Source organism: Methanosarcina sp. 2.H.T.1A.6, from assembly GCF_000979455.1.
Classification (GTDB): Archaea; Halobacteriota; Methanosarcinia; order Methanosarcinales; family Methanosarcinaceae; genus Methanosarcina.
Genome location: NZ_JJOY01000031.1, coordinates 1 through 57,671 on the forward strand (window position 1 = coordinate 1; position 57,671 = coordinate 57,671).

General features: G+C 41.3%; 55 protein-coding genes (1 of these 55 running past the window's edge). 29 read left to right on the forward strand and 26 right to left on the reverse strand.

The window, feature by feature from the left end:
- The first annotated feature begins 423 nt into the window (after positions 1-423).
- The 7 genes from EO98_RS09300 to budA all read left to right on the forward strand — a co-directional run bounded on the left by EO98_RS09300 (position 424) and on the right by budA (position 8,630).
- A complete protein-coding gene (locus EO98_RS09300) occupies positions 424-2,952 on the forward strand; it encodes an oligosaccharyl transferase, archaeosortase A system-associated (protein WP_048137078.1) in 2,529 nt (842 codons plus the stop codon).
- Positions 2,953-3,128: 176 nt separating this feature from the next.
- The gene (hacB, locus tag EO98_RS09305) at positions 3,129-3,626 is read left to right on the forward strand and encodes a homoaconitase small subunit (protein WP_048137079.1); all 498 of its coding nucleotides are present in this window, start codon (positions 3,129-3,131) and stop codon (positions 3,624-3,626) included.
- Between the two features lie 132 nt (positions 3,627-3,758).
- On the forward strand, positions 3,759-4,631 hold the full coding sequence (locus EO98_RS09310) for a hypothetical protein (protein WP_048137081.1): 873 nt from the start codon (positions 3,759-3,761) through the stop codon (positions 4,629-4,631).
- Positions 4,632-4,802: 171 nt separating this feature from the next.
- On the forward strand, positions 4,803-5,363 hold the full coding sequence (locus tag EO98_RS09315; RefSeq protein WP_048137082.1) for a manganese efflux pump MntP family protein: 561 nt from the start codon (positions 4,803-4,805) through the stop codon (positions 5,361-5,363).
- Positions 5,364-5,495: 132 nt separating this feature from the next.
- Positions 5,496-6,491: an isocitrate/isopropylmalate dehydrogenase family protein gene (locus EO98_RS09320; protein ID WP_048137083.1), complete on the forward strand. Its 996-nt coding sequence runs from the start codon at positions 5,496-5,498 to the stop codon at positions 6,489-6,491.
- 97 nt (positions 6,492-6,588) lie between these two features.
- A complete protein-coding gene (locus tag EO98_RS09325; protein ID WP_082098553.1) occupies positions 6,589-7,254 on the forward strand; it encodes a cyclase family protein in 666 nt (221 codons plus the stop codon).
- 509 nt (positions 7,255-7,763) lie between these two features.
- Positions 7,764-8,630: an acetolactate decarboxylase gene (gene budA / locus EO98_RS09330; protein WP_048137087.1), complete on the forward strand. Its 867-nt coding sequence runs from the start codon at positions 7,764-7,766 to the stop codon at positions 8,628-8,630.
- On the opposite strand, the gene EO98_RS18420 is transcribed toward budA, so the two are convergent.
- The 12 genes from EO98_RS18420 to EO98_RS09380 form a co-directional block, all read right to left on the reverse strand.
- A complete protein-coding gene (locus tag EO98_RS18420) occupies positions 8,600-8,758 on the reverse strand; it encodes a hypothetical protein (RefSeq protein WP_156161088.1) in 159 nt (52 codons plus the stop codon). The genes budA and EO98_RS18420 overlap by 31 nt on opposite strands.
- Before the next feature lie 310 nt (positions 8,759-9,068).
- Complete coding sequence (locus tag EO98_RS18425) at positions 9,069-9,212, reverse strand: hypothetical protein (protein ID WP_156161089.1); 144 nt, start codon at positions 9,210-9,212, stop codon at positions 9,069-9,071.
- Positions 9,213-9,515: 303 nt separating this feature from the next.
- The gene (locus tag EO98_RS09335) at positions 9,516-10,751 is read right to left on the reverse strand and encodes an FprA family A-type flavoprotein (protein ID WP_156161090.1); all 1,236 of its coding nucleotides are present in this window, start codon (positions 10,749-10,751) and stop codon (positions 9,516-9,518) included.
- Positions 10,748-11,254, reverse strand: a complete 507-nt coding sequence (locus EO98_RS09340) for a ferritin family protein (RefSeq protein ID WP_048137089.1) — start codon at positions 11,252-11,254, stop codon at positions 10,748-10,750. Before EO98_RS09340 ends, EO98_RS09335 begins: the two co-directional genes overlap by 4 nt.
- A gap of 55 nt (positions 11,255-11,309) precedes the next feature.
- On the reverse strand, positions 11,310-11,945 hold the full coding sequence (afpA, locus tag EO98_RS09345) for an archaeoflavoprotein AfpA (protein ID WP_048137093.1): 636 nt from the start codon (positions 11,943-11,945) through the stop codon (positions 11,310-11,312).
- Positions 11,946-12,057: 112 nt separating this feature from the next.
- Positions 12,058-12,747: a flavodoxin family protein gene (locus EO98_RS09350; RefSeq protein ID WP_048137095.1), complete on the reverse strand. Its 690-nt coding sequence runs from the start codon at positions 12,745-12,747 to the stop codon at positions 12,058-12,060.
- Between the two features lie 173 nt (positions 12,748-12,920).
- Positions 12,921-14,300, reverse strand: coding sequence for a multiheme c-type cytochrome (locus EO98_RS09355; protein ID WP_048137096.1), 1,380 nt, complete (start codon positions 14,298-14,300; stop codon positions 12,921-12,923).
- Positions 14,301-14,558: 258 nt separating this feature from the next.
- On the reverse strand, positions 14,559-14,927 hold the full coding sequence (locus EO98_RS09360) for a class II SORL domain-containing protein (protein ID WP_048137097.1): 369 nt from the start codon (positions 14,925-14,927) through the stop codon (positions 14,559-14,561).
- Positions 14,928-15,103: 176 nt separating this feature from the next.
- Entirely contained in the window at positions 15,104-15,457 is a 354-nt protein-coding gene (locus tag EO98_RS09365; protein WP_048137099.1) for a carboxymuconolactone decarboxylase family protein, read from the reverse strand.
- Positions 15,458-15,598: 141 nt separating this feature from the next.
- The gene (locus tag EO98_RS09370; protein ID WP_048137100.1) at positions 15,599-15,823 is read right to left on the reverse strand and encodes a DUF2180 family protein; all 225 of its coding nucleotides are present in this window, start codon (positions 15,821-15,823) and stop codon (positions 15,599-15,601) included.
- A gap of 11 nt (positions 15,824-15,834) precedes the next feature.
- Positions 15,835-16,065 (reverse strand): DUF2180 family protein, encoded by a 231-nt coding sequence (locus EO98_RS09375; RefSeq protein ID WP_048137101.1) that lies wholly within the window; start codon positions 16,063-16,065, stop codon positions 15,835-15,837.
- Positions 16,066-16,174: 109 nt separating this feature from the next.
- Complete coding sequence (locus EO98_RS09380) at positions 16,175-16,300, reverse strand: desulfoferrodoxin FeS4 iron-binding domain-containing protein (RefSeq protein WP_048135747.1); 126 nt, start codon at positions 16,298-16,300, stop codon at positions 16,175-16,177.
- An 825-nt stretch (positions 16,301-17,125) separates the two neighbouring features.
- Between EO98_RS09380 and mer the strand changes: the two genes are divergently transcribed.
- The 4 genes from mer (at position 17,126) to EO98_RS09400 (ending at position 20,969) form a co-directional block, all read left to right on the forward strand.
- On the forward strand, positions 17,126-18,112 hold the full coding sequence (mer, locus tag EO98_RS09385) for a 5,10-methylenetetrahydromethanopterin reductase (protein ID WP_048137103.1): 987 nt from the start codon (positions 17,126-17,128) through the stop codon (positions 18,110-18,112).
- Positions 18,113-18,213: 101 nt separating this feature from the next.
- Positions 18,214-19,254 (forward strand): F420H2 dehydrogenase subunit FpoF, encoded by a 1,041-nt coding sequence (gene fpoF / locus EO98_RS09390; protein ID WP_048137105.1) that lies wholly within the window; start codon positions 18,214-18,216, stop codon positions 19,252-19,254.
- A 56-nt stretch (positions 19,255-19,310) separates the two neighbouring features.
- Complete coding sequence (locus tag EO98_RS09395) at positions 19,311-19,832, forward strand: nicotinamide-nucleotide adenylyltransferase (RefSeq protein WP_048137107.1); 522 nt, start codon at positions 19,311-19,313, stop codon at positions 19,830-19,832.
- Positions 19,833-20,465: 633 nt separating this feature from the next.
- Entirely contained in the window at positions 20,466-20,969 is a 504-nt protein-coding gene (locus EO98_RS09400) for an Ig-like domain-containing protein (protein WP_200895860.1), read from the forward strand.
- A 75-nt stretch (positions 20,970-21,044) separates the two neighbouring features.
- On the opposite strand, the gene EO98_RS09405 is transcribed toward EO98_RS09400, so the two are convergent.
- The 8 genes from EO98_RS09405 to uppS all read right to left on the reverse strand — a co-directional run bounded on the left by EO98_RS09405 (position 21,045) and on the right by uppS (position 29,454).
- Entirely contained in the window at positions 21,045-21,605 is a 561-nt protein-coding gene (locus EO98_RS09405; protein WP_048137189.1) for an adenylate kinase family protein, read from the reverse strand.
- 98 nt (positions 21,606-21,703) lie between these two features.
- Positions 21,704-24,073 (reverse strand): PEP/pyruvate-binding domain-containing protein, encoded by a 2,370-nt coding sequence (locus EO98_RS09410; protein ID WP_052734412.1) that lies wholly within the window; start codon positions 24,071-24,073, stop codon positions 21,704-21,706.
- Positions 24,074-24,245: 172 nt separating this feature from the next.
- A complete protein-coding gene (locus EO98_RS09415; RefSeq protein WP_235283039.1) occupies positions 24,246-24,770 on the reverse strand; it encodes a pyridoxamine 5'-phosphate oxidase family protein in 525 nt (174 codons plus the stop codon).
- A gap of 86 nt (positions 24,771-24,856) precedes the next feature.
- On the reverse strand, positions 24,857-25,090 hold the full coding sequence (locus EO98_RS09420; RefSeq protein WP_048137110.1) for a cytochrome b5 domain-containing protein: 234 nt from the start codon (positions 25,088-25,090) through the stop codon (positions 24,857-24,859).
- A gap of 108 nt (positions 25,091-25,198) precedes the next feature.
- Entirely contained in the window at positions 25,199-27,298 is a 2,100-nt protein-coding gene (locus EO98_RS09425) for a thioredoxin domain-containing protein (protein WP_311135547.1), read from the reverse strand.
- 15 nt (positions 27,299-27,313) lie between these two features.
- Entirely contained in the window at positions 27,314-27,829 is a 516-nt protein-coding gene (locus EO98_RS17505) for a rhodanese-like domain-containing protein (protein ID WP_052734413.1), read from the reverse strand.
- A 32-nt stretch (positions 27,830-27,861) separates the two neighbouring features.
- Positions 27,862-28,104, reverse strand: coding sequence for a hypothetical protein (locus EO98_RS09435; RefSeq protein WP_156161091.1), 243 nt, complete (start codon positions 28,102-28,104; stop codon positions 27,862-27,864).
- A gap of 453 nt (positions 28,105-28,557) precedes the next feature.
- The gene (gene uppS / locus EO98_RS09440) at positions 28,558-29,454 is read right to left on the reverse strand and encodes a polyprenyl diphosphate synthase (protein ID WP_200895248.1); all 897 of its coding nucleotides are present in this window, start codon (positions 29,452-29,454) and stop codon (positions 28,558-28,560) included.
- A gap of 1,246 nt (positions 29,455-30,700) precedes the next feature.
- On the opposite strand from uppS, the gene EO98_RS09445 reads away from it, so the two are divergent.
- The 8 genes from EO98_RS09445 (at position 30,701) to EO98_RS09485 (ending at position 42,639) form a co-directional block, all read left to right on the forward strand.
- Complete coding sequence (locus tag EO98_RS09445) at positions 30,701-31,477, forward strand: hypothetical protein (RefSeq protein ID WP_156161092.1); 777 nt, start codon at positions 30,701-30,703, stop codon at positions 31,475-31,477.
- The gene (locus EO98_RS09450) at positions 31,474-32,634 is read left to right on the forward strand and encodes a hypothetical protein (protein ID WP_048137122.1); all 1,161 of its coding nucleotides are present in this window, start codon (positions 31,474-31,476) and stop codon (positions 32,632-32,634) included. Before EO98_RS09445 ends, EO98_RS09450 begins: the two co-directional genes overlap by 4 nt.
- A 5-nt stretch (positions 32,635-32,639) precedes the next feature.
- Positions 32,640-33,773, forward strand: a complete 1,134-nt coding sequence (locus EO98_RS09455) for a DegT/DnrJ/EryC1/StrS family aminotransferase (protein WP_048137124.1) — start codon at positions 32,640-32,642, stop codon at positions 33,771-33,773.
- Positions 33,774-33,924: 151 nt separating this feature from the next.
- Positions 33,925-35,160: a glycosyltransferase gene (locus EO98_RS09460; protein WP_048137128.1), complete on the forward strand. Its 1,236-nt coding sequence runs from the start codon at positions 33,925-33,927 to the stop codon at positions 35,158-35,160.
- Complete coding sequence (locus tag EO98_RS09465) at positions 35,153-36,307, forward strand: glycosyltransferase (RefSeq protein WP_048137130.1); 1,155 nt, start codon at positions 35,153-35,155, stop codon at positions 36,305-36,307. Before EO98_RS09460 ends, EO98_RS09465 begins: the two co-directional genes overlap by 8 nt.
- A 356-nt stretch (positions 36,308-36,663) precedes the next feature.
- Complete coding sequence (locus EO98_RS09470) at positions 36,664-38,295, forward strand: hypothetical protein (RefSeq protein WP_156161094.1); 1,632 nt, start codon at positions 36,664-36,666, stop codon at positions 38,293-38,295.
- A gap of 262 nt (positions 38,296-38,557) precedes the next feature.
- Positions 38,558-39,877, forward strand: a complete 1,320-nt coding sequence (locus EO98_RS09475; RefSeq protein WP_048137133.1) for an oligosaccharide flippase family protein — start codon at positions 38,558-38,560, stop codon at positions 39,875-39,877.
- Positions 39,878-40,890: 1,013 nt separating this feature from the next.
- Positions 40,891-42,639, forward strand: a complete 1,749-nt coding sequence (locus EO98_RS09485; RefSeq protein ID WP_048137137.1) for a right-handed parallel beta-helix repeat-containing protein — start codon at positions 40,891-40,893, stop codon at positions 42,637-42,639.
- 527 nt (positions 42,640-43,166) lie between these two features.
- Here EO98_RS09485 and EO98_RS09490 read toward each other — a convergent pair.
- Complete coding sequence (locus EO98_RS09490) at positions 43,167-43,436, reverse strand: DUF2551 domain-containing protein (RefSeq protein ID WP_048135725.1); 270 nt, start codon at positions 43,434-43,436, stop codon at positions 43,167-43,169.
- A 1,249-nt stretch (positions 43,437-44,685) separates the two neighbouring features.
- Here EO98_RS09490 and EO98_RS09495 point away from each other — a divergent pair.
- The 7 genes from EO98_RS09495 to EO98_RS09525 all read left to right on the forward strand — a co-directional run bounded on the left by EO98_RS09495 (position 44,686) and on the right by EO98_RS09525 (position 51,640).
- Positions 44,686-45,348 (forward strand): 4'-phosphopantetheinyl transferase superfamily protein, encoded by a 663-nt coding sequence (locus EO98_RS09495; RefSeq protein WP_235283436.1) that lies wholly within the window; start codon positions 44,686-44,688, stop codon positions 45,346-45,348.
- Positions 45,349-45,644: 296 nt separating this feature from the next.
- Entirely contained in the window at positions 45,645-45,890 is a 246-nt protein-coding gene (locus tag EO98_RS09500) for an acyl carrier protein (RefSeq protein ID WP_048132227.1), read from the forward strand.
- 6 nt (positions 45,891-45,896) lie between these two features.
- Positions 45,897-47,375 carry a class I adenylate-forming enzyme family protein gene (locus tag EO98_RS09505; protein WP_048137194.1) on the forward strand — a complete coding sequence of 493 codons (1,479 nt, stop codon included), beginning with the start codon at positions 45,897-45,899 and terminating at the stop codon, positions 47,373-47,375.
- The gene (locus EO98_RS09510) at positions 47,356-48,372 is read left to right on the forward strand and encodes a hypothetical protein (protein WP_048137141.1); all 1,017 of its coding nucleotides are present in this window, start codon (positions 47,356-47,358) and stop codon (positions 48,370-48,372) included. Before EO98_RS09505 ends, EO98_RS09510 begins: the two co-directional genes overlap by 20 nt.
- A 163-nt stretch (positions 48,373-48,535) precedes the next feature.
- Complete coding sequence (gene nadE / locus EO98_RS09515; RefSeq protein WP_048137143.1) at positions 48,536-49,600, forward strand: NAD(+) synthase; 1,065 nt, start codon at positions 48,536-48,538, stop codon at positions 49,598-49,600.
- Positions 49,601-49,781: 181 nt separating this feature from the next.
- Positions 49,782-50,915 carry a DUF362 domain-containing protein gene (locus tag EO98_RS09520; RefSeq protein ID WP_048137146.1) on the forward strand — a complete coding sequence of 378 codons (1,134 nt, stop codon included), beginning with the start codon at positions 49,782-49,784 and terminating at the stop codon, positions 50,913-50,915.
- A 191-nt stretch (positions 50,916-51,106) separates the two neighbouring features.
- Entirely contained in the window at positions 51,107-51,640 is a 534-nt protein-coding gene (locus tag EO98_RS09525; protein WP_048137150.1) for an acyltransferase, read from the forward strand.
- Positions 51,641-51,780: 140 nt separating this feature from the next.
- Here the strand turns inward: EO98_RS09525 and EO98_RS09530 are convergent, their stop codons facing one another.
- Together EO98_RS09530 and EO98_RS09535 are read right to left on the reverse strand one after the other, a co-directional pair.
- The gene (locus EO98_RS09530) at positions 51,781-52,365 is read right to left on the reverse strand and encodes a metal-dependent hydrolase (protein ID WP_048137151.1); all 585 of its coding nucleotides are present in this window, start codon (positions 52,363-52,365) and stop codon (positions 51,781-51,783) included.
- 237 nt (positions 52,366-52,602) lie between these two features.
- On the reverse strand, positions 52,603-53,664 hold the full coding sequence (locus EO98_RS09535; protein ID WP_048137196.1) for a radical SAM protein: 1,062 nt from the start codon (positions 53,662-53,664) through the stop codon (positions 52,603-52,605).
- A gap of 176 nt (positions 53,665-53,840) precedes the next feature.
- On the opposite strand from EO98_RS09535, the gene EO98_RS09540 reads away from it, so the two are divergent.
- Positions 53,841-54,026 (forward strand): DUF362 domain-containing protein, encoded by a 186-nt coding sequence (locus EO98_RS09540; RefSeq protein ID WP_048137153.1) that lies wholly within the window; start codon positions 53,841-53,843, stop codon positions 54,024-54,026.
- Between the two features lie 123 nt (positions 54,027-54,149).
- Positions 54,150-54,866 carry a cyclase family protein gene (locus tag EO98_RS09545; RefSeq protein ID WP_048137154.1) on the forward strand — a complete coding sequence of 239 codons (717 nt, stop codon included), beginning with the start codon at positions 54,150-54,152 and terminating at the stop codon, positions 54,864-54,866.
- A 63-nt stretch (positions 54,867-54,929) separates the two neighbouring features.
- On the opposite strand, the gene EO98_RS09550 is transcribed toward EO98_RS09545, so the two are convergent.
- Positions 54,930-55,529 (reverse strand): hypothetical protein, encoded by a 600-nt coding sequence (locus tag EO98_RS09550; protein WP_048137155.1) that lies wholly within the window; start codon positions 55,527-55,529, stop codon positions 54,930-54,932.
- Between the two features lie 322 nt (positions 55,530-55,851).
- On the opposite strand from EO98_RS09550, the gene EO98_RS09555 reads away from it, so the two are divergent.
- A complete protein-coding gene (locus tag EO98_RS09555; protein ID WP_048132212.1) occupies positions 55,852-56,205 on the forward strand; it encodes a hypothetical protein in 354 nt (117 codons plus the stop codon).
- Positions 56,206-56,307: 102 nt separating this feature from the next.
- On the opposite strand, the gene EO98_RS09560 is transcribed toward EO98_RS09555, so the two are convergent.
- Positions 56,308-56,862 carry an XTP/dITP diphosphatase gene (locus tag EO98_RS09560; RefSeq protein ID WP_048137157.1) on the reverse strand — a complete coding sequence of 185 codons (555 nt, stop codon included), beginning with the start codon at positions 56,860-56,862 and terminating at the stop codon, positions 56,308-56,310.
- Positions 56,855-57,671, reverse strand: the 3' portion of a protein-coding gene (locus EO98_RS09565) for a bifunctional N(6)-L-threonylcarbamoyladenine synthase/serine/threonine protein kinase (protein WP_048137159.1). It continues 905 nt past the right edge of the window; the window shows 817 of its 1,722 coding nt (coding positions 906-1,722); the start codon falls outside the window, past its right edge — the gene reads right to left on this strand; the stop codon is at positions 56,855-56,857. The genes EO98_RS09560 and EO98_RS09565 overlap by 8 nt, the downstream gene beginning before the upstream one ends.

Consider the following 57,671-nt stretch of genomic DNA (forward strand, 5'->3'; position numbering starts at 1 on the left):
TTCTTCTATTTTGTCCGTTATTTAGATATACTATTAAAAAAGTTACTTTAGAGGTCTAGGGTTTCTCAAAGTGTAATTGTGCATATTGCACGTCTTTTAAAAAACGTGTTATTATATCTGAGGGAGATGTCTTGAAAAAAAATCGATGGTCACTATGTAATTACTATAAAGGAACTTTTTATCCCTTCAGGATTAGTGGATTCATCCAGAAAGCTGTTTGAATCAGTTTTGCGGCGAGAGCTTTGAAGTTCTATCAAAAGTAAAATTAGAATCATAAACCGTTGCATTTGAATCTATTTGATTTTTCTTCTTACATAACTTATATAGTACATAACTTATATATTACGATTCCACTATCACATAACTTATATATTATATATATTATATATTTATCACAAAATGTACCTCCCGAAGGAGATTACTATGAGTTCTCAGGATCGTCCTGTATCAACTTTTAAATCTAAAATAAAATCCAGTTTGCCTTATACTCTGGCAGTTGCAGTAATTGGTTTTGTAGCCCTATGGATCCGAACACGTCCTTATGATTCGGTGTTCCTATCCAATGGGTTTGTAAGGTTCGGGGGCAATGATCCCTGGTATCATATGCGGACTTTAAATGTCCTTATTGAAAACTACCCCCAAAGGATGTTTTTCAACCCCATGACCAACTATCCTTACGGGAGTTACATACATTTCGGTCCATTGTTTGATCAAATGATCGCCATTACTACTCTGATTCTGGGGATGGGCAATCCCAGCCCGGAACTTGTTAACGGGGTAGGGGCTTATTTCCCGGCAGTACTCGGAGCAATTACCGTCATTCCTGTTTATTATATTGGGAAATCTCTGGGAAGCCGTAAAACAGGAATACTGGCTGCTATTTTAATTGCGTTTGCTCCGGGACAGTTTCTATCACGGTCCGTTATAGGCTTCACGGACCACCATGTAGCTGAGACTTTATTTAGTACTTTTTTCATGATGTACTTCATGCTGGCAGTGATTTCTGCAAAGAAAAAAGGGCTGCGTTTTGAACATGTGATAAATAAAGAATTGAATACCCTCAAAGAACCTTTGATATGTTCTGTGATGGCAGGTGTGATGTATTCGGCTTACCAGCTGGCATGGCCTGGCGCCTCTCTATTCTTATTCGTCATTTTAGTTTATATTCTGTTCCAGTATATTCTGAACAATTTCCGTAATGAATCAAGTGATTATCTCGGGATAACAGGAATAGTCACATTTCTTATAAGTGCGATACTTATACTTCCGTTTGTTCATCCTGAAATGGGATTTTCGATGTATTATTACTCATGGTTCCATGTTGTTACTCCTTTAGGGACAGTAGTCGGTTTCATGACCTTGAGTTTCATTGAAAGAGAGAGAGAAAAAAGAAAAATTCAAGCATATTATTATCCTCTGATAATATTCGGAATTATTATTCTGGGACTGCTATTAGCAAAAATTGTAGTTCCACCTCTATATTCATTGGTAATAGGCGCTCCTGAAGCAATTTTCGGGATCAAAACCGGCGGAGCATCTACAATCGGTGAAGCTTCTTCCATATTCTATTACGGCGGCGTTTTCACCCTCTCAAGAGCCTTTGATAATTTCACAGCCACCGGTTTCTTAGCCTCAGTCCTGGGGATGCTTTTGCTTGCTGTAAACCTGGTCAGAAAACCGAAACCCGAAGAAGTTCTGGTTCTTGTCTGGAGCCTTTTGATGCTGCTCGCAATCTATGGACAGAACCGTTTTGCCTACTATTATTCGGTAAATGTTGCAGTCCTCAGCGCCTTTGTAGGAGGCCTGCTACTTGAAAAGGTAAAATGGAGCCAGCTCAATGAGAAGTTTAAAAGTAATGTAAAATCTCTGGCAGATATCCCGGGATTTTTGAAGTTTGTTAAAATAGAACAGGTTATTGCAGTCCTGATCATCGTAGTTGTTCTTATTTTACCCGTATACGGATCCGCAATGGAAATGACAAAAGGTACTGGCGGTCCCAATGGACCCTGGATCGAAGCTACCACGTGGCTCCAATCCTATACTCCTGACCTGGGTATGGATTACAATGCAATCTATGAAGCTCCCGAGGCCGGAGAACTTTTCGATTACCCGGACACTGCATATGGAATCATGTCCTGGTGGGATTACGGACACTGGATAGAAACGATTGGGCACAGAATACCAAATGCAAATCCATTCCAGGCTGGAATTGGAGGGCGCAGAGGGAGCATAGACGAAGAAAACAAGCCCGGTTCTTCCACTTTCTTTACAGCCCAATCCGAAGAAGAAGCAACTGCAGTGCTTGAAGCCGTTGACCCGGACCCGGATAAAGCCGGAGCCCGTTATATTATCTCAGACGTTGAAATGGCAACAGGCAAGTTCTATGCGATGACAGCCTGGACCCTTGATTCCGAAGGATACTATCAGTCTTACTGGACAGGGAGCGGATATCAGTCCCTGCCAAGTACCCGCTACTTCAACTCAATGGAATCAAGGCTGCATATTCTGGACGGAAACGGCCTGAAGCAGTACCGGCTGGTCCATGAGACCTGGGCATATCAGACTCAGGAAGTAGGGTACAAACAGGTGTACAACTATCTCTTTGGAGGCAGTATCCCTGAGGCAGATACTGGTTATGTCAAAATTTTCGAATATGTTAAGGGTGCAAAAATAACCGGAACTGTTTCCCCGAACGAGACTGTTAATATAAACACGACAATTCTAACGGGCCAGGGAAGGACCTTTGACTATTCCCAGTCGACAACTTCGGATTCCGAAGGCAGGTATGAGTTTACTGTGCCCTATTCAACCGAAGGTCCCATTTCCGGGGAAACCCAGTTCGATACTGCTCCGGCAGGTGCTTATGTAGTAAGTTATGGGAATACGACTACAGAAGTAAGAGTCAGTGAAGAAGCAGTATTAAAAGGAGAAGAAGTAAAAGTAAAGGTCTAAAGTAGGACCCACAGTTAAAATTAAAGTCTAAAACAGTAAGATGTGCGGTTCAGGTCCTTCTGCACATCTGCTTTTCCTTCCAATTTTTATTTTTATTTTTTTACTGTACTTTTTTCTTTCACATATCCGCCACTTAGATATACTATTAAAAAAACCTACTTCAAAGGTGAATTGTGATGGAAAACCCTATCATAGGCCGAGTCTGGAAATTCGGAGACGATGTCGATACCGATGTGATTATCCCGGGGAAATACCTGAGGACCAAGGACATGCAGGTTTTTGCGGCCCATGCCATGGAAGGTATTGATCCTGAATTCGCTAAAAAGGTGAAAGAGGGAGACATCATAGTCGCGGGAAACAATTTTGGCTGCGGCTCATCCCGGGAACAGGCCCCCCTTGCGCTCAAGTATGCGGGAGTATCCTGTGTTGTGGCAAAGTCCTTTGCAAGGATCTTTTTCCGAAATGCGATAAACGTGGGGCTGCCCCTTATGGAGGCTGATGTTGAGTGCCAGGAAGGAGACGAGATCGAAGTTGACCTGCTCAAAGGTGAGGTCCGAGTTCCTGGAAAAGAGGTTTTCAGAGGAAACAAACTGCCTGACTTCCTGCTCGATATGCTTACAGACGGCGGACTTGTTGCCCATAGAAAAAAAGTACAGAGCCAGCAGAACGAATAATAACTGCTTAAGTAAGAATAATAATTGCTTAATATACAGTAACGAACTTGATTGAGCAAGATTACTTACAAGAAACAGGGTCGAGTCCGAGAAGCCGAACAGATCCAGTAATTACTCAAACAGCCGATACCTATGATTTTTCCTGATGAGTACAAACATGTGGGAGTAACAAAAGCTTTTCCCACAGGCACTGAAGAGTTAATTTATTTCCTTACGGAGTACCTGATCGAAGAAAGAGAAAATCCCGAAACCGGCAGCTCTGAGTATGCAGTTTACCATGTAATTAAAAGTGGAGAAGGGCTTCTCAGAAAGGTTGAGAGACTCGAACTGCTTGCCTCCGGAGATGAGGTGATCAGGTATGACAGGGAATTAAACATAAAAGACCGTTCCCTCCTGATCGAGACCGCATTAGAGCTCTGCACAGGGAAGGTGAACACTGTCATTTTTACGGGTGTAGACAGGCATGTCACAATTGTCCATGACCCTGATCCTTCGAGCATCCTTGAAATAGAGATCCTTGACGTTGCTCCCCCGGAGCCGTCCTGGCTTTCCCAGGTTGTAAGGAGGCTTGAAGCCAGCGGAATTTTCGGGGATCTGCAGGTCAGGTTTACTGAAAAGATAATTGACCTCAGGCAGTTCGAAGGAGAAAATACAGTTTTTCCCTGTAGCGCATCGGGGCTTGAGGGGAAATGTCTGGACTCGGACGTGCTGACCGAAAACGGACATCTCCTCGTAGGGTGTGAGATCTCAAAGACCCTTTTTGAAATGCGTTTTCCGGAACTTGATTACTCCTTCGTAAATATCTGTCCTTTCAAGTCCGAAATAGTTGTGCCCTCAAAATCCTTTATTACGCGCTGCTGCAGGTCTGAAAAATCAGGGCTTGTCACAATCAATGGCTTTGAAGGGGCTGTTGTCCATTGGGGGGCATCGGAATTCCAGGTTGTTGAAGCGGTCCGGAAGCTTGTGAACCGGCTTAGGGGGAAAGGTTCAGAGGAAAAAGTGTAAGTATAGTTTCAGCCCCCCTCTCCCTTCACTTAAATTTATTTCAGGGTCTTTTAGGTGCATTGCAATCACTTTTAAGTGCATTACAGGTACCTTTAAGTGCCAGGGATTCTATTATCCCGGAAAATCTGACATTCCCGGAAAACCCTATATAAAACGAAAATGGAGTAACAAATGTCTTTTCTAACCAGTTTCCTCTTAGCGCTCGGGCTTGCAATGGACGCTTTTGCAGTTTCCATGTCCAGCGGTACAACGATAAGGCCGTTCAGGCTCAATGATGCCCTGAAGCTGGCTGTTTTTTTCGGGGGCTTTCAGGCTTTCATGCCGGTGCTGGGCTGGCTTGGGGGAAGCGTAGTAAGCGGCTTTGTTTCAGACTATGCCCCCTGGATTGCATTCGGGCTTCTTGCCTTTATCGGGTGCAAAATGATTTATGAGGCACTTTACGGAAGCCCGGAAGGAAAGGTAAGTTCCCTTAACTATTCTTTGCTTTTCCTGCTTGCAGTTGCAACAAGCATAGACGCTCTTGCAGTTGGAATTAGTTTTGCGTTTCTTAAGACACCTATTCTTGAGCCCGTTATTATCATAGGCTGCGTGACCTTTTTTATGTCTTTCTTAGGGGCAATCCTCGGCTACCGGATAGGACATTTCTTTGAACATGAAGTTGAAATCCTTGGCGGCCTGATCCTTATAGGACTTGGCGGGAAAATCCTGGCCGAACACCTGCTCTGGATCTGAAAACTCTTTTTTCTGGACTCCAAAAATCTGTTTTCAGGATCTAAAAACTCTGCTTTCTGGATCTAAAAGATCAACTTTGGAATCTTAAACAGTTACGCCAGATTCATATACTTCAAGCCATGATGCAGTATCATGAAACTGGCGGTAATCGAAGGTGACGGGATTGGCAGGGAAGTGATCCCTGCGGCTGTGGAAGTTCTTGATGCTTTTGGGCTTGAGCTTGAGAAAGTGCCCCTGGAACTGGGCTATGCCAGGTGGGAAAGAACCGGGATTGCAATGTCAGGAGAAGACATAGAAACCATAAAAGGGTGTGACGCAGTCCTTTTCGGGGCAGTCACTACTGTGCCTGATCCTAATTACAAAAGCGTGCTTCTTACCATCAGGAAGGAACTGGACCTATATGCCAATGTCCGGCCTGTAAAACCCCTCCCCGGCATAAAGGGTGTTACCGGAAAAAACGATTTCGACTTTATCATTGTAAGGGAAAATACTGAAGGGCTGTACTCAGGGATCGAGGAAATAGGGCCTGACCTTTCCTGGACAAAAAGGGTAGTTACCCGAAAAGGCTCTGAGAGGATTGCAGAATACGCCTGCAAGCTTGCAAAGCAGAGAAATAACAAATTGACCATTGTCCACAAGTCCAACGTCCTGAAGTCCGACAAGCTCTTTCTTGATGTCTGCCGGCAGGTTGCCAGTTCACATGGGGTGGAGTACAGCGACACGCTGGTTGATTCAATGGCTTACAGTCTTATGATGCGCCCCGAAAAATACGACGTTGTTGTCACAACGAACATCTTCGGGGACATTTTGAGTGATATGTGTGCGGCTCTTGTCGGAAGCCTGGGGCTTGTCCCGAGCGCCAACATCGGGGAAAAATACGCCTTCTTCGAGCCCGTGCACGGCAGTGCGCCGGACATCGCAGGAAAAGGCATTGCAAATCCGCTTGCTGCCATCCTCTGCGTGAAGATGCTGCTTGAATGGATGGGCAACTCCGGAGCCTCGATCATTGATAGGGCAATAGCCGATGTGCTTCAGAAAAATATTATTACTCCTGACCTGGGAGGAACTTCAACAACTGCGGAAGTGGGGCATGCGGTTGCAGAATATGTGAAATATGCACTGAAATAAGCTGGTTGAAACTAAACTGCATTGAAATAAGGCTGAATAAGGCTTTTTCCTTTACTTCAAGCGGGTATTTTTATACCTTTACATCTATTTTTTGATTATGCAAAGTAACTGGAAGCTTTGCTTAAGAGTAACGGGGGGTTTTATTCTGCCAGAGTTTTTCGATGTTTCACAGCTTATTACTGAAGGAATGGTTGTATATCCCGGAAATCCGAAACCTTTGATCGAGAGGTATGCATCCGTACCGAAGGATAGGGTAAATGAGTCTATTCTGACCCTGGGAAGTCACATAGGCACGCACGTTGATTCAAGGCTGCATGTTCGGGACGGAAAAGAAGGAGCTGCATCCCTGCCTCTTGAAAGCTTTTATGGAAAATGCAGGGTTTTTGACCTTGTCCATGTGGAAGAAGAGATCCACAGGCAGGATCTTGAAGGGTTTCAAATCGGTCCTGGGGACATAGTGCTTCTCAAGACCAGAAACTCTACCCTTGGATACGTGAAATTCCGTGAGAACTACGTGCACCTGAAAATGGATGCAGCCGAATACCTTGTCAATGCAGGAGTCAAGACCCTGGGGTTTGACTACCTCAGAGTCAAAAAGCTTGAAGGGGACGACGAGGTTCATGAACTGCTTATCAATAACATGACTCTGTTTGAAGGCCTCAACCTTGCTGGCGTTCACGAAGGGGAATATACGTTCCTGGGTTTGCCTCTTCTTATAGACGCGGACGGAGCTCCGGCAAGAGTTATACTGGTCAAAGAATAATCTGCCTCAGAGGGTCAATATAAAGTTATTCACCCGACCTTCTCTTTTTATTTAATTCTCAATTATTTTTTCCCTGTTTCTGTTCTTTATGAGTTCATCCCAAAAGCTATTTAATTCTTGGTCATAAGAGTTTTCGGAATTGCTTTCATGATCAGGAGCTGATCAATTGTTTGAAGTACAGGGTTCAAGAAGCAAATTTTGAATATTAAGAGGAGCTCAATAACTGTTTTTTCTTCCGGACTCATCCACCCCTGTTTAATTTCGCTTGAACCTCGCTGGCATTATTTTATAAAATATGAGCACTGTTCCTAACTGTTCCTAACTGTTCCCAATACCGGGCTTTCTCAATACCAAACTTATAATAATAACTCACCAAGTCACTCTCCTCGCCCATACAGAACTTCTATCTTCAATTTTCTAAATATTTGTAAGTTCATCTCTAAGTATACTAAAAAAATTTATAATATCACTAACAAGAATTCTTACTAAATATCCGGTGAGGACTATACATGAATAAAAAAAGTTTTTTGATTGTTTTAATTCTTTTCTCAGTTACTTTTGTTTCCGGTTGCACCAGTCATGACGATGACTTTTCCGAAAAATCCGGCAATATTGAGAAACCCGACAATATTGAGAGCAATGCGGACTCAGCTTCAGGTATTCGCGGTAGTGAAATTGACGTTCTCTATCAGGTCTCAACAATTGACGCTCTTCTTCAGGGCGTTTATGATGGGGTTCTGCCAGTTGCGGAACTTGAAACCCATGGGGACTTTGGTATAGGAACCTTTGACGGGCTCGAAGGGGAAATGCTCGCCCTTGATGGCAATTACTATCAGATAAAAACAGATGGAATTGCCTATCCTGTATCCGGGGAAATGACAACTCCTTTTGCCACTGTCACCTACTTTGAAGCCGATGATAATTTACGGCTTGAGGAGCCTGCAAACCTTACCGAACTTGAAGACTTCCTTGACCTTAACCTGCCTTCGGAAAACCTTTTTTATGCGGTCCGGGTTGAAGGGAATTTTTCTTACATAAAAGCACGAAGCGTACCAAAACAGGAAAAACCTTATCCCAAACTTGCGGATGCTGTATCCACCCAGTCGGTCTTCGAGTTTGAAAACATAAGCGGTACACTGGTAGGATTCAGAGCCCCTGAGTACGTGAAAGGTGTAAATGTGCCGGGGTATCACCTTCACTTCATTACAGGGGACCGAAGTGCAGGTGGGCATGTCCTGGATCTTGAGATGGAAAACGGAGATGCTGCTCTCGATATTACCAGAGCGTTCTTCATGGAGCTTCCTGCCAGTGGAGACTTCTATAACGTGGAACTGGGTCAGGACCTTCAGGCTGAAATGGAAACGGTTGAAAAGTGATCTTCAGCTTTCACTTTTTTATATTTTCCTTCGTTTTTGAAGGAAAATCCCCCCTTCCCCTTTAGTTTTGTTTTATTTCCCTTACTTCTTACTAATTTTTGCTTTTCTTTCCTCTCACTTACATTCAATTTTTATGTTTTTTCTTTCACTTCTTCTTAATTTAATTTCCGTTTTGCCCTTATTTTCTCTTGTAAATTTTTAGGTATATTATTTCTGTTTTTCTTTCTGTTATTTCTTCTTTATTTTCTTCTTTGTCTGATTTTTTTGTTGAGAAATGAATCTCAACATTCCGCCTGTTCATAGAGGGTTTGCAGCTTTTACTATCTTGATTTACTATTCCTGATTTATTATTCCTGATTTACTATTCCTGATTTACTATTCCTGATTTACTATTCCTGATTTACTATTCCTGATACAACTGTTAACTCAATTCTGGCCTTACATGTTCGGTACTGAAACTTTCATCTTCAGGTTCATTCCCGGTATATCCCTTAACTGTCCGGAAATGTCTGTGTTTCTGAAGCTTTCAAACTGTTCATAGTACTGAGCGCGTTCAACCAGTCCTCTGAATATCTCTTCCATTGTATTCACCTCTATTTCCAAAAACTACTTCAGTATTTATTAAGCTCCGCCAAGCAGGGTGAAAGTATTTTTTGATGGAGTCCAGGAGATGGAGGTTTCAAAATCTATATGGTTACCAGACCTGAAAATATCTCAAAGGGGGGTCAGAAAGAGCCTCCTGATAAATTCCCCGGAGGATAAGGGTACCTCAAAAAAGAGTTTAAAATAAATGAGTTTAAAATAAATGAGTTTAAAATAAAAGAGTTTAAAATAAAAGAGTTTAAAATAAATGAGTTTAAAATAAAAAACTAGAGGGAAACTGGTTTACTGTTCTTTTGCAAGAGCTGCAAGCTGCTCTCCAAGTTTTCTGCATTTCTCCAGTTCTTTTTCATATGGCCTGTACCTTGCCTGCAGTCCGGGTTCCAGTACCTCTATTCCTGCATTTTTTAATTCCTGTTCTATTGTTTTTACTGCTCCTCCTCCCCAGCCATATGACCCGAACGCCATAGCTTTTTTCTTCTGGGGGCGCAGGCCTTTTATGTATACAAGGAAGTCTCCGACTGTTGGAAAGATTCCGTTATTAAGGGTCGGTGAGCCCACTGCAAAGGCAGCTGCATCGAGCATCTCTTTCATTATATGGCTCCGGGTGTTTTTCCGGAGATTAAGAAGTTTGACCTCAACTCCTGCTTCCCGGACAGTTTCTGCAATCTCGTTTGCCATTATTTCCGTGCTGCCCCACATAGTGTCGTATATGACAAGCACTTTTTCCTTTACTTCCCCATTAGCCCATGCCCTGTATGCCTCAAGGATTTTTTTGAGGTCCTGTTTCCATATGATTCCATGGGAAGGGGCTATCTGCAGAGGCTCTATTCCCATGTTTTCCAGTATTCCCAGAAAGCGAAGAAGCGGCATGTGAAATGGCATCAGTATGTTTGCATAATACTCGGCAGCTTCCGGGATAACATCCCCTACTTCGAAATCATACCTCTTTGAGGTGGCTATATGCTGTCCGAAACCGTCATTTGAGAAGAGGATCCTGTCTTCTTTCAGGAAAGTTTCCATGCTGTCAGGCCAGTGCAGCATTGTGGCTTCCAGGAACATGAGGGTCTTTCCTCCAAGGTCAAGCTGGTCGCCGGTCTGCACAACCTCAAGGTCCCAGTTCTCGCTGCCCGAGTCTCTGAAGTAGCCTTTAAGGATGTCAACGCCCCTTCTCGTAATGAGGATCTTTGCATCGGTTTGTTTTTTGAGCTCTGCCAGGGAACCTGCGTGGTCAAGTTCCATATGGTTTACTACAATGTAGTCAAGCTTTGAAGGATCGATTATCCGGGTAATACGCCTGAGCATTTCCCCTGCAAAGGGAGCCTTTACGGTATCGATAAGGGCGGTCTTTTCCCCAACAACAAGGTAGGAATTGTAGGTTGTCCCACCAGGAGTGGTAAAACCGTGAAAGTCCCTGCCGTTCCAGTCAATTGCCCCTACCCAGTAAACTCCCCTCACAAGTTCGACAGCTCCATCGGTTTTTTCGAGTTCCATATCTTCACAGCCCTCCCGGTTTTTCATGTCTGCATCCGAAACTGAGTGATATATTCAAGGTAGCTGTCAATAATCTCGTAGTGGCCTCTTTCGTATCTTGCCAGCATTTCAAAGAACTTTTTCTGAGTCTCGTCTTCGACTCTTTTTGCCATTTCCGAATAAAAGTCCTCGCTCTTTCTCTCATGTCTCATGGCCGCAAGAAGAATGCCTGTATCTCCAGGGGTGATCTCGCCCACTTTTGTTCGGCTGACATCAAATTCAGGGCTGAAAGACTGCCCACTTGGGACTTCCGTGCTGATCGCGGGCAGTTCTTTTTTATCACGGTACCCTTCGAGGTAGCCAATATGCTTCACTTCCTCGCTTGCCAGGTGCTCATAGAGTTCCTTGAGTTTTGGGTTTTCCATTAAGGTAGCCTTTTGCAGGTAGAAGTCCCTTGCTTCTATTTCCCTCTCGATTGCCAGAGCTATGGCTTCTTCAATCCCTTTAAGATTTCTTACTTCCTTTACTGTATCCTGATATGAACTCTTCATACCTTTTACCCCCTTAGAACCTTATTTTTTCAGGTTTCTCCTACTTTTAAAGTTTTTAATTTCCGGTCTCTTTCTTAGTTTTGTGTTTCTTTTGTTCTTTCACCTTCAAGGTTATATCTTCAGAAGGCCGTTCAAGTCCAAATACATCATAAATCTCATAGGGACTGGCAAGTACGGTTATGTTTTCCATCTGCGCAAGTTTTTCCGAGTTTGTAACATCTACTTCGCGCATACTTAGCTCAAATGCTCTCCCGCTGGGTGCAGCAGTTTTTACAGTTCCCCTTTTCTGGTCTACAGGCAGGATGAAAATAGGTGTTTTTCCTTTTGCGGTCTGAGAAACTGCATTTGTAACAAGGGTATCTGCAATCCCGTACACGATCTTTGCCACTGTATTGGCAGTTGCCGGGGCTATGAGCAGGAAATCATAATGTCCCATCTGCAGTGGGCCTGCAATGAATGGGGAGTTGGGGCCTGCATCGACTTTGAAGTTAGGGAAATCGTTCTGGATTTTGTCCCACAGGTGATACCATTTCATCACGGTTTCACCCTCTTTGGACAAGAAAACCATTGTTTCAACGCCTGTCTGGTTCTTAATATCCACCAGAATACTATAGGTTTCAATCATCTGGTCTCCGGAACCTGTAATTCCCCATGCTATGCGTTTAACTTTCTTGCCTAACGGTTCTACCAAAATAACATCCTCCTTAAGGTTTCAATCTAATTTCTGATGACCTATTATCCTGATGATCTTACTTTTAATCGGATTTCTGAATTTCTTACCCTTTACGTCCATCCTTGCTAATTTACTGCTTATTTGTTTCTTCTTCAGGGTTTTCGGGTGCCGGGGTTTCAGACTCTTCTACGGAAGCAGCTGTCTTTACGAGTAAGGCTGTCTGGATAAGCCTCTTAAGGGTTTTTTTAAGGCTCCGCATGCCTTCCGAATCTTCTGAAACCCCTTCTGCTCCCTTATCCTTTGACCAGAAGGTCCCTCCCAGGTTTGCTCCAAAGGAACCCCCTCCAACAGGGATCATTTCATTAATTACATAAAAGTTAAGAATAGTCTGGATAGCAGGCTCCTGCCCGCCTATCCGGTCCCCTCCGTCCGCGATTCCCATTCCGACCTTATTTAAAAAGACCTTTGGGTCTCTGGCGACGACAGCTCTGCAGCGGTCCATAATCGTTTTTGTCTGGGCGCTTACGGTTCCCTGATAGACAGGAGTGCCTATAATCCAGGCATCTGCCCAGATCATTTTGTCGTATAGCTCAGCCGCAATGTCGTCTTTATGGACGCAGCCTTCCTTTTTCTTAACACAAAAATCACAATGAATGCAGAAGTTTAACTTTTTCCCTTTGGAGGAGAAATAGTCCGTCTCTGCGCCATATTTCTCTTTTGCAATCTTCAGGGCTTCCTGAACCAGAAAATCAGTCGCCATATTCCTGGGGCTTCCCGATATTCCCAGAATCCTTATTGGTTTGGTTTCGGTTTCTTGCATGTCCCCTCGCCTGTATTTCTCATAAACGCTAAGTGTCTAAAATAAAAGCTAATATCAAAAGTTAAGCATCTGCTTAAATATATCTATATGATAGTATGTCTTCTGGGCAATAATCTTATGCCTGAATGCTTTTAGCCTAATTTTTAACGTTTGTCTTCTTTTTTTCTTTCTTTTTATCTCTTAAGCCTTCTGAAGGCGCTACCCAGAATGAGTGCAATTCCTGTTCCGATAATCCCGAAGCCTGGAGTTGAGGATTTTTCCTCTTCGGGGTACGCTGCCATATCAATTACAGGCACTGAATAGGCTCCTTCACCGAAAAGCTCGTCAATATGCTCCTGAGCAGCCGATCTGTAGTGAAGAACCGCCTTTGTGCTGATAGGATTGGAGGCATTTTCAGGCATTATGAATGAATGCTTTTCAACTACAGATTCTTTCGGGCTTATTCTGTTATCGGAAAGGATACTTTCTGCTTCCCATACTTTTACTGTGGGGTTTCCTTCAGAGTCCGCAAAAACCGTGTGATAGACCGTTGCTCGAGGGTCAATTATCCCCTTTTCGTCAAGTTCCCCTGAGTGATATATTTCCTTTCCTTCACCGTCCAGTGCAATAAGCTCAAGCCAGATTTCCCGCTCTTCAGTAACCCCGGTTGGAATTTTGTGTCCTGCCCCTGTATTTGTAATCTCTACCTCAATTTCCACATTTTCTCCCGGTTCTGCCGAAGCAGGAGCTGTTACCTCAAGCTCTGCAGCGTGTTGAAGATACTCAATAGCTCTTTTTTCGTGCCTCCCTTCCCCCATAATGCCTGTTACGAAAGCGTTTGCGCCCACAAAGTTATGGGTATACACATGTTCCCTCTCCGGGCCTGTTGAGGCAGCTTTTCCAGGGTTTTCTTCGAAGCCGACGATTCCGGGGGTCATATGGCAGGCCTGACAGGTCACTCCTTCTTCAGCATATGCGCTTTCCTCCCATTCCGTATAAGTGGCGGCAAGAGTCAAATTATTTACCGGATGGTAGATATTGTGGCACATGCCGCAGTACCCGGACTCGTTATAAAACTCATGCGCTTCGATCTCATGGGAAGGAGACTCTGCATCGGCCCTGTTTCCCCATTTTACATCTCCGGGCTCAAGGACATAGGGAGCGTTTCCTATCCCCTCGCTTTCGGCAACTGAATGGCAGAAATCACACTGTACTCCTTCTTTTGAAACCTCGCTCAGGCGAGATCCGTCGAGGGGTGGGATTTCAGCCGAAACCACTCCTATGGGCGTATGGCAGCGAGAGCAAAACTCAGGAGAAAGACCCTGGGCTTCTGCAGCTACACCGTATTCCTGAAGCATTGCCTGGTAAAAAAAGTCGCTGTCCGCATTCGAATGCATTGAGCCATCCCATTCTCCAAAGCTGCTCCCGTGGCAGTTGGAACAGATGCCGGATTTCGAAAATTGGTCCGATGTAAAGTTTCCAGGTCCGCCTGGTTCTGCAGCGCCGGTAGATGCACATACGAGTCCTGCAAAAAAAATAGTAGTAATTAGAATTAGAAGTTCCGTGCTTTTCACTGACGTTCCCCCAGACTATGTCCTCAGGTTTTCAGGTTTTCCAGGTGCACGTTTACTTTTTTCCCCGGATATCTAATTTTAACTCACTGATAATATTTCAAGAGGCCGTGAGTGTTGTTTTTTCTCGGGTGCGCAAGTTCATGGGTGAGGATTTTTTTCTCCGTATACCCTGCAAGTTCACTCTTCACACGCTATAGTTTTCACTTACTCTTATGGTGATAAGATCTAGCTCACCCTTTTCCCTGTTAGTTTTTCTCTTTAGCTCATCCTGATGGTCATGAACTCTTCCCAGAGCCCATGGATGTTGCAGCTTTCGAGAGCACGGAGTTTGCTTTCCTTTTCTGCTAGGGATTTATCTGCCTCAACTGTGAATATGGCTTCAGCTTTCTCGTTTTTGTGCAGGGATAGCTCTACTTTTCCTATCTTTTTGTCATTGAGGTAGAGTTCGATCCACTCGATGTGGTGTTTTTCTTCCATCACATGAGGAATAAGTCCCACCTCCACAATCACATCAAAAGACTCTCCTGCAATGATTGTTTTTGGCACATGGATTGCCGGGACGTGCTTCTTTTCCCCTTCTGTCAGGTTTTTAGAGTCAGCCGGTTTGTTTATCTTTTCTTCAGCCATTATTTTTTCCTTCCACTCCTGGCTTATTTCAGTCGAATTTTAAGGAACAGTGAGTTAGTGGCGCGAATATAACCCTTTACTTGCAGAGGGGTGTGCCACTGCAACTTTAACTGCAACTTTGATTTAAAAAAATATAATTTTGGAATGTAGTTTTTTATTTATTTTAAATGTGGCTTTCACATTTCTTTCAGCAGTTTAAGAGCATTCCTGCATGCAGCCACGGCAGGAGCACCTGAGGTGATGAAGATGACTTCCATCGTCTCCATAATCTCTTCTTTGGTAGCCCCGTTTTTGAGCGCACTTTTCATCTGGGATACGGTACAGGACTCACACTGCTTCGATGCCACAACTGCAAGGGCCATAAGGATCTTCATCTTGGCCGGAAGGGCTCCATCTGTCAGTATTTTGTGGTCACATCTTCGGTATTTGTGCAGGAATTCCGGATCAAGATCCCCAAGCGTCTCCAGAATTTGAGGAGTGAACCCCATTTTTTCTCCCATACTCTCAATTATTTCTTTGTGCTCTGTCATCCTACTGGTCTCCTTACTCCGTTATATTACTACCATATTACTACCAATTGGTATTGGTTAATAATAATATGGATTATTAATATTAATTATTTATATTAAGTATTAATCCTGGCATATATATTAATATGCACAATCGTCTTTTTAGACGCAGAACCCGTCTTCAAGAATGGTACCGATGCATTCTTTACACATCATCCTTGGAAGGCCCTTCTTTAGAGTCTTGTGGGGCAGCGGGTATCCTCCTCCCTTCATGGGGAATTCTACCTGCTTGATGTGTTCCATGCAGAGGCCCTTTCCGCAGACGATGCAAACGCCTACTGCTTCACTATCCTTATTTTCTTCAATGCAATCGTAACATTTCAGCATTCTAGGCCACCTCAACAAACGTCATTAAACAGACAGTTTTCTTTCAGGGCTTCATGGCAGGGAATACAGACAATTCTTTTGATGTGTTCCCGGTCAGGCTTAAGTTCAACAGGATAGTCGCCTTCCCACGCAGGAGTTTCCTCGTGGATAAGGTGCTCTTTGCAAACCCCTCTCCCACATACAATACAAATCCCAACGGCGTCCGTATCTTTACCTTCTATGGCGCATTCATAACATTTCATCACTTTCCCTCCGAATCAAGAAATCCTGTTTTTATTCGTATTTTATCCGAAAATTTTCAGGTCTTAGATCTCATAAATTTATCATATGAGAAAATTTCTGACTCTTTTATTATTCTTCTATGAGGGTCATGTCTTCTCCGCAGCAAACAAGCGTTCCGCCTCCGACTTCTGTTACGATTACTTCATTGCCGCAGATCTCACATCGGTACTTTTCTCCTTTTCTGGATACAGCCATAGCTAATTCACCTCCTGTTTTTAGTTTAAAATTATCAAAACTTTTAAGCGGGCTTTTCCCATGCTCCGTAATTCCTGGTACTCACTCCGGATTTTATCAACACTCCTATATATTAACCATTCTTTGTATATAATTGTAAGGATTTTTAAAAACGTAACATAAATTTTTTCCTTCTATCCAAATCGGTTTTATTTTTTTCATACATCTTTATCCTGGGCTTTAAGGTGTTTTCTTCTCCTCTTTTCGTTAACTGTAAACCCAATATTTGTCACTTGCTAACCAGGGTAAACTCTGCAAATTTCGGCACCCCACATTTTTATAATATAAACCTTTTCCTAGTTCCAGAATTAAAACTTCCTTTAAAATAAGCTAATTATTCTTTTTCCTGCACCTTATCAGTACCGTTTGAAATATGGCTTGAAAATGTCCTGTTCTGGAAAAGGTTTATAAGGTTTGATTATTTCATTTTGAATGAATCAGGTCTTGAATAGGTCTTGAACAGGTCTTGAATAGGTCTTGAACAGGTCTTGAACAGGTCTTGAACAGGTCTTGAATAGGTCTTGAACAGGTCTTAAACCGGTCTTGAACAGGTCTTCAATTTAAAGAACTGTTTGAGAAATCGTTTTATCAAGTTTTTTATATACATTTCATTTAATACAGTTAATTATATATAGATTCTTAAATACTGTTATATGAATTCTAGTTGAAGGTTGTAATTAACCTCAATTATAATTGATGTTAATTATAATTTATAACATATTTATATATGGGGCGAATAACAGACCCATCTAGCCATTAAGCAGTAGTTAAAAGGAGTTATCAAAGATGAAGTTCGGAATAGAATTTGTACCGGCCGATCCTGCTTTAAAGATCGCATACTACGCAAAGCTTTCAGAACAGCAGGGATTCGACTACGTCTGGATCACTGACCACTACAATAACCGTGACGTATATTCCACTCTTACCGTTCTCGCTCTGAACACCAATAGCATCAAGATCGGCTCCGGTGTTACAAACTCCTATACCAGGAACCCTGCAATTACAGCATCCAGCATTGCTTCAATTGCTGAAATCTCAGGCGGTAGGGCAGTCCTCGGTCTCGGACCCGGAGACAAAGCAACTTTCGATGCCATGGGCATTGCATGGGAAAAGCCTCTTGCAACCACCAAAGAATCAATCCAGGCTATCAGAGGTTTCCTTTCAGGCCAGAAAGTCTCCATGGACGGCGAAATGGTCAAGTTCGGAGGCGCAAAGCTTGCTTTCAAAGTTGGAAACGTTCCTATCTATATGGGTGCCCAGGGTCCCAAGATGCTCGAACTTGCCGGTGAAATTGCAGACGGTGTCCTGATCAACGCTTCTCACCCGAAGGACTTTGAGGTCGCTGTGGAACAGATCCGCAAGGGTGCCGCAAAAGCCGGCCGTGATCCAAGTGAAGTCGATGTTACCGCATACGCCTGTTTCTCCATTGACAAAGACCCTGCAAAAGCAATTAATGCTGCAAAGGTAGTTGTCGCCTTTATCGTTGCGGGCTCCCCTGACCTGGTTCTTGAGCGCCATGGCATCCCGGTCGAAGCCAAGAAGCAGATCGGTGAAGCTATTGCCAAGGGAGACTTCGGTTCCCTCATGGGCGGACTTGTTACCCCCCAGATGATCGAAGCCTTTGCAATCTGTGGAACTCCAGATGATTGCATGAAGAGGATTAAGGACCTTGAGGCAATCGGAGTAACCCAGATTGTCGCCGGATCCCCTATCGGTCCTGACAAAGAAAAAGCAATAAAGCTTATAGGCAAAGAGATCATTGCAAAGATGTAATTTTTATTACATCTTGCATAGCCATTTTTAATTTATTTCGTTATATTTTTAAAAACATCTTGCCGATAAGGCAAGTTTATCAAGGCATTGGAGGTAACTGATTGCCACCAAAGATTGCAGAAGTCATCGAACATGACGTATGCGCAGCCTGTGGGGCATGCGAGGCCGTATGTCCTATCGGAGCTGTTACCGTAAAGAAGGCGGCAGAAATTCGAGATCCGAACGATCTGAGCCTGTATGAGAAAGGGGCCGGATACCAGGTTTGTGAAGGTTGCTTAACCTGTAGCCGTGTCTGTCCGGTAGTGGACGGCTTCATCGAGAACGAGCTTGCAAACGTGCGCAAGTTCTTTGGTGCAAGGTCAAAGGACAATGCAGGCAGCCAGGACGGAGGAGTAGCCAGCGGTATCCTTAAATCTCTCTTCAAGCAGGGTAAAATCGACTGCGCAGTTGGGATTACCAGAAATGAAAACTGGGAACCTGAAGTGGTCCTGCTGACAAGCGCGGAAGATGTGGAACGGACAAGAGGTACAAAGTACACATCAGACCCCGTGATTGCCGCGCTCAGGGAAGCTTTCGAAAAGTACGATCGGATCGCAGTTGTTGGAGTGCCCTGTCAGACTCATGCAGCACGGTTGATCCGGGAAAATGTAAACGAAAAGATCGTGCTCATTGTCGGACTGCTCTGTATGGAAAGTTTCCATCATGAGGTCATGCTTGAGAAGATCATTCCTGAAATCCTTCAGGTAAAGGTCGAAGACATCCGGAAGATGGAGTTTACCAAGGGTAAGTTCTGGGTCTACACCGATGATGGCGAGGTTCACTCCGTGCCTATCAAGGAAGTGGCCAAGTTTGCCCGAAACCCCTGCCACCACTGCTGTGATTATACTTCGGTCTTTGCCGATATCTCAGTAGGTTCTGTCGGGGCTCCTGACGGGTGGAACTCGGTCTTTATCAGAACCGATATCGGTGAGAAGTACTTCGATATGGTCCGCGATGATATGGAGATCATGGAAGACCCCAAGCCGGGCCTCGAACTTGTCGGAAAGCTTATCGATATGAAGCGTAAGGGCAATGCCGGGCACTTCCTCGAAGTCTGCGAAAAGTTCAGCTTTGAGACTGGAATCCACAACGAAAAGATCTGAAGTCTAAAATTAAATTCAATAAGAGAAAACCAGTACAAATTTGAGGTTGGACCCGAATGACACGAGCTTTCTATATAGGACGTTTTCAGCCGTATCATTTCGGGCACCATGCCGTAATTACGCGGATTGCAGAAGAGGTGGATGAACTGGTTATAGGCATCGGAAGTGCCCAGAAAAGCCATGAAGCCACCGACCCGTTTACTGCAGGGGAAAGGGTACTGATGCTCTATAATGCGCTTGAGCACCTTCCTATCCGTCATTACGTCCTACCCATCGAAGATGTCAGGTATAACTCTATCTGGGTCCACCACGTCGCATCCAGAACCCCTCGTTTTGACGTGGTGTACTCAAACAATCCTCTCGTCATCCAGCTTTTCCGGGAAGCCGGGTTCTGCGTTAAGGAGTCCCCACTCTATATCAGGGAAAGGTACTCTGGAACTGAAATCAGGAGGCGGATGATTGCGGGAGAAAAGTGGGAGCACCTTGTCCCGAAACCTGTTGTAGAAGCAATCAAAGATGTCGATGGAGTAACCCGTCTCAGGAATGTTTCTGCAAGCGATAACAACTTTTCTCTATAATGCTTTTTTCTTACTTTTCTCTATAATGCTTTTTTCTTACTTTTCTCTATAATGCTTTTTTCTTACTTTTCTCTATAATGCTTTTTTTATAGTGCTTTATTTCATAATGGTTTTTTATCATTTTTCCATTTAATGGTTCTTTTGAGCCCTCTAAATACCAGCATATTCTTAATTTATTTTATTAATAACATTTAAAAGTTAATGCCCTCACATATCACAATATTTTCTCTCTAATCGAAAAATTTTTATAAAAGAGGGAACTATCTTCATTCAGCATACTCTCTAATATTATTCAATATCTGTTCGATTATCTATTTGCCTTTTGAGGATGATGTGTTCTAAATTTTAACCTGTATTTTACGTATTGGTTTTATTTGTAAATGAGCATAATCTCGAAAATGCACTAGGTGATTATACTATATTGAAAAATATCTCAGTATGCCTAAATTCTAAACTATATATTTATATTAAAACCGTTTGTTGCAAAAACACACCTAAAAATCGCTTAATCATAGCAATATATTTTACTCTTTAAAATCCTGTTTTTTAATCTGGAAGTGTATGTTTTATTAAACAGTAAAAACCGGATTAGAAATCAAACATCTTTAAAATATTTCTGATTAAGTGACTATTATGGAGGATGTAATAATGCTAAAATTTGCGTTTGATAAATGGATGAAGGTACTGTGTATTTTCACATTAGTCTTTTTTGTCCTGTCAATGACAGGAGCAGCATGCAGTAGTAGCAGCAGTACAAGTAAATATAAAACAGATGCGATATCTGATACCTACAAAGTACCTGCCAGCCAGACATCCAAGACATTTAACGTACTGGCTAATGACAAAGGATCCGGCCTCAAAGTTGTGACTACCGGGTACATCACTACGGCAAAAGGCGGCAAAGTGCTGATGAAAAGCAATGGTGCATTTAGCTATGTAAAGCCAGTTGCCTGTTCTAAAAAAAGTGATAGTTTCACATATAAGGCAGTAAACAGGTACGGAGCTTATGACACTGCAAAGGTAACACTGAATTTTAAATGCAGTACCAGTTGCTCTACATGTTCCAAGACCTCTACATGTTCTAAGACCTCTACATGTTCCAAGACCTCTACATGTACAAAGTGCTCTTGCAAATAAACATTTTAAGGGAACAGTGAAGTGTTAATTTTCCGGGGATTTAATCCCCGTTTCCCTTGCTTTTTCCTTACACAATCAAGGAACAAGGTCAATCCAGTCAATGGACCCGGGTTTATACTCCGGCATTTCTTTTTCGTTTCCACTTAAGATGTTGTCTATGATTTTTTCGAGATCCTGCTCTACTTCTTCAACACTCTTTCCTGTAGTATTAACCTCATAAACAATATCACACCACTCAAAAGCCTCAACCAGGATAACATCGAGAGCTTCCGCCTCAGTGTTCTCCCTGATTTTCTCTTCCGAGTAGCCGCGTGTCTCCAGTCTGTTTTTCAGTTCCGGCGGGTATGCCCGGAGGACGATAATAGTATCAGCAATATAGTGGGCAAGGTGGCTTTCAAGAATTACTAATTCGTTTGCGGATCCTTTTTCCATTTCATTAATAAGCTCAGGAAGGCGGCTTTGGACAAGCTCCATATCCGCAACTACTGCATCCCTTTTTTCATCAACTTCGGTGTAGAGGTGTTCTTGTTTGATAAGGTCGTTAAGGTGAATTACCTTCCACTGCCTTCTTTTTTCTAGAAGCTTGCTTACCGAGGTTTTCCCCGTACCCGGCGTACCTGTGAGTCCTATGAGCATGGAGAGGGAGAAAGGGTTTATCGCAGTTATACTTAATGCCGGTGATTGGCTGGGCTGCTGATTGTGAGGCGGCGAATTAAAAATTTTTCGGATTTCTTTCATTCCCGCCTTTTCAGCACCGTGACGATCCCCAGGTATCCGTCCACTGCGAGGTAGTCTCCGTTTTTTATGAGCTCTGTTGCATCCGGGACGCCGGTAACGCAGGGAATCCCATATTCTCGTGCAATGATTGCCCCATGGATCAGCATTCCTCCTCTGCGCTCCACAATTGCGGAACAAAGGGGCACGATAAAAGTCATATTGGGGTCTACGGCATCACAGACAAGGACTTCCCCTGCTTTCAGGTTGAAAAGGTCGGTCTCTTTCAGGATAACTTTTGCAAATCCTTCGGCTACTCCTCGCCCGGAAGGGTTTCCCAGGAGCTGCCTTGGCTTTACCTTTTCCCTGAGGATTTTCGACTTTAGCGGCGGTTTTTTCCATTTGGGGCTATAAGAAGGGTCTCGAAGAGTTTTTGTTAGCTCTGCTGCGAGTTCCGGGGCGTAAAAAGCCTGAGCTTCTTCCGGAAGCCTGGCTTTTTCGTGAACTCTTTCAATTAGCCTTTTTCTGCCTTCGAAAAACGCCCTTTTGAGTTCAGCCTCTATTTTCCCGAGATAGATGTTGTCATCATCTCTGAGGCGGTAGCTCGCACGGCCAAGGTCAAGCAGTTCGGATGCACACTGCTTATTTTTGTCTTCGAAGCCGGATATAAATTTTTCTTTCAGGTACTGCATACGGTTACTGCTTATTTTTTCTGCAGGCATGGGGGCCGGGGGATGGAGGGCCATCTCAAGGAGCAGCCTGTAAAGGCCTTTTTTTGCTCCGGGACTTTCAGAATAGCTCCCTCCGTATCTGGATATAAAAGAGTCAAGTTCTTCTTTAAATTCAGTTAAGGCTTTTCCCTCAGCTTCAATTTCAGGTCTTCCTTCAAGCTCAGTTCTATTTGTGTCTGAATGTCGGGTATCTGTATCCGAAGGTCTTGTTTCCCCCGCAGGTACTATCTCGGGCTCAGGCCTGCTCTCTTTTTCCGGGGCAGTTTCCTCAGCTTCAATCTGCTCCTTTATCGACTGTATAAGCTCTGGACTCTTCCGGATTTTTTCGGAAATTTCCTCAAGTTTTCGGTTCCTTTCGAGGCTTAACATTTCAGTCCCGGAAAGGAGGTCTGCAAACTCATAGGGGTCTTCGGGGTTTATGGTTTCATTATAGACTTTTCCAAAAAGGCGGGCCCCGTGAGCAAAGGGTATGAACTCCTCCCAGTAAATGTCATACCACTTCCTGTAGATTTCAGCCCTTCTTTCTATTTCCCCCGCAAGAGCAGAATCTGACAGTCTTTCAATATTTTCTCTTTCCAGGTCCCTGGCTTCTGCCTGCATGGCCGGGATGTATTTTTCCTCTATGGCTTTCCTGAGCTCTTTGAGGTTCTCGAAACTTCTCCTGAGGCTCAGATACCAGCGCCGTTTTTCGTCCCTGTCTTCCCGCAGGATAGTGGTTATCGGCCTTGCCTGGAGAATATAAAGGGTTGAGTCCCGGAAGGTCCATTCTATATCCTGGGGAACTCCGAACAGGTTTTCTGCTTTTCGGACCAGTTCAAAGACTTCCAGGACCTCAGCAGGGGTAAGAGGAGGAGTTTTTTGAAAAGCTTCTGGCAGGGCTTTAAGTTCCGAACCTTCTCCTCCTGCAAACACCGCTTTTTCCCTTTCAGCCGGCATGTGAGTTTTTATGCTTCCAGTCTGCCTGGCAAGGGTCCAGCGGTCAGGCTCCACAGTGCCGTCAACAAGCCCCCTGTTAAGCCCGTACACAGCTTCGATAACGGCTTCGGATTCGTTATCAGGATTTTCCCCGAAAGCAACTCCAGATACTCTTCCCTCTATCATTTCCTGAACCAGCACAGCCATTGCACTGCTGAGAATATCAAGCCCCATTTCTTTTCGATATAGGAGGGCCGTATCCGACCAGAGGGAAGCCCATACAAGGCGGAGGTGCCGCAGGATAGCCCGGGCTCCACGGATATTGACATATGAGGCGTGCACACCTGCAAAAGAGGTCTTTGCGCTGTCTTCTCCGGGGGCAGAAGACCTGACTGCAACTATTTTATCTCCAAAATGACTGGCAAGCCCTTCTTCCAGTTCCTTTTCCATTTCCCCGGGAAAGGGAGTCCGGGTGAACATGTGCTTTATTTTTTCAGAAATATCCCAGAGTTCTTCCCAGCGCATCTCCTCAAAGGGCTTTCGGCTGAGTTCAAGGAGGATTCTGCCCCTGAGCCCTGTCCTGTCAACGTATGCCTCGTAAGCTTCAGTGCAGATGCAAACACCTGCCGGGACGGTCAGTCCCTTCCTGTGCAGTATACCAAGGGCGGAAGCTTTTCCTCCGCAGGCTTTTCCGGTATTTTCCCGGATCTCTTCAATAGGTATGATCCACCTTCCCGTAATCAACCCCCTCTCCATTAAAAATATCAGACCTGAATAGAAAAATGTCTGATTATATCTCTAAATGTCTGATTAAATCGAAAATGTATACTTATATCTTTAAATGTCTGATTATATCTCTAAATATCTGATTAAATCGAAAAAGGTTCGATTATATATATCAAACCGAATTAATATATTAAACCGAAACTTCAACAACATGCTGGAAACGGGTCACAACAATGTATTTTTCTACCCGGATTTTCAGAAAAGCCGTTGTGGGCGAATGCAAAAAATCCATAAGGTAAGGATGCTTCATCAGATATATTTTTTCCATTATGCTGCGCTCAAAGTCCTCGACGGGCTCTACTTTTCCCAGCACTGTTACAGCCATTGCGTCCCGAAAATCTTCGATTGTGTTCTTCCTGTTATCAATCAACAGGGAAATTGAAGGATTTGCTGACAAATTTGAGTATTTCCTGGTTGCTTTCGTGGTCGAAAACAGAATATACTTGAGCTTTTCATCCGAGGCAAACGCAACAAGGCTCACGTAAGGCGCTGTTCCGTTTTGAGTTGCCAGGACGGCAAGGGGCTGAGGTTCAAAAAATTCTTTCAGTTGTTCTAGCAGTTCTTTTTTTTCGAGCCCTATCTTCTTCTCTACAGGGGTTTCCCCTTCCTTTTCTTCCAGGTCCTGAGGAATTACGGATGCTATCTCATCTTTCATACTCACAACTCCCTCTTGTTTGCTATTTCCTGAATTTTCCTGAAACCTTCAAATCATTTGTCAAAACCATTCATTACAAAGCCTTTTTATTTTTTCAAAGTTCCGACAACAGGGTAATCCTTAAAAACTTCAGGGCCGTGGGGCGCTTCGTTGTCCATTGCTTCCGAGAGGTCCTGCCCTGAATCATGGAGCCCCTGGTGAGTGCCGTCTTCCCATAGATAACTGTTTGATACGTCGTATACCTGGCCGGCATAGGCGATGTAAACCTTGCCGTTCTTCCCGTTGTACTCTGAAAGTTCTTCAAGTGTATACTCTTTCATTTTCGATTTTCCCCTTTCTTTGACTTTGCAGTACTGATCTGAGTTTTAATCTCATCCAATCTGAGTTTTAATCTCATCCTGAGGCATGTATCCAGCTGAGTGCGAACCTCAAACATTAAGCATCTTTAACATATCGTTGGTTTCAGTAGTAGGAAGCCGGCATTCATAGTTCTGGCAGACGTATGCAGTTGCCTTTCCCTCAATCGGGAGCTGTTCTTTTGTGTATTCTGCAAGGTCTGTAATTTCGGAATTTTCTCCTTCGGGCCTGAAAACCAGCACTTTATTAGGTATGAAGTAGCTCCAGAGCTCTTCAAGCATATGTACTGTATCCGGAGATTCGCGTTTTCCTGAAATAATTACTTCATATGAAGGTCCCAGTCTGAAATCAAGGGAAGACAGAAACTGAGTGTACCCCGAAGGCGCTTTCCGGATCAGCTTTGAAAATGAGCGTTCGAGCCTGTCAGCAGTTTCCTCGAGTTCAGGATCTGCAATTATCCTGGAGAGGCGCAGAAGGTTCAACATTTCAATTGAGTTCCCGGACGGTATTGCTGCATCTATAAACTCCTTTTTTCTGAAGATAAGAGATTCACTATCGTTGGCTGTGAAATAGAGTCCCCCGTTGGCCGGGTCCCAGAAGTGTTCAAACAATTCACTGTTCAGGGAAATGGCTGCTTTGAGGTGCCGCAGCTGGAACCCTGCCTCATAAAGTTCCAGGAGACCATATGTCAGGAAGGTGTAGTCATCGGAAGTTCCGGAAATTCCTGCAACTCCATCCCTGTAACGGTGAAGTAGCCTGTTGTCGGGGCTGTAAAGGGTTTCCATAATAAAATCTGCGGCTTTTTCTGCGGCTTTCAGATATTTTTGTTCCCCAAAAACCTGGAAGCCTTTTGCAAAAGCTGCAATCATAAGCCCGTTCCAGTCGGTCAGGATCTTATCATCCATTGAAGGCCTTTTGCGCTCGTATCTGGCTGCAAGGAGTTTCTCTCTGGAACGTTTTACCCGTTTTTCAACCTCTTCTACGGGAATCTTAAGTTCGGCTGCAAGGGAACCCGGAGAGAGGGCCATGTAGAAGAGATTTGTTCCGGTTTTTCTGCCCCTTATCTCTTCTTCAAAGTTGCCTCCCTCCCTCAAATTGAACATTTTTATAATCAATTCGGAATCCTCAGGGCCAAGGACGCTCCGGACCTCTTCTATGGTCCACAGGTAGTACTTTCCTTCTTCCCCTTCAACATCGGCATCCTCCCCGCAGTAAAACCCGCCTTCCGGAGATGTCAGGTCCCTCAAAACGTAATCAAGGATTCCCTCTGCTGTTTCTTTATACAGGTTTTTCCCGGTAACCTGATAGGCTTCAGTGTATGCAGCTGCGGTAAGAGCCTGATCGTATAACATTTTTTCAAAGTGAGGCAGAACCCACATGTTGTCCGTGGAATAACGATGAAAACCCGAGCCCAGCTGGTCATAGATTCCTCCCCTGCGCATATTGTCCAGGGTATGTTCTACCATATGAAGGGCTTCAGGGTTTCCGCTGCGTTTCCAGTAGCGGAGCAAAAAGGAAAGTTTGTGCGGGGTCGGGAACTTTGGAGCCCCTTCAAAGCCTCCATACTCGATATCAAATGAATTCAGAAGTTCGTCGTAAGCTTCTTCGATTACCTCTTCCCCAAGTCCGTCTCCTGCAGACTCTACAATCATGCTCTGGATGGTAGATGTAATCTTTTCAGCTGAATCAAGCACATCCTCATGTTGCTGGTTCCAGATTTCTTTTATCCTGGGCACCAGTTCCAGCATTCCTGTCTGGTTGAAGCGCGATTTTTTCGGAATATAGGTGCCTGCAAAAAAGGGTTTTTTACCCGGAGTAATAATAATATTAAGAGGCCAGCCTCCTCTTCCAAGAATAATCTGGCAGACAGTCATGTAGATATTGTCAATATCCGGTCGCTCTTCCCTATCCACTTTTATGGAAACAAAAGCTTCGTTCATGAGTCTTGCAACTTCTTCATCCTCAAAAGACTCATGTGCCATCACATGGCACCAGTGGCAAGTGGAGTATCCAATTGAGAGAAAAACAGGCTTGTTTTCGTTTCTGGCTTTCTCAAAAGCCTCTTCTCCCCACGGGTACCAGTCCACAGGATTATAGGCGTGCTGTAGAAGATAAGGGCTCTTTTCGTTAATCAGGCGGTTATGTTTTCTTTGTTCTTTTCCCAGTAAAATCCCCCCTGCGTTTCCTCACGTTTTCTGATCCCGCCAGGCAAGCATGCCGCCTCTCAGGACCTTTACCTTTCCAAAACCATTTCGGGTAAGAATCTCCGCAGCTCTGGTTGCCCGCATACCGGAACGGCATACAACTATTATCTCCCTGTCTCTTACATTTTTTAGCTCCGAAATCCTGTTTTCCAGGCTTCCAACAGGGATATTTACCGAGTTTTCCAGATGCCTCAGTTTTCCGGAAAGTTCATTTTCTTCTCTGACATCAAGGATAAGAATAGGAGCTCCAGATTCCAGTTCATTCTGCAGTTCAGAGGCTGAGATGGTGTCCTGATTCAGATTTTCTCCCTTCCCGGATGTAGCTTTTCCTTTATCTGAGCTGCCGGACTCTATAGCCTCTCTGGAAGCTTGAGAACTGCGGACGCCGGAGTCTCTTGATCTAAAAAGCTTTTTTACCCAGTTTGCAGGCCCTACTTCCAGTTCCTCAGCTATTTTAAAATCCCTTCCTTTTCTGTAAAGTCCGAATTGAAAATTCATAAACCCTCACAGGAAACCCCTGAATCTTTAGCTCAGGGGCGGTTGACTATAATATTGCAGCCTTTGAGGGGGTCGGGTAGAAGCTCCTGAAATATCTCTTGAGCAGCTGTATATGCCGCAGTCTGCATGAGTTTCAGCTTTCGCCTTTCCAGAAACTTTAAATAATCCTGAAAATAGCCCTGCGTCAGATAGGCAGATATATCATCATCAGGTTTTCTGATCATTAAAATAAATGCCCAGCAGGAGTAAGGATTTAACCCTCTACAAGCGCCCATTATGACTCCCCGTATCTAAATCAGTAGCTACCAAATATTTGATCCTTTTCCGGATAACCTTACTTGATAACTTTATCCCGTCAATAGATTTTTTTATTTTATCGGGTCTGCGATAAGTTTTCAGGGTCATCTGATAGCCCCGGAAACTGAAAAATTAGGTATAGCCAAACTTTCCCCAATTTACATAGTCGTCACCGGAATATCAATATATCGGTACTTTTTGGGATTGTTTTTCCGGCAGGCTACCAGGTCAAGAAGAAACTTTGAAAAAATAGGAACATGGAATCTATGCAGTACAAAAAAAGTTTATTGTGATTATGGAACTTACAGGTTAACAGGGGACTAATTATTCGTCTCATTTAAGCAGGATACCCCCTTCCTCGATTCCGAAGCAGCAGGGTGGGGTAATTGACATCTATTCAGGTATCCTGTTTTCCACAGGCTTTAAATATCTCAGGATACTCCCTGCTTTTTTGCTGGCAAAAGCTGTCCGAGTTCTTCGCTTTTTTCCCCGCATTTTCCTACTCTAAGGAAATTTATAATTTTTGAGACACGGTATGAGTGTTCCCGCTTTTTTTCTTCTTTTCGCGCCTGATATACTCTGATCGAACGAAGAAGGTCGATTTTTCGGAATTCGGGCCAGAAAGGAGCGCAGAAATAAGTTGCACATTCGCTGCCGTTAGCCTGCCACGGCAGGAAGTTAGAGACTCTCTCATCTCCTCCTGTGCGGACAATCAGATCCACATTCGGGACTGGGACTCCAGGCGCAGGGTAGAGGTGTTTTGAAATCAAGTTTTCGTTAACATCTTCCAGAGAAAGTTTTCCACTGGACACGCAGGTTGCAATATCCCTTACCGCCTGTATTATATCTTGCCTACCCCCGTAAGCAATAGCCACGTTCAAATTGAATTTCCTGTGGTGTTCGGTAGCTTTCTCAATCTTTTCAATTGACTCGTTCAGAAAAGCCGGCAGTTTTGTTCTGTCACCTATTACCCTGACCTGCATCTCTTTTTCGTAGGTTCTCTTATCGGTATGAAGCTTCAGAAATTTATCATTGATCAGATTAAAGAGTCCACCAACCTCTTCTTCTGAACGCTGGAAATTTTCAGTGGAAAAGGCATAGAGAGTAAGCTGTTTTACTCCTATCTCATAGCACCATTCAATAACTCTTTCAGTAACTTCGGCTCCCATAGCGTGTCCAAAACTGAGAGCTCTTCCCAGCTGGCCGGCATATCTGCGGTTTCCATCCATGATTACAGCTATGTGTCCAGGGATTTCAGAGCTCAAAATCTCTTTTTCAAGGATCTGCTCATACTTCTGGTAGAACACGCTGAAAGTCCGGTTTTTCATGAAGCGAAGCCCTGCCCGGAAGATTCCCTTGCTCCAGGGCATCTTTTTTAAATCCTTTATGCGCTTTCCTCCTGAGGTGTCTAGATATGAGAAATGCCCAAGTAGATTTCTCTCCTAATGGAACCTAATACCTTCTCTTGCCAAGATGTTAATATTTCTTTTGCTTAAAAATTTTCTCTATATATGAAAAAAATCTACTTATGTATATTTTATGAAAAAATAAGCAGGATACCCATGTCTTAAGACATAGGAGGAATGCGTCAACTTCCTTTATAATAGGGATGGTAGTGAGAAAAACATTCTCCTCTCTACTTTCGTAGAGTAATGCGTATCCCGATTGTGAAGTCAATCAAGGAATCCGATCCCCTTTCGATCTAATATGGAAAGGTTTCACGATGCAAGCACTGTCCCTACCTCTCAGGTCTGTTTAATCCATCCTTATAGCCTTAAACTGAGGCGACATTCAAGGGTAACTATGTATTCCTTCTTATCGTTTACCGATTTTGTTAACTCCACTCGGTGATCTGGTCAACAAGGGCATTTACATGCCCGCGACTTTAGTCGTGGGTTATTGACTCAGGGCGTGAAAAGATCCCATTAAACTATTTGCAGTCCATTCTTGATTAATTCACTCATTTGGTTCTGATGGATTATGAAATTCTTCTTTAAATTAATTCATCTTTTTCGTTTGTTGATATTTTTGGATACTGATAGTGGATACATTAGAGACAGGGATATGTATAAATTTATCTCAGGTGTTTTTCCGAAGGTTCCGTAATACTTCTTTTTTTTAAGGGGGATGCATGGATTATTCTAAAACTTACAGAATATGTAATAGTAATGCATGTGTCTTCGGTTAAGTGATGAATCGTGATAATTGCCTCTACTTTCACAATAATTGTCAAATATTTGGATCTTATTGTGGGCTGGAACAATGTATCGATTTCATGTAAAATAGGCCAAAATTTAAGGCAGGCTTCTGGTTCAAAATCGATAGCTTTAGGGCAAGAAAATTCCTTAACCGATGACCAATGAATAGTAATGTGATTGGTGTAGTTGGCGGATTCAAAGGACTTAAGCAGAATTTGATTAGAGGGCACAAATTTTCTGATTTCACGAGAAATCTCTAACGTGATTAATAAATAAAATCCTTCACATAAAAATACTCGCCGCAATCTGTATAAATATTTGCACAAAGTTTATTACCCAGATAATCCATCTATTAAGTGGGCAGGAGGGTTATTAAGTGCCACAATTTAACGAACTAGACTTCACGGTTGATAAATTTCGCCGATTATGCTCATCAATGACAGATAAATATACTTTCCTCAAGATGGCTGAGTATGTCGCTGCAGGTGATAAGCTTCCCGATAATTTTGTATTGATGCGTCACGATGTGGATGTATCAGCTAAGAATGCACTTAAAATTGCACGCATAGAAGAGGAATTTGGTATATGTTCAACCTACTACTTCAGAACCACTAAGAAAACTTTTGTTCCTGAAATTATACAGGATATTGAGAAAATGGGACATGAAATCGGGTATCATTATGAAACTTTGAGTAAGACAAACGGAGACTATGAAAAAGCTATCAAATTATTCGAGAATGAAGTGCATAAATTCAGAAAAATTTGCAACCTCAAAACTATCTCTATGCATGGCGCAGTACTGTCCAAATATGACAGCAGAGATTTATGGAAATATTATGATTTTAGGGATTTTGGACTTATTGGAGAAGCTTACTTATCTGTTGCGAAAAATCTCAATTATTTCACTGACACAGGACGGGGCTGGAACTCCAAGAATAATTTGAGGGATTTTATCCCCGGTAAAACTGAACACGCCTTTGTTGAAACGACTGATAATCTTATTGAGTTAATTGAGAGTTCCCAAATAAGTAATTTTTACATTACATTGCATCCGAACCGATGGAAGTCAACCGTTTTCGACTGGAGTCTATGGTGGTTACAGGAACTTGCACTAAATTCTGGAAAGAGAGTTTTGATCGCGGTGAGAAGATGACCGAGGTCGTAACAAACACTATGGAGAAAGGTGTGATTGTTATTGGGGGGCATGTTCAGGGGCTTGGAATTATACGGATTTTCGGAAGGAATGGTATTCGCTGCTACTTGCTAGATTCAAACAGTATTAATATTGCAAAACATTCAATATATTGTTCTAAATTTATTGAAATAGATCCGGAACAGGAGTTCACTTCTTTTTTAATTGAACTTAATTCTAAATATAACCTGAATGGCTGGCTTCTAATTCCAACGGATGACAATTACGTCAGAATCTTGAGTCAGAACAAACAGTTACTGGAAAAATATTTTCGTGTAAGTGTTGACGATTGGCAAGTTATTGAAAAATGTTACAATAAAAGAATAACTTATCGAATAGTTCAAGACATGGGGATAGACATGCCAATAACTTATTTCCCAAACAACCTTGAGGAAATTAAAACTTTGAATGTTGATTTCCCCTGTATCATAAAACCTGCTATTATGCATAAGCTTAATAGTCAAATACATCAAAAAGTCCTTGTTTGCAAAAATAGAGAGGAGTTAATTACTAATTATGAAAAAGTATTGCATTATATCTCCGCTGATGAGGTAATTATTCAGGAAATAATTCCCGGAGATAGTGAAAATCAATATTCTGCATGTTTTTTCTATAATCGTACTGAGCCATTTGTTAGTCTTCTTGCCCGAAGAAAAAGGCAGTACCCTATGGATTTTGGAAAATGTACCACTTTTGCAGAGACAATATTTGATGAATCTCTTCTTGAAAATGCTCAACTGATATTGAACAAAATTAATTTTTGGGGTCTTTGCGAAGTTGAATTTAAAAAAGATGAACGAGATGGCAAATACAAATTTTTAGAAATAAATCCTCGATCCTGGAAATGGCATTCAATTGCTAATAAATCAGTTTCTCCTTTCTTAATTAGTTTATATAATTTTATTTATGATGGCAGGCCCATTTTTAAAAATGATTGGGATAAATGTTGCTGGAAAGATCTTATAACTGATTCTTTTGTAACCTTGATATTGTTGACATCATTTAAATTTACTACAAATAAATGCCAAAATATAGAATTTGCAGTATTTGATATCAATGACATCAAGCCATTAATTCTCGAAATTATTTATTCTCCGTATTTGTTCCTATCGAGGTGAATTAAATGATTCCTATTAATAAACCTTTAATTCTCAAAGAAAGAAAAGGGAGTACAGAATGCATAACACAACAACTGTCTCAATTTCTTCCAAATAAACATATCTATATTACGTTCTCTGCCAGACAAGGTCTTGATGTAATATATAAGCATTTATACAAATCCCAGGGCACTCTTAATGTCGCGGTATCTCCTTTGACTTGCTTTGAAGCTCTATATCCTATCATAAACAATCATCACAATATTCACTTTATTGATATTAACTCACGTACATTAAATATGAATGAAAAGCTGATTCCTGATGATGTAGATGTGATACAGGCAATTCATTTTGGTGGAAATCCACAGGATATGGACAAAATCACCTCATTAGCTATAAAAAATAAACAAATTGTTATTGAAGATTGTGCTCAGGGTTTTGGATCCCTTTACAAAAATAAATTTGTGGGTTCTTTTGGAGAATATTCCGTTTTTAGTTTTGTGAAAACTCTCTATGGGTTAGCTGGTGGTTTTGTTGTTTCTGGTTCAAATTTAGATTTACCGGAATACAAAAAACTCGGATTAATACCTACATATTATAGAATACTTAAGCGTATCTTGGAATCAAAAAATTCTTATAATTCTCAAATTGTAAATTTTATCCTTTATAATTGTGTTTTATCCCTGAGACCTGAAGACTTGTCCATTTTTTATAAAGAATATACCGTTAACGAAAAAATAATTGACTCTATTTATTCTCAGTTGTTAAATTCCGAAATACTTCTTAAAAAACGGATTGAAAATGCGCATTACATTCTGGACAGGATAGATGCAGATCGTGCATCTGGCCAGCATATACTCCCTGAAGCGACTTCAAACTACACAAGACTTTATTTAACTCTCGAAAATAGTAGCTCAAAAGAAGTTATTATAAGAATGAGGGAGAAAGGGGTCGGAGCAAATCATCTCACTCAAAATAGCATTGAATTTTATCAAAACTCTATTTTTGAAAATCCATATTTGCTGAAATTCTCCGAAAAGACGGATCTTCCTAATTACAGAGAGATTCACGATCGGGTACTAAGTTTGCCAGTTTCTCCAAATCTTTCAGAAGATGAAATGGATTACATTACACAAAACTTTAATTATTTCACAAAGTGATGCATCTGAAGAGTTATACTAATAGTAAGAAATTAAAAATTACAGGATTTATCGTTGTGTTCGGGTATTTTAATCATACTTACAAAAATCTGTACCTTTCATTAAACATCAATAAATTTTCTAGCTTTAGTGGATCATGAGGACGGTTCGTATGAAGAAAGGTTTAATAATCACAAGTAACTTCCCTGAAAATCGTACCATTTCAAGTTTTCTTTCTAGATTACTTTCTAACAAAATTATTCAGAAGAATGTGGAACTGTTTGTTCTTGCTCCTCATGCACATAGGTCTCTATTCACTGAAGAGTTATATGGTACTCACGTCTTCAGATTTCCATACTTTTATCCCTTCAAATTTCAGAAACTTGCTTATGGGGGTGGAATGCCATACAATTTCAAAAATAGTATCGTTGCAAAAGTACAAACTCCAATATTTTTTATATGTGAATTAATTTCTGCAATATTACTGGCAAAAAAAGAAAAAGTAAGTTTTATAAATTCTCACTGGTTATTTCCTCAAGGCTTAGTTGGTGCCATATGTAGCAAAATTTTAGGAATTCCACATATTGCCAGTATACATTCCTCCGAAATTACTTTTCTTGGTAAGTTGCCACTGAAAAATACAATTATACCATTTGTTTTTGCAAACAGTGTATATGTTCTTTCAGCAAGTTCACATCGAGCAAGTGAACTTTTATCATATACTTCCAGTGAATTTGCCGAAAAAGCAAAAGATAAAATTCATGTAGTCCCGATGGGAGTTGACATCAGTCGATTCAGCTGTATTAAAGATAAAGATTTTTTGAAATCAAAATATGGATTAAAACCAAAATTTATAGTGCTCTTTGTCGGTCGATTGGTAGAAGTCAAAGGATGTGAGTATCTAATTCAAGGATTCAGGACCGTGATTGATTCATTCAAGGATATTCAATTAGTTATAGTTGGAGAGGGCCCTCTTGAAAATACTTTGAAAGAAAAAGTGAGGGTTCTCGGATTGGAAGAATACGTTGTGTTTGAAGGTCTCGTTGAAAATAGTTATATTATTGATTATTACATAATGGCGGATATTGTGGTAATTCCTTCAATTGTAGATTCTTTTGGTTTTCAGGAAGGTTTCCCGGTTGTTGTGATGGAGTCTTTAGTAGTTGGGAAAGCTATTATTTCAACAAAAACAAAAGGAATTATGGAAGCCATTCAAGACAGGTATAATGGAATTTTAGTGGATCAGAAGGATGCAGAACAAATTTCCTCTGCTCTAATGGAACTGTTAACAGATGACTCCCTCAGGGAAAAAATTTCTACTAACGCATTGGAAAGTAGAAAAAAATACGACTGGGATATTATAGCAAACGAATATCTTAGGGTAATGGAGGGGGCTTCTATTGACTGATCTTTTTTTGTTAATTACTTCGCTTGCAGGAGGAGGAGCTGAGAGAGTTGCTTCTGAGCTAAGCCTTAATCTGAGTCCAAACATAAGTAGACAAATAATTATCTTAACAGATGACGTCTGCTACCCTTCCAAAGAACCTCCTTTGTCCATGAATCTCAAATTTCAGGGTCCTTTAGCCTTAAGTATTCCCTATGCGTTTTTAAAGGGAACTATGGCGTATAAAAAATTAAAAACCGAAAACAAGCCTCGTTTTTCTTTGAGCTTTTTAACACTTGATAATCTTATTAATTTGGCTTCAGGTTATGGTAATTATAAAACTAAAAATATTATTTCAGTTCATACTTCTCTGTCAATGAAGTACAAAGATTCCCCCAAAAATAGAATTATCAAATATATGATAAGTGTGATATATAAAAGAGCAGATCTGGTTATAGCTGTTTCTGAAGGAGTAAGACAAGAGTTAATTTACGATTTTAACATCAGTCCTGATAATGTAAAAGTACTATATAATCCTGTAGACCTGGATAACGTTAAAAGGCTTGCAGAAAAAGAGATTGACAATGATAACTGGTTCAATGAAGACACCCCATTGTTTATCAATATGGGACGATTGACAAAAGCAAAGGGCCAGTGGCATTTAATCAGAGCATTTTCTGAACTGAGGCAACACAGAAAGTGCAAGCTTGCAATAATAGGATATGGGGAATTGAAGGAGTACCTTGAAGACCTGGTGAAGCAACTTAATTTATCTGATGATGTTCTATTTTTGGGGTGGCAAGACAATCCATATAAGTATATCTCACGTTCCTCTTTTTTTGTATTATCCTCGCTTTGGGAGGCTCTACCTTATGCGCTCACCGAAGCAATGGCCTGTGGTTGTCCAATCATTTCCACTGATTGTAATTACGGACCTCGGGAAATACTGGGTGATAACAGGTACGGAATACTTGTACCACCCATGGATGGAGACATGCGCAGTGCTTTGGAGCCATTGTCTACAAACGAAAAAATTTTGAGTCAGGCTATGATGAACTTTCTCGATAACTCTGAACTTAGAGATTATTATGCTCAAAAATCAAAAGAAAGAGCGAAATATTTTTCAACAGTGACGTGTATACGAGAATACGAAAAGATATTCTGTGAATAAATAATGACTCTTCACTCTATTATATAATCAGTTGTTTCTATTAAAATTAAAATATATACTGGTGTTACAATCCTTGATGTAAATAACTGAAGGAGTCTGACTGTTACTTGGGATATTTTGAAACTCTTACTGATTGGGGGTAAAATTGGTTTGGGATATGTTCAATACGATCGATCTCAAATTCGGGGAGTTAGATTTTAAACTGCTTATGTGAAATGACATAGATACTAACTAAAATTACATGTTTGAGGAATTTAATGAAAACTAGTCTATTGACACGATTTGTTTTGTTATCAACATCTTTTACTTTCTTAATGATAACTATTTCCCTAATCTATCTTGAAATAAATCCCGTAATGGGTTATGAAATCTCGATTTATTCCTCTACACCTTCCATTTTTTGGATTTCAATGATTTTGGGATTAATCAACGGATTTTTATTGACTTATCTTGGAATAACTGATCAAATCAAAAGAGCCCATATTCTGGGTATATTTGAAATACTTTTTGTTAACTCTCTAGTCCTTTTATTATCTGCCTTACGGGACTATATTGTTAATCTATTGCGAGGAGACGCACCATCATATATCGGCCTTGTAAAGGATTTGACTATTCATGGAAACCTAACCGACGACTTTTATCCTTTCGTATCTATAATGGTTTCTCAGCTTCATCAAATTTCAAATATTTCCATAGTCTCGCTTGCAAAGTATATTCCAACTCTCTTTTACATATTTTCTATTCTTTCAATTTACTGTCTCAGCAAATCACTGATTTGTGACAAAAAATTTATTTTCTTCTCAGTTATTGCTGCTACACCTTTATTTTTTGCATGGTTTTCAACAGCCATGTATTACATGTTGTTATCAGTTTTTACTTTACCATTACTTTTTTACCTTTTAACTAAACTTGAAGATATGCGTTTCAGGCTTTTGATTATTATTTTCTGTTTTGTTTTTCCTTTATTCCATCCCATTACAGCTATAGTAGTAATATTATATCTATTTCTTTCATATCTCGTTCAAAGATATCCATTCAGTGATACTAAAAATTATTATATACCTGCTACATTGGTGATTTTGTCATCAGTCTCCTTGATCTTTTGGTTTAGCAATCAGTATGCTGTCACTCGATCATTTTTCATAATTGTAGCGAATCTTTTAGGAATATTTCAAGCCAACTCTACCTTTACTCAAGCTACTTATTATTCTGAAAAATTAGGTTTTATCTCAACTATTTATACACTTTCACATCTGATACTTGATGAAATGATATTTTATTCTTTAGCAGTCGTTGCAATATATCTCATAATTTTTAAAAAAGGTTCCCTCGAAAAAAGGATATTTGCGCCATTCATAGCTTGTTTCATAACAGGAACTCTACTGGTAATGTTTCTTTTTTGTTTTACTGTTGCTCATAGACCTGACAGATTACTAAACTTGAACTTCAATATGATGCTTGCCCCACTTTTTGTAGCCTATCTTCTCTATCTAAATCATAAAAATCGATTAAAGACAGTTTTATTAATAAGCTTAATTCTTCTTGCTACAGTTTCTACTTACTTTTCATTATATCAATCACCATTTACCACGAGACCAAATGACTATATGACTCTTAGTGAGTATCATGGTTCAAACTGGTTATTGTGCAATAAAAATTTTCTCATTCATACAGTTGATTTAGCAAACCCTATTTCTAGATATGCAGATTTCACTTATGGGGTAACATATAGAGCGCTTAGAAAGGATTTGAAAAGAGAATATTTATTGCCCGATCATTTTGGATTTGCCACCCCGTTTGATAATCGCTTTCCTATTGACAGAGATAGATATCTGGTTCTTTCTCCATATGATGAAGAAGCTTATACTAATATATGGGGACATACTAAAAGATTCAATAAAGATGATTTTGGAAAAATAGATGAATGCCAAAATACTTTAAAGATATTTGATGACGGTGGTTTTAAAACATATTTGATAAGAGTGTGATATGATATGGAAAATGCCAGAGCAAGCCAGTTATTTCGGCTTTTAATTATGAGCATGTTTCTAGATTTATGTGGTTTAATTTACTTCAGAGGATTTTCACAGAATCCGCATTTAATTAAGCAAAAATAAACGTGAGTAATTCATAAGGCGCATGCTTATCCAGAAATTGAATACATTGGTTCGATATATTGTTTTGGAGCTAAGTATAACCTCAAATTGAAGCCGGAAAATCAAAAGTTTTGAATTTATAATAGAGAGAGTTATGATCAGCGAATATGTTAAATTTAAGAAAGAGTCGTTCTTCATATCAAAAAATAAACTTGCTACTGTTTACAGGAAGCTATTTGCCCAAAAAACGAGTGCAGAAGTAAAGAATATTTTCAAAAACATATCATATGTTACCGCTGGAACTGTTATCGAAGCCATCAGCTGGTTTCTATTTAATGTTTTATCCGGAAGATATTTAGGCCCGGATGAATATGGCAAATTCATACTTATTCATTCAGTAGGGATGTTTTTATATTTACCAATGATACTTGGAGTAGGCACCGGGATTATTAAATATACTTCCGAAAAAATTGATTTTAATCGACAAAGCAGTATAATAACCACATCACACATAACTGTGCTGATTTTATCTGTTTTATGTAGCTGTATATACCTTAAGTTTTCAACGGCACTGATGAAAATTTTTTTGATATCTCAAAATCTTCTTAATTTAGGAATTATTTTTGCGATTATATATTCTTTTTACATAATAACCACGAGTACACTTCAAGGTATCTTCCAGATAAGGAAATATGCAATTTTAAAGCCAGTTTGCAGTTTAATTATACTGATCTCATTTCTGATTTTTGTGTTAAGTGAAACACTTTCTTTTGAGTCGCCTATTATCTCAATGTGTGTAGCTTATTTAATAACAGGGAGTATTATCCTCCTGTCAATTCAGAAATATCTGAGATCTCAATTTTTTGATTTTCAATGGGCAAAAACTCTCGTAAAATATGGAATTTTTTCGTTCCTTAGCGCAGTGTCATATATTGTCTGTACCAACATTGATAAAATATTGATTAACAGATACCTTATGATCGAAGACGTAGGCTTGTTCAACGCATACTGCATCTCCTCATTGAAAATAATGAGTATGTTTTCGGGAATTCTAGTAACTGTTTTGTTTCCTTTAATATCAGGACACGAAGAAAAGCGATCTATATTAAAGAGATATAAATCACTCGTTCCCTACATTATACTTTTAGGGATTCCCATAATGGCAATCACACAGATTATAACATTAAAACTTTATGGAGATAATTTTGAACTAAACTTAAGACTTGTACTTCTTTTTAGCATGACAGCTGTGCTTTTTTCATGGTATGATATTTACGGTTGGATTTTTAACTCAATGGGAATAAAAGGTGCAAAGCTGACCATGTATGGAACTATTACGATAGCTGTAGTAGACATAATTCTTGACATTTATCTTATCCCTCGTTTTGGACTTGATGGGTCAATTATCGCCACTGCAATTTCTTATTGTGCAGGCTTAACTGTAATTCATATAAAAAGACCATACAGGACTTAGCAAAGGGTTCAAGATGGATTTCATAGATCGTTCCATCGATACCTGGATTTATTCTTTTTCCAATCACTTGAGAACTTGCGCTTTCAGGTCTTTAAAGGAAGAAACCATTTTCCAAGGAAGAAATCCCTCCTTGCGTAACCTGCCGTATTTTCAATCTGGCCTTTTGTCTGAAATCTGTATGGCCTGCACAAACGGAGAATAAAACCAGAGGGTTTGAACCATCCTAAAGGCCTGTTGTTTGCGGCTTCCGAATTAACTTTAGATATTTGAGAGTGGTAATATCCCTAATGTAATACAAAACATGATCGGAACATAATGCTGCTATCAATATCAAAAAATTTGCACTCATAGTATCTGAGGTAGAGTTTGGAGAATCGTTTTTTCTGTAGAATGAGGGATGAACCAAGAAGTCCCTAAGTCTTTAGCTTAGGAGTAGTTCACTTTCGTGGTATGTCCTCATATAGGTGGAAAGATATATCTAAGTCTACAGGACATCCAAAAAAAATTTACTCAATGGGGCAGGTATAATGTTTAAATATATTATGGCACATGGTACATATTTATATAGCTCATCTTTTTATAATTTACTTTTTTTCACGACGGCCGTAGGGATTCCTAAGTATACAGAAGCGATAGCCTTACCACTTTTTTTGCTCCTTTCTTTAAAATTAATTTTACAAGGATCTAATCTATGGAATAGAACTCTGGCAACGTTCCTTGATCTGGCAATTTATCCACTTTTGTTTCTTTATGGTATAGTAGTCATTTTTAAAGTTGCAAATGTAGTTGCTCAAAATTATCCCAGTTAATACTAAACTGTACTGCATTTTTTTCAACAGAATGACCTGAGTATCTAAGTCTTGTAAAAAACAATCTCGGTGGAAAGATACTTTTGCTGTATAAAATCATGCAAGAAAGTATTTCCAAGGTATGTGATTAAAGAAATACCATTACTTGAAGTTGTAATGTTAGCAGCAACAACGAGGTTACATTAGGTTTTAGGATGATCCCTTATGAAATATTCAAAAACTTATTTGGCAGTATTTGTTCTTGCTCTATTATACATTACATTAACTAGCCCTGTCCCTCTGGTGTCAAACATCACAATTGACGATGGTGCTGAACCGGTTGTTAACCCTACTCATTTGATGTCAAATATCGCAATTGATGATGGGTCTGAACCGATTGTTAATCCTACTCATTTGGTGTCAAACATTATAATTGATGATGACGCTGAGCCCGCTGTCTCTAATTTGTATCTGACGTCTGACTATACGGATGACGCTGCTTGCATTCAAGCGGCGCTAGACAACTTAAAAAGCGGAGGTACAATAACTATCCGCGAAGGAGACTATTATATAACAAAACAAATATCTCAAAAAGACAAGAGTCTGAATATAATAGGTGAAGGAGAAGTAACTCTTCATCTTCAAACTGCCGAAAGTCCGGATAGTGTAATATTTTTTACTGGATCAATGATCACAAACGAACCTCTCTCTGCTGACGCTGACAAAGGTTCGTCTCAGTTGGTTTTAAATGATGCTTCACAGGTTCGTAAAAACGATCTAATTAAGATCTGGAAAAATGTTCAGTGGTGCCCTCTGGATTATCCTGACCAAATGACAGGAGAAATGTATTCGGTGCAAAGTGTGAACGAAAACGTTGTCACTTTAAATCAGTCGCTCCTGAGGGATTATAAATTACATGAGATTGTCCAGGCTGAAATATACAGACCGATCGAAATACATATAAAAAGTATAAGTATACAGGACAGCGGTGCTACAACATCACATCATGGTCTGGCTTTGAGGTATTGCAAAGATAGCTCTGTTACTGACTCCTTGTTCAAAGATAGTGGATACGTCGCCATTTCCTTTTATTCCTGTTTTAATGTGGATGTTAATAATAATGAAATTTACAATTCAATTTTTCCAGGGAGTGGATACGGAGTGGCGGTGTGGAGCGGATCGGCATTTGTTAATATCGACAATAATTACATAGAAAACTGTAGGCATGCTATAACAGGCAATACGGATGAACGTAAGGCTTTAAATCGAGACGTTTTTATTAATAATAATACTCTGATAGGAGCTAACATCAAAGGTGCCAATGTAATTGATGCTCATCCTGTTACTATTAATTATATCGTAACTAAAAATAAAATATATCCGCAGCTTCCGTATTTTTTTGCGTTTCTTGACGGTACGCAATACTCAGAATTTTCCGAGAATGAAGTCTACGGGGGGTATGGCGCAGTCGCAAGAAGAGGTAGCGTAAATGACGGAGTCCATATAATAAAAGATAATACTATGGATGGAATTGCTGGATATACTTATCAATCAGGTGAAAACGGCATTGGAGATACGCTTATAATTATGAATAATACTCAAAAAGGTGGAGAATACGGGATTATTTTCCAAGATTCTGAAAGCTTTAGGAATATAATAATAAGCAAAAATAAATTTAGCAATATCTCACGTCAAGGAGTATATAAGAAGCTCTTTATAAATGGAGTGAATCTGGAAATTTCTGACAATGTTTTTAAAAATATAAAAAGAGATGGGGTATATATAGACGGGAATTCTTTTACAAATGCGGCTGTCAAAATACATAATAATACTTTTATAAACGTATATCCCTTCAGTTCAGGTTCCAAAATCACAATCAAGAACATTCAAAATGCTTCTGTTAGCGGAAATCATATTCTCAATGCTCCTATTGCTACTTTTTTGGCATTGCCAGCTTCAGGAATGCACCCTTAAACGTCGCCTTTACTGACACAAATCAAAACTCACCTGTTGCCTGGAGAAACGTTGAAGAATATTCTGCGGTAGATCTGAAAAAAAGAATGTGGCAAAGTCAGGATAATTACCTCAAAGTCAAGATAATTACCTCAAAGTCAAGATAATTACCTCAAGGGTAATTTTGCCTCCTTGATCAAAGTCACATTTGAGCCTCCGATGGCAATTCATGAATTAGTTTTGGAGCGGTTTTAAATACAAATCCAGGACAACATTCCTGCCCAAAAGTGATGATCAGATCAATTATCAAAAAAGGTAGGGAAAAGTGCTTTCATTCCATGTGCCTGGTATTCTAAGGATTTCATGTTCGTTTTGGAAGCCTTCAGATTTTCAGTCTCTCCAATTTGTATATCGAGCTGATCCCAAAACCAATTTTATTCTCAAAAATCAGTAAAGTTTCAGAACTATTTTTTCATGATCTGAAACTTGATAGATTATTCGGAATACGGGATTACTCTAACCTATAAAACAGATAGCAATAAGGCGGCTCAGTAGTTCTCAAGAACAGAGCCGACAATGTTTTTGTAACTCTCTTTCAGGGAATAGACGTTGTGGTCCCCGGTGACATTTATGCTCAGGATTCCAAGTCTGGTATTCATAAGCCCGACCATGGCTGACACTCCCCGGTAACTTACCTCGAATTTTCCTTTATCAAGGTAGTCATAAACTTCACCGGTGGTGAACTTGTCTCCGGTCAGGAAGAGATTGAGCACAACCTTGCGTATCCCGTTTTCATCCCTGCCGAGATACTTTATCAATCTCGCTCTTACCCTTTCTTCCGCAGTCTGCAGTTTCGGACACCTCAGTTTTAATGATAATTTGAATTATATTCTTTTATTTGAGTTATATTCTTTTAATATTGTATTCTTCCCATTCTGGTTGTTATTTCCAAACAGATGCGACCCTTAAGTAGGGGCGCTAAGAATCGAATACCCTATATCCTTATCGTTTATATATTTTAGGATTACTTTTGTTTAAATATTTATACTGAAGTATATTATGGATATACAGATATGTTATGAAGATCCACCGACCAATTCAGAAAAGGATGAAACCTCATAATTTTTATATCTCGAACCTTCAGCCTAACACAACAGGAATGCAGTGAAGGTTAACTGTCAGTTACTATACCTGAGATGGTGCCCTTCTTGAAGATCCATTAGATCCATTTGTATTGCAGAATAACATCTTATGTATAAGTAGTTTACAGTAGAAATTGGTGGAAATAATTTTTAACTAATGCTGCCAGTTCAGCCTGCAAGCAGAAAGACGACAGGGGATAATTAGAAAAGGGATGATTAAAAGTATAAATCACGGATTAAGTTGCTTTGTTAAAATTACCTGAATAAGCAACCTGAATCTGATTTGGTCCTATTTGTCTGGAGTTGTCCAGGGTTCTTTGAATATAAGATTGTGGATAGTCATAATAAAAGAAAGTAAGCTGCCGCAGTAAACAGGATTATATATCAACGCTATCTGGCGCACACAGCCCTGAAATTTATTCAGAAGCAGCTCATTAGTCATTTTCCTGTCTTCCAGTTTGCGGCAAGGCAGTAACACTCTTTTCAATTTCAATTATTTGTGCTTTTACTCAGTTGATTTTCCAGTACATAGAGAATATGGAGACGCAAAGGCCGAACAGAAGAGTGCTCAGTATTGAGATAATCTGATTGACTATCCTACTCTCCCCGTTTTCTTCAGATTTACTCTCTTCTGGCTGTGCAGAAGCTTTCACAAATTCCTGCATGGTTTTTGTGGACAGACCTGTGTTGTCATCCGGAACCTGATGATTGACGTATTAAGGATACTGATAAAAATGATCTATACACAGAGTCAATTTCCATGGTTTTGGAGATTCTGGAGAAATTGCTACCATCGAACTTAGGATTTTTGGCTGAATGAAAATAGAAAGTCTTTTTATCTATTTTCACCAGTTGTAAATATGAGCTTTCATATACAGTCAATTGTAGTAAATATATTGTGAGCTGCATGTATTCTGAGAATTTGATGACACTCTCTTTCGTTCCTCTGGAAAATATACCCCGCTTATGGGAACAAAACGATGTTCTTATCTTTCTTATTGATCTGGATAATTATGACACATTAAGTATGGAATGTCTCAACAGTATTGAAAGAGAATATCTGAAAAAACTTCAAACAATGTATTTCAAAAAAAGATATATTGTCTCCAGAATGGTTTTGAAACATGTTCTATACCATCTGCTTAACAAAAGTTCTGTCCTGGATATCTCTACATATAAAGACGAGTGCGGACAAGTCCATATACTCAACCATGAAGAGTTGCACATATGCATATCCTACTCTGAAAATGTTGTAACTCTTGCAATATCAAAAGTTGAGGTTGGTATTGATGTCGAAATTAAAAGATCACTAACACTAAAAAATACTTTAAAATACTTTCAAACAACATTTTCCTGCACCGAAAAATCTGCCCGCGACGCCGACATTTTGAGGGCATGGACTATGAAAGAGGCTTATTGTAAGTTTTCTAATAAAAACATATTTTCCATTCTCAGCAAAGAGCCGGACTTCAATAATATCTGTTATTTAAGCTATTTATTAGACAATAAATACATCTTTTCTGTCATTACTGATTCGGGTCCACATACTATTAATATAAGTCGACTTGAGAAAATCAACTACGTTTGAAGTAAGAATGTTTGATAAAATCAGGTAAAAAAGCATAAGAGATCAAGGAATAACCCATTTTAACTTCTCTGAATAACTTTATTATTTTATTATAAAACTGTATGGATCAAGTGCCATAACCTGATACGTTTAAGTTCCTTTTAATTTCTTTTTTTCCAATGATTTTTTAGCACGCAATTGTTCAAATTATTTATATAGTTGTATTACATAATTACCTGTGGGGCTTTCAACCACTATAGACAAAGTGTGTGTTACGTGCGATTAATGATCTTATTTGAGTAAAGGGGTAAGATTGTATGGAACAGATAAAGAATGGCATACTTGATTATTTGAAGGATAATTCTTTCATGGAGCGGGGAACTGTTCTTAGAGACAGTGATTCTCTCACTCAGAACGGCATCATAGATTCTATCGGTTTACTCGAATTGATAGATTATATCTGTGAAACATATTCTATCGAAATTCCTGAAGATATGCTAACTCCGGAGAATTTCGATTCTCTACAGGGGATCACTGACCTGATAACCAGACTGGCGAAGTGAATGGTTATGAGAATTGATGCTTATATCACTGAACACGCCAGAAAAACTCCTCACCAGACTGCCCTTGAAGAGGGTAAAAATTCCATTTCTTACAGCTGTCTTGATGAGGATATAAACATAATTGCCTCATCTCTGATTGACTTTGAGCACTGCAGATTTGCAATACTGGCTGAGTCCGGGACACAATACATAAAGGCACTTATGGCAGTATATCGGTCAGGCAACATCGCAATACCCCTGCCAATCGAATTACCGGGGTTAAGCCTTGAACGAATTCTTGATGCTGCATGCATTAATAACATAATTGCAACGAAAAAACAGTACTTAAGATTTGGAGATGGATTTTTTGAGCGTTTTGGAACTGTGATCGTTGTTTCAGATGATACTGCAGTGGAGACCTGCAGCAAAAGAGTGATACTCGAGAGAAACAATCCAGAACTGAGGCTGGTGCTTTATACCTCAGGTACAACAGGCACTCCTAAAGGAGTTATGTTGAGCGATAAAAACCTGGTATCAAATGCCAGATCAATAATCGAGGTTCTGAGCATAACCCCTAAAGATAAAGCAGCACTGGTAATCTCTCCCCATCATGCCTTTGGGAATTCAATAATCAATTCCCACCTGATGGCTGGAGGCTCGATCCACACCGGGACAATGAATTTCATAGACCCGGTTTTTAATCTCATTGAATCCGGAGTATCCATATTCTATGGAGTGCCCAGCACCTATCGTATTCTTCTCAGATATCCGGAAAGGTTCAAAAAAGCCTTTGCAAATGTCAGGACCGCTGCATCTGCTGGCGGAGCTATGGACAGGGTTATTGTACGGAGTATCAGGGAGTTAAGTCCAGGTACGCAGATTCTGCCAATGTACGGCCAGACCGAAGCCACAGCAAGGCTTGCCTACTTACCAGTAGAAGACGTGGACAAATTTATCGATACGATAGGAAAGGCGATTCCCGGGGTCACACTGGAGGTCTTTGATTTTGAAAACCTGCCATTAAATCCCGGCATCTCAGGCGAACTTGTTGCCAGGGGGGACAATATCCTGCTGGGTTACCTGAATGATGAAGCTGCAACTGAAAAGAGGGTCATCGACGGGTGGCTGCATACAGGGGACCTGGCGCAGAAACTTCCGGGCGGGTACATCAGGCTGCTTGGACGTAAGGACGACCTCATTAAAATAGGCGACCACCGGGTTAACCCGAGAGAAATCGAAAAAGAGATCGAAATGAACAATGAGGTTTCCAGCGTTTTTGTTGTGCCTGTTTCCCATGAGCTTATGGGCAACGCAATCAGCCTCATGGTCATACCAAGTCAGGAAACTAAAGTTGATGAAATTTTTGCTTTTTGCAGGAAGAACCTGCCGGGATACCTGTACCCCAGGGAGATCCTCTTCATTGACCATCTTCCGCTGAGCGAGAACGGAAAAATCTCCAATAGGTCCATTATAGAGGAGTACCAGCATGTCAAAGCTAGCATGTAAAAAGTGTGTTCTGAATTCGGATATTCCGGGCATAGAAATTAACGAAGAAAGCGGCCTCTGCCATTTTTGTGAGACTTATGTCCCTCTTTCTTCAAAGGAAAGGGAGCAGTACCTTAACAGGATTGAAGAACTCTTCAAAGAATACAGCGGCAGGGGCAATTATGATGTGATATTTGCACTTTCAGGTGGAAAAGACTCTTCATACACACTTTACAAACTCAAAAAAGACTACCCCTTCCTGAAAGTACTTGCTGTCCAGTTTGATAATGGGTTCACTTCAGATTATGCCGTAGTAAATGCAAAGAAAATGTGTGAGATTACAGGATGCGACTATTTTAAACTGACAATGGAAACAGAGGTCCTGTACGAGCTCTTCCGAAAGGCAGCCGAATCCTATGATGCATTCCCGAAGTTTGCCAAATACAGAGCAAGCGACATATGCAATATCTGCATCAGCGTCATCAAACAGAAATTGCTGGAACAGGCCATAGTTCAGAATGCTCCTTTTGTTGTATTTGCCTTTACAGCAGGACAGTCGCCCAATCCCATAATCAATCTGTCAGCTAATTTTATACAATGGTCAAGGAATCTTTTTGAAAAGCAGCTTCAAAAAATAGGTGTTGATGACAGGGATGAGCAGTTCCTCATTAAAAATGAGGTAATTAAAAATATCGGTGAAGTTGCTCCATCCATTCTGCATCCGCTCTGTCTGTGGGAATATAGTGAGGACAAAGTGATTGAAACAGTAATGGAGCTCGGGTGGAAAGCTCCCGACCTTAATGACAGTAATTCAACTAACTGTACGCTGAATTCTTTTGCATGCCATAATCACCTCGAAAAGTACGGCTTCCATCCATATGCCTTTGACATAGCAGGGCTTGTCCGAAGCGGGGAAATGTCAAGGGAAGAAGGGCTGGAAAAACTTCATCAGGAACTATCGCAGCCGCTGATAGAGGAAGCTGCAGAGAAACTTGAAATAAAGATAAATCACTCATAAAAGAGCCGGCTGAAAGTTTAATCCGATATTCTTTCAGCAAAGAGTTATTCTTTATATGCCCAGTTATTTTTAATAAATGATCCGGGGATTCAATATATTATTGCATACAGTTTAAAAGTATAACTAACTACCATAACAAATAATCGATCAGGGGAGTAATACTATGCAGATAACCGGGAGTAGCGTAGCGCAGACTACAGAGGGTAATATCGCGCAGTTATCAAAAAATAATACCGGGCGGTTAACGGACAGCAGTAATACGCAGATTATGGATGAATTGAACAGAGATGCTGATAAGCTTGCTGAAAGACTCAGGGGTTTTATTAGAGGTCAGATCACGGCCTTTAAGAAAAAAGGAGTGGTTCTGGGGGTTTCGGGGGGTATTGATTCAGCTGTAGCCCTTACGCTTTGCGTACAGGAGTTCGGCAAAGAAAACGTATACGGCCTTCTCCTCCCTGAAAAAGAATCTGCTCCTTCAAGCAAAACCCTGGGGGCAGAAATCTGTGAAAGCCTGGGAGTTTCATATGAGGAGGTCCCGATTTCTCCAATCATTGAGTCTCTTGGCATCTATAACAAAAAGGAACAGATAATAAAAAGGACCTGTCCGGAATATGACCCCGAAATACATAACACCTCACTCGTGCTGCCTGATTTCCTTAATCAGGGATTGTTGAACGTTCCTCATATCAGGTTGATAAAAGACGGGGAAACGGTTGCCAGGCACAGGTTGAGAGCAAACGATTATCTGGAATTGATAGGGCTGCAGAATGTTAAGCAGCGGTCCAGAATGATAGTCCAGTATATGTATGCCGAAAAGATGAATTACGCTGTTTGCGGCACAACCAACAAGACCGAACTTGTCCTTGGCCAGTTTGTTAAATATGGAGATGGAGGTGTAGATCTCGAACCTTTTGCAGACTGCTATAAGACTCAGATCTATGCTCTGGCAAAACACCTCAGGGTAAATGAGGAAATTATAAAGCGCCCGCCAAGTGCCGACACATGGAGCCATTATACAACTGATGAGGAGTTCTACTGGCGTATGCCCATACACATCCTGGATCAGCTCCTGTATGCCCAGGAACATAAACTGCCTTTAGAGATCACTGAAAATAACACTGGCCTGCCCAGAGATACCATAGAAAAAGCCTGGAGGCACGTTGACAGAGTAAGAGATAGCACAGAGTATACACGGGCTGCTCCTCCAATCTGTTATCCGGGCATATAAGTCACATGGAGCAAATGCTTCATTAAATGTGGTGCCTGCCAGAAAAGCCATTTGAGGGTTTTTCCTCTTAATGGTCAACAAAATCAACATTCGAAGTCAACGTTAACTCAATCAGCAATTCTGAAGGATAAGCGTCAACTACCTCTGAGCTAAAGACTCAGGGGTTTCCTGCTGAGGTTTTATGAACACCAGAGTTTCCATTGTACGCTGTTCCGACTATTCGGGTGTAAAAGGTGCAATTAAGGAGGCACTCAACCTGATAGGCGGGCTTGAGAGCGTTATATCTCCGGGTAATCGCGTGCTTCTTAAACCCAATGTACTTGCGATCCGGCCTCCGGAGGATGCCGTCACCACTCATCCTGCAATAGTCTCTGCAATGTGTGAACTGGTCCTGGAAGCAGGAGGTATTCCTGTTATAGGGGACGGGTCAGGGATTGCGAAACCGGGTTCTACGACGACTACGGAGGCTTTTCGTGCATCGGGGATTGAAGGTGTAGCATCCGCTGTCGGCGCAGAGCTTATCAATTTCGAGACCTCCGGTTACACTGAGGTTTCTGTTCCCAACGCCAGGCATTTCCCACGCCTGTACGTCGCAAAAGCAGTCCTTGAGGCTGATGTGGTAATCTCACTTCCAAAACTCAAGACGCATGAACTGACACTCTATACGGGGGCTGTCAAAAACTTCTTTGGGGCAGTGCCTCAGAAAATAAGAAAGCAGGCACATGCCCTGGAAGATCGTGACCGTTTTGGACATGCTGTTGTCGATATCTACTCTATCGCCAAGCCTCATCTTGCAGTTATGGACGGCGTTTTCGGAATGGAAGGGAATGGACCTTCGAATGGCACACCTGTACTTGCAGGCGTGGTCATGGCAAGTTATGACTGTGTATCCCTGGATATCGTAGCCTCTGAGCTTATAGGAATCAATCCTTTAAAAGTTCCTACAAACAAAGCTGCGCTCTCAAGAGGGTTCGGCACCAGGCATCCGGAAGTTGCAGGAGTGCCTCTGCAGGAGGTAAGTCTCAGGTTTAAAAGGTCGGAAGGTGGAATTACTGCCTACATGCCGTCTTTTCTTATTGGAATTCTTCGAAAGCAATTAACTGTAAAGCCTTTTATCAACACGTCAAACTGTGCGCTTTGCAAAGCCTGCGTTATGAATTGTTCAGCGCATGCAATTGAGGAAGTGGGAAGAACACTAAAAATTAACCAGCAAAAATGTATCCAATGCTACTGCTGTCGCGAACTGTGTCCGAATGATGCAGTAGAAATAAAAAAGTCTTTACTCCTTAAAATTGTAACCCGAAGTAAAACCTGATAAGATCATTACATGATAAGATAATCATAATCTCACTTCTTTCAAAATTGTATATTTTATAATCTCAATTAATGTGGTTCAAACTTCAATTAATGTAGTTCAAGACTGACTATAGGAAATATATTTATCGGTGGAAAAACAATGAAAAGCAAGTGTCGGGGATTTTTTCACCGCAAAATGGGGAGTATTATATGACCGCCTTAGTATCAAACAGAGATAAAGTAACTTTTGGTGAAGTAGCTGATCATTACCATAGCAATAAACTCGTCTTTGGAATGAAGTACTTTAAGAACTGGGTTCTGGAACGTGTTGCATCGTGGTTTCCGATTCCTTCATGGAGAGCGAAATTTCATAAAATGCGAGGCGTGAATCTCGGAAAAAACGTATATGTCGGCTATGATGTGGTCTTTGACAGGCTTCACCCTGAAATGATCACAGTGGGAGATTACTCTGAAATAGGAGACCGCTGCATCCTCTCAGCTCATTCCAGAGGTAGCCTGACCACAAGACAGGCATATCCGAGGACTATAGATCCCATAAAAATCGGAAGTGGAGTTTCTGTAAATCCTGGATGTATAATCACCCAGGGAGTCGAGATAGGGGATAACTCGATAATTGGTATTGGATCTGTGGTTACCCGTGATATCTCTCCAAACAGTCTTGCTCTGGGTTATCCGGCTCGAGTCGTTAAAAAGCTCGACGGTGTAGGCGAGCTTCAAACCTGATTTACAGGGCCTTAATCCCTTTTACTTTTTTTATCTTCATTACTTATTGTATTTCTGAGTATTGATCTCTGATTATTTTAATCCACTACTTTTTATTTTTTCCCAATGTATTTTGTTTAATCTTTCAACCCGATCTCGAATCATTTTTCCGCTCTGTAACTGAATTCAAACCCAAATCGACTCAAAGCAAACAGTGCCATTAATATTACCATGAATATAAAGAAAACAGATACAAAAGATGCTGTCAGATAATAAAATAAACCGGCCCCTGTGAATTCTGCATTCATTAGTAAGAATACACTGGTAGGTTTATTGTAAAGCGGATAGAGATAAGGACAGTATGCTTCAGTTATATCATCTAACAGCAGGTGCGTGAGGAAAGCAGATTCTGCAAAAATTGCCATGTATACCGCTTTATTGAGCTCCCTGTATGCAGCATATCCGACAATCCCTCCGAACAGAATTGCAGTAGAACTGAACAGCAATGAATGTGTCGGGATCGGGCCAACCCAGCAGTGTTGTAAAGTGCCGTTTATGAGCAGATTATATACAACTATTAGATCCGGGAACATAGTGCATAAACCACCTACAAACATCAGCAATAGTAGCTTCCTTGAGTCTCTGAATGAGAGCTCTCCGCGAGAGAGCGCTTTTGTTATAGCATATATGGCTACCGCGCCGATGCAAAACAAAAAAAACAGAACATGTACGACCGGATATGGCATAAGGACCCCCTTTTCCAAATTTATGGCTTATTTTTTCACACGAAACGGATCTGAGAGCATTTAGGATCTTCCATATCTAATCAAACCAGAGAGAAGATTAGTAGCTCTCTAAACTCTATTGGTCTATCTTCTATAAGGCCCATCTTCTATAAATTTTTATCTATGTGCCGGTCCGCTGAAAAAATCTTGTCCTGCTTTCTTTAAAAGGAATTTGGATTTAAGTCCGGGCAGACGCCCTCATAGAGGAATAAGTTCTACAAGCAGCCCGTCTTCAAAAGGATGCCTTTCAATTATGAAAAGCTTTGTTCCAAGGGGTTCAAGTTCTTCTTTGAGTCCGTCCTTAAGGTCTTCGAGCACCCACCAGGCGATCTCAATTTTTCCTTCCTTTATTTCATATAGTTCGTCAGGAACTTCTATCTCCCTGAGGATCTCTTTTGCAAGTTCCTGGTCCCCTTCGTTGATAACCCCATAGATAAGAGTGCCTTCTTCCGTGACCTCGTCAAATTCTCTTGCTGTGTTTTTTGCAATCCTCTGAAACCTTTTGCGCAGCTGGACTGCATCCTTATAAGTCGAAGAACAGAAATGCACTCTTTTGCACGTACTAAAGGCAGTTTTAGCATAAGTATGGGACCCGGCAGCAGCACAGGAAATGTCTGTTTCCAGGGAAAACCCATTTTCATGAAGGGCATTTGAGTTATTATCAGAAAATTCCAGTTCGTTCAGGTTGAGGAAAATTCCCATTTCCTCTGCAAAAGCCGCAACTTTCTCTGCACCTTCAAGGGAAGGAATTTCTATTCCGGTTTCTATTCCCAGATCTTTTGCATTTCGCAGGGTATCTGCATAGGGGCTTTGCATGAGCTCTCCCCAGACAGCCTGTGGAGGATGGAAGCGGATTTCGTCAAGGCCTGCTTCTGCTAACTTTTCAAGGGTTTCCCTCTCAGGAGCAAGAGACGTATAAAGATGAATATGATGAGCTTTTCCAAAAGAGGACTTAAGCAGGCAGATGTAGTGCAGGACTCTCTCCACTTTAAGTAGAGGCTCTCCACCAGTAATCCCTGTCCCGAGGGCGTCCATAAGCTCAGCTTCCTTTAACAAATCCTCATCGCTTTTTACAAGCCTTTCGTTTGCAAAAACCAGGTCTTTTCCACGCCTTTCATCGGAAAGTGGGCAGTAAAAACAGTTTTTAGGGCAAAGGCCAGTTACAAAGAGCACCATTTTGGCGCCCTGCTGGCAGAGCCTGCAGCCTTCTGAAAGGTAACTGCAAAAGGAGCCAGTCTCATCTTCTGTGAACTTTTCCATACCTGAGACTGCATATTCTTTTGTCCTATATAAGGCTTGTTTCCGGATGCCGGCCCTTGCCCCGAATGAGATCTCCCAAATGAAAATGAATTTTTTCGGGCCCGGTTCAGAAATTAATGGTTCAGAAAATAATGGTTCAGAAATTAATATATCTATCAGACGCCAAAGGATCACTGATGTCAGAGAAGGACGGATACGTTGTAGTTTTCGGCTGTAAAAGGTGCGGCAAGTGCAAGGATGTATGTCCTGTGGGTGCCATTTACGAAGAAAACGAGCTTGCGAAGATTGATCCTGAAAAATGTAACCTCTGCATGAAGTGCATAGATGAATGTACCAATCGATCCATCATTTACATGGAATAATATGAAAATAAGTCAAAACCCGGTCGGAACGAAGTCAGAGTGAAATCAGGATCAAACCAGAATAAGTTTGAATGAAGTGAATCCGAAAAAAAAGCCATAGATAATCAGGGCAGGCGAAATGAGATGTTTAATCCGGAAAAAATGCCAGTTAAGGGAAATATCATAGATGTTACAGTCCCTATTTCATCTCTTACTCCGATTTTTCCAGGAGACCCGGAGCCTTCAATTGAAAGGGCCTGTACTCTCGAAAAGGACGGGTGTGCAGTATCCATATTGAGTTTCGGGAGCCATACCGGCACGCACGTTGACGCGCCGTCTCACATCCTGAAAGATGGACTTTCAGTTGATAAACTGGACCTTGAGAGCCTTATGGGCAAGGCGGTTGTTCTGGATTTATCCCGAAGAAATGGGGCATTGACAGACAATATTCTTGATAAGGCTTATAATGACCAGAAAATTACTGAACGTGTTTCTATCCTCCTCCTGAAAACAAAGGCTTCTTTCCGGAATGAACAACATCCCGAAATTCCTGGCTTTCAGGCAGGGAAACCCGATAGAAAAGAGGAATTTGAGGAATCTGCATACCTCGATGCAACTGCTGCAACCTGGCTTGTCCGGAACGGGTTCAAAACAGTAGGAATTGATGAATTTTCCGTGGACAGCCTCTCCTCAGAAAGCCTGCCTGCTCATCACATGCTTCTTTCAAACAACGTGAACATTGTGGAATGTCTTGACCTCAGCTCAGTCGATACAGGGATGTATTTTTTCCTGTGCCTGCCCCTTAAAGTTGAGGGTTGCGACGGTGCCCCTGCAAGGGCATTACTTATTTCTGACTCCTGATTTCTGACTCCTGATTTCTGACTCCTGGTTTCTGACTCCTGATTTCAAAACCAGGCCATTGTTTCAGAATCTGGCCATTGTATATTTTATGCCGTCCAGGGTAACCATTTCAAACCGGAACTCGCCCGAAACCGGGGATTCTATCACCACTCCCGTACTTTCGAGAACTGAAGACTTCTGGCTGCTGTCCTGGCTTTCGGCAGGAATCCAGATGCTTTCCGGATTCTGTATGCCCTTTATAAAGTGGATGGGTTTTCCTTCAATCAGCACTCTCTTTTTAACGCCATTTTTGTACTGGTAGATAAGGGTATTGTTTTCCGGAATCCACTCGGAGTCGGTCAGGTTGCCATTACATTCATGGTCGGGGTCCACTCCGAAACTGATGTACCTGACAGACGGCGGGAGGGAAAAGGTCAGGGTGCACATGCTCCCCTCAGGGCTGTACCTGTCTGCAGGGTTTCGGGCATATCCTCCCTGGATCGAGAGAAGGGAAAGGGAAGCAGTTTCTGCCTGGGCTTTAATCTCCGCTTCCTGAAGGACAGGAGAAGCTATGTTCCAGGCCTGAGCCAGAAGGAGCACTACTGCAGCTAGAAGCGCAAGATACACTACAAGTTTAAGGGGGATGGTGTCTGCGGCCACAGTGTCGGAAATAAATTTTTTCATGTAATTGTAAATGACCCTTACATATTAAAAAATTTTACTTGATGAGACGTAGAAGTTTTCTGGCAGCTAAAATCTAAAAGGAAAACTTGAAGATAAAGAGCAGGCTAAAAGATAACAGGAGACGACTGACAAAAGCAACCTTGAATAAAATAATGCTCAAAAGATAAACCCGATAAAAAGATAAACTGAAAATGAAAAGTACAATTCATCGGAACACACAGGAGGGTTTGGGATAAACGAAGAATGCGAGGAAAATCTGCTATGCATTCCTTTTTCTGAGGAGCAGCTTGAGGAAATCAAAAAGTATGCAGCCCTTTACGGCATGGAGGTTGAAGAATTTATAAAAAACGTTTGCCTGACTCACTGTCTCCAGCAAATGGAATACGTCCACGGGCAAAAGCCAGAAGGACCTGAAGCTGGAGAAGGGGCTGCAAAATCGGAAAACGGGTCAAAAACCGAGCCAAAGAAAATCGATATTAAAGGCAAAAAGCCTACCTCAAAAGATCTGCTTGACGGGCCGCTCGTCCTGGACCAGCAGTGCATAATGGATTTATTTGCAATCAAACGAGAGTTCGGCCATACTTCAAATAACAAGATCATTACTGTTGCCCTGAAACTGGGTTTAAATCAGCTCAGTGTGGCCCTTGATATGCTCAAGCACAAACTGGAAGAATAAAAGAAAGTGAAATAAGAGAATCGAAGAATAAAATAAAATGAAAAAAGAGAAAAAGTTAAGAAAATGGCCTTTGCAGGCAATTTTTCTGAAAGTGCAGGGTTTTTAAGCCCTGCTGGTAAACCATTCCAGGAACTTATCGACAGCCCTGCGCCGGTGGGAAACCTTATTTTTCTCTTCGTCCCCGAGTTCCCCGAAGGTCATGCCCTGGTACTCGAAGATAGGGTCGTACCCAAAACCGCCCGTGCCACGCTCTTCGTATGCGATTTTCCCTTCCACTATTCCAGGGAAAACCAGGGGCTCTTTTCCGGGTTCGCAATATCCGATTACGGTTTTAAAATATGCGGCCCTGTCCTCTTCTCCTTCCATCATTTTGAGCACTTTAGGATTTCCCAGTTTGTCTTCCACAAAACGGGAGTATGGGCCCGGAAAGCCGTTTAAGGCATTTATGAAGATCCCGGAGTCGTCTACCATCACAGGCATGTTCAGTTTGTTTGCAACATACTGTGCCCCGTAAGCCGCGATCGGTTCAAGTTCATCTTCCTGGAGTTCCGGATAACCATTTTTGTTCTGGATTACCTCGATTCCGAAAGTTCCGAGGATATCCCTTACTTCGGCAAACTTGCCCTTATTTCCCGTAACAAAGACGATCTTATGCATAGCGAGCCCTCTTTTTTATCTCTTCAACTCTCCGGAGTACATCCTCTGAATCTATAAAAGTACTTCCATACCCTTTTTCGAAAGCTTTAACAAGGGTTTCGTGGTCGCGGTGAGTACTTTCAAAAGTCTGGAAAAGCACATGGACATCCACACCTCTGGCTTCCAGGCTTTTGTCAAAATAAGCAAGCCCGAAGTCAATGAGGTAAAGCCTCTCGCCTGCAAGCAGGAGGTTTGAGGTGGTAAGGTCTCCGTGCACTATACCTGAACTGTGCAACTTGCCCACAAGTTCTCCGACCTTTTCCGAAACCTCGGGAGTTATAAGATACTTTATGGGGACTCCTTCGATGAACTGCATTTTGAGCTTGAATTCCTCAACATCGTAGATGATTGGCGTAGGCACTCCCGTGCGCCTGGCTTCAGACATCAGGCGGGCTTCTGCCCGGTTCCTTTCTCTCCTTATCCTTTCATCTATCTCTCTGTGCCTGTAAACCTTAGGGACCCTTTCCTTAACAAGCACCTTCTTCCCTTCAGGTCCATCCTCAAGGTAAACAACAGCTTCAGCCCCACTGTCCAGCATTTCTCCGGGGGGAGTCCTGAAGAACGTCTCAGGAGAGATTTCAGGGACCCTTTTCATATCCTCTTCCTTTATCCAGGTCACTTTCACATCATCGGTCCTGAAACTCGGGTTCACACGCGAGTCTTCAATGGAGAGGGTATTTCCGGACTTATACATCAGGAGCCCGGTATATGCGATCATTGTCCCGTTGTCGCCCATGAAGCGTTTTTCGGGTACATAGAATGTTGCATCC

Coding starts and splice junctions, on each gene's coding strand:
- EO98_RS09315 (WP_048137082.1), top strand. CDS start 4,803: ATGTCTTTTCTAACCAGTTTCCTCTTAGCGCTCGGGCTTGCAATGGAC.
- EO98_RS09505 (WP_048137194.1), top strand. CDS start 45,897: ATGAGAATTGATGCTTATATCACTGAACACGCCAGAAAAACTCCTCAC.
- EO98_RS17505 (WP_052734413.1), bottom strand. CDS start 27,829: ATGAATTTTCAATTCGGACTTTACAGAAAAGGAAGGGATTTTAAAATA.
- EO98_RS09375 (WP_048137101.1), bottom strand. CDS start 16,065: ATGAAATGTTATGAATGCGCCATAGAAGGTAAAGATACGGACGCCGTT.
- EO98_RS09340 (WP_048137089.1), bottom strand. CDS start 11,254: ATGAAGAGTTCATATCAGGATACAGTAAAGGAAGTAAGAAATCTTAAA.
- EO98_RS09325 (WP_082098553.1), top strand. CDS start 6,589: ATGCAAAGTAACTGGAAGCTTTGCTTAAGAGTAACGGGGGGTTTTATT.
- EO98_RS09300 (WP_048137078.1), top strand. CDS start 424: ATGAGTTCTCAGGATCGTCCTGTATCAACTTTTAAATCTAAAATAAAA.
- EO98_RS09310 (WP_048137081.1), top strand. CDS start 3,759: ATGATTTTTCCTGATGAGTACAAACATGTGGGAGTAACAAAAGCTTTT.
- EO98_RS09500 (WP_048132227.1), top strand. CDS start 45,645: ATGGAACAGATAAAGAATGGCATACTTGATTATTTGAAGGATAATTCT.
- EO98_RS09360 (WP_048137097.1), bottom strand. CDS start 14,927: ATGGCTGAAGAAAAGATAAACAAACCGGCTGACTCTAAAAACCTGACA.
- EO98_RS09520 (WP_048137146.1), top strand. CDS start 49,782: ATGAACACCAGAGTTTCCATTGTACGCTGTTCCGACTATTCGGGTGTA.
- hacB (WP_048137079.1), top strand. CDS start 3,129: ATGGAAAACCCTATCATAGGCCGAGTCTGGAAATTCGGAGACGATGTC.
- EO98_RS09405 (WP_048137189.1), bottom strand. CDS start 21,605: ATGCTCATAGGACTCACAGGTACGCCGGGTACGGGGAAAACCTCGGTA.
- EO98_RS09545 (WP_048137154.1), top strand. CDS start 54,150: ATGTTTAATCCGGAAAAAATGCCAGTTAAGGGAAATATCATAGATGTT.
- EO98_RS09350 (WP_048137095.1), bottom strand. CDS start 12,747: ATGCAAGAAACCGAAACCAAACCAATAAGGATTCTGGGAATATCGGGA.
- EO98_RS09460 (WP_048137128.1), top strand. CDS start 33,925: ATGAAGAAAGGTTTAATAATCACAAGTAACTTCCCTGAAAATCGTACC.
- EO98_RS18425 (WP_156161089.1), bottom strand. CDS start 9,212: ATGGAAGAGATATTCAGAGGACTGGTTGAACGCGCTCAGTACTATGAA.
- uppS (WP_200895248.1), bottom strand. CDS start 29,454: ATGAAAAACCGGACTTTCAGCGTGTTCTACCAGAAGTATGAGCAGATC.
- EO98_RS09395 (WP_048137107.1), top strand. CDS start 19,311: ATGACACGAGCTTTCTATATAGGACGTTTTCAGCCGTATCATTTCGGG.
- EO98_RS09370 (WP_048137100.1), bottom strand. CDS start 15,823: ATGCTGAAATGTTACGATTGCATTGAAGAAAATAAGGATAGTGAAGCA.
- EO98_RS09530 (WP_048137151.1), bottom strand. CDS start 52,365: ATGCCATATCCGGTCGTACATGTTCTGTTTTTTTTGTTTTGCATCGGC.
- EO98_RS09535 (WP_048137196.1), bottom strand. CDS start 53,664: ATGGAAAAGTTCACAGAAGATGAGACTGGCTCCTTTTGCAGTTACCTT.
- EO98_RS09380 (WP_048135747.1), bottom strand. CDS start 16,300: ATGGCTGTATCCAGAAAAGGAGAAAAGTACCGATGTGAGATCTGCGGC.
- EO98_RS09550 (WP_048137155.1), bottom strand. CDS start 55,529: ATGAAAAAATTTATTTCCGACACTGTGGCCGCAGACACCATCCCCCTT.
- EO98_RS09450 (WP_048137122.1), top strand. CDS start 31,474: ATGACCGAGGTCGTAACAAACACTATGGAGAAAGGTGTGATTGTTATT.
- EO98_RS09510 (WP_048137141.1), top strand. CDS start 47,356: ATGTCAAAGCTAGCATGTAAAAAGTGTGTTCTGAATTCGGATATTCCG.
- nadE (WP_048137143.1), top strand. CDS start 48,536: ATGCAGATAACCGGGAGTAGCGTAGCGCAGACTACAGAGGGTAATATC.
- EO98_RS09485 (WP_048137137.1), top strand. CDS start 40,891: ATGAAATATTCAAAAACTTATTTGGCAGTATTTGTTCTTGCTCTATTA.
- EO98_RS09415 (WP_235283039.1), bottom strand. CDS start 24,770: ATGAAAGATGAGATAGCATCCGTAATTCCTCAGGACCTGGAAGAAAAG.
- budA (WP_048137087.1), top strand. CDS start 7,764: ATGAATAAAAAAAGTTTTTTGATTGTTTTAATTCTTTTCTCAGTTACT.
- EO98_RS09320 (WP_048137083.1), top strand. CDS start 5,496: ATGAAACTGGCGGTAATCGAAGGTGACGGGATTGGCAGGGAAGTGATC.
- EO98_RS09335 (WP_156161090.1), bottom strand. CDS start 10,751: ATGAAAAACCGGGAGGGCTGTGAAGATATGGAACTCGAAAAAACCGAT.
- EO98_RS09560 (WP_048137157.1), bottom strand. CDS start 56,862: ATGCATAAGATCGTCTTTGTTACGGGAAATAAGGGCAAGTTTGCCGAA.
- EO98_RS09365 (WP_048137099.1), bottom strand. CDS start 15,457: ATGACAGAGCACAAAGAAATAATTGAGAGTATGGGAGAAAAAATGGGG.
- mer (WP_048137103.1), top strand. CDS start 17,126: ATGAAGTTCGGAATAGAATTTGTACCGGCCGATCCTGCTTTAAAGATC.
- EO98_RS09435 (WP_156161091.1), bottom strand. CDS start 28,104: ATGGGCGCTTGTAGAGGGTTAAATCCTTACTCCTGCTGGGCATTTATT.
- EO98_RS09540 (WP_048137153.1), top strand. CDS start 53,841: ATGTCAGAGAAGGACGGATACGTTGTAGTTTTCGGCTGTAAAAGGTGC.
- EO98_RS09495 (WP_235283436.1), top strand. CDS start 44,686: ATGACACTCTCTTTCGTTCCTCTGGAAAATATACCCCGCTTATGGGAA.
- EO98_RS09455 (WP_048137124.1), top strand. CDS start 32,640: ATGATTCCTATTAATAAACCTTTAATTCTCAAAGAAAGAAAAGGGAGT.
- EO98_RS09475 (WP_048137133.1), top strand. CDS start 38,558: ATGATCAGCGAATATGTTAAATTTAAGAAAGAGTCGTTCTTCATATCA.
- EO98_RS09470 (WP_156161094.1), top strand. CDS start 36,664: ATGGGTTATGAAATCTCGATTTATTCCTCTACACCTTCCATTTTTTGG.
- EO98_RS09400 (WP_200895860.1), top strand. CDS start 20,466: ATGGAGGATGTAATAATGCTAAAATTTGCGTTTGATAAATGGATGAAG.
- EO98_RS09555 (WP_048132212.1), top strand. CDS start 55,852: ATGGAGGTTGAAGAATTTATAAAAAACGTTTGCCTGACTCACTGTCTC.
- EO98_RS09525 (WP_048137150.1), top strand. CDS start 51,107: ATGACCGCCTTAGTATCAAACAGAGATAAAGTAACTTTTGGTGAAGTA.
- EO98_RS09420 (WP_048137110.1), bottom strand. CDS start 25,090: ATGAAAGAGTATACACTTGAAGAACTTTCAGAGTACAACGGGAAGAAC.